Genomic DNA, 57072 nt, shown 5'->3' with positions numbered 1-57072 from the left:
GTGCTGCGGCTGCGACTTGGGCACGCGCAGGCGCACAGAGGTGCCCGATCCGACGTTCGTCTCGACGACCAGTCCCCCGGCCGGACCGTACAGTTGCCGCAGCCGCGCGTCGACGTTCCGCAGACCGACGTGCGACGACGATGCGTCGAGATCGAGCAGCGTCGCGAGTTCGTCGGGGTCCATCCCCACTCCGTCGTCGTCGACGATCACCTCGGTGTGCGTGCCGTCGTCGACCGAGGTGACCGTCAAGACCCCGCCGTTCTCGCGTCGCTCGAGACCGTGGCGCACCGCGTTCTCGACGAGCGGCTGCACCGACAGGAACGGGATGACGGTGGCGAGCGTCTCGGGGGCGATGCGCAGGCGCACGGTCAGGCGGTCTCCGAAGCGGGCCCGCTCCAGTTCGAGGTAGGAGTGGATGCTGCGCAGCTCCTCCGACAGGGTCGTGAACTCCCCCTGCCGCCGGAAGGAGTAGCGCGTGAAGTCGGCGAACTCGAGCACGAGGTCGCGCGCGCGGGGCGGGTCGGTGGAGATGAACGACGCGATCGCCGTGAGCGCGTTGTAGATGAAGTGCGGGCTGATCTGCGCCCGCAACGCCCTCAGCTCCGCCTCCGCGAGGGCCGCCCGTGAGGCGTCGAGACCCGCGAGCTCGATCTGTGCGGCGCACCAATCGGCGACGTCGCCCGTCGCCCGCACGAGCGGCGCTCGGACGTCGGCGGCGAAGGCGACCACAGCGCCCCACACCCGCCCGTCGACGACGATCGGCGCACCCACGGCGGCCTCGCCGGACTCGGTGAACACCTGCCGACGCCCCGATTCGTACACCCGGGCCGCGACGCGCCGCGCGGGCGCGGCGAGCGCCTCGGGACCGTCGACCGCGACCCGGTCGGCCGCCGACTCCACGATCGCGACCGCGTCGGCGGCGAGGAGGACGCGCAGGTGCTTCGCCGCGCGCGCGGCATCCGGTTCATCCCGTCCGCCGCGAAGGGCCGCCGCCGCCGCGGCCGCCACGTGCAGGGTGCGGTGGGTCGCCCGTTCGGCGTCGCTCCCGAGGTCGCGCGGAGCGAGCGCGAATCGCCGGGCGAAGACCAGCACGAGGGTGATCGCGACGCCCACGACGACGCCCGCAGCACCGGCGAGCAGCGGGGCATCGAGCATTGTCGAAGCCTACTCAGCAGCAGCGGGCGCCCGGATTGCGATCCTGCTCGGCGGTGCGCTGCCGCCAGAACTGCCGCTCGGTCAGCGGCGTCGCATCCGGATGCTGGGCGCGAAGGTGCGAGACGTACACGTCGTACGCGCGGTCGCCCATGAGGGTCGTGACGTACCAGCGGATGCCACGACCCGCCCGCACCACCCGCGCGCCGAAGCGCTGCAGGGGGCCGGGGGTCGTGGCATCCATGTCGGTCATGGTGGGCACGCTCAGTGGGAGGAGACGGACGGACGGTCGGGGTGGTCGGCCGGCAGGGCGTCCCACTGCTTCTCGATCTCGCGCTCCTCCTTGGTGGCGACGAAGCCTGCCGCCGCGAACCGCCGCGAGGGGACGGCCGCGTCCTCGAGGTTCTCGCCACCGCCGTTTCGCAGGGCCTTCACCGTCACGATCACGGCCATCACGATGACGATGATCGCGAGGGTGACGAAGATCACCGACAGCACGCCCTGCACGAACGTGTTGCGCACGACCGCTTCCATCGCCGCGACGCTCTTGGCCGTACCGAACTCGGTCTTGCCCTCGGCGAGCGCCCCGCGGAACGCGAAGTGGTTGGCCCAGTATCCGACCGCCGGTACCGGCGAGAAGATCTTGTACATGGATGCCGTGATGGTCACGACCGCGGCGAAGGCCAGCGGCACGGCGACGATCCACAGCCAGCGGAAGTACGGCCGACCGCGCTTGGCGACGATCGCCAGGACCACGGCCAGGGCGATCGCGGCGAGCAGCTGGTTGGCGATGCCGAAGAGCGGGAAGAAGGTGTTGATGCCGCCGAGCGGGTCGGTCACACCGAGGATGAGGATGGACCCCCAGCCGGCGACCATGACCGCCGTGCAGATCCAGACGCCGGGGCGCCACGACAGGTCCTTGAACTTCGGGATGACGGTGCCGATCGAGTCCTGCAGCATGAAGCGGGCCACGCGGGTTCCGGCATCCACCGCCGTCAGGATGAACAGGGCCTCGAACATGATCGCGAAGTGGTACCAGAACGCCATCATCGCCTGACCGCCGAGGGCCTGCTGCATGATGTGAGCGAGACCCAGGGCGAGCGTCGGGGCGCCGCCGGTGCGCGACACGATCGAGCTCTCACCGACCGCCGCGGCCGTGGAGGTGAGCATGTCGGTCGTGAGGTTCACACCCGCGAGACCCAGGCCGTTCACGAACGCGACCGCGCCCTCGACCGTGCCCATCGTCGCCGCGGGCGACGAGTTCATCGCGAAGTAGATCCCGCGGTCGATGGACAGGGCCGCGACGAGCGCCATGATCGCGACGAACGACTCCATGAGCATTCCGCCGTAGCCGATGAAGCGCGTCTGTCGCTCCTTCTCGACGAGCTTCGGCGTCGTGCCCGAGGCGATCAGAGCGTGGAACCCGCTCAATGCGCCGCACGCGATCGTGACGAAGAGGAACGGGAAGATCGGACCGCTGAACACCGGGCCCGTCTGACCGCCGGCGAACTCGCTGAACGCGGGCACAGAGATCTCGGGACGCACGAGCACGATGGCGCCGGCGAGCATGACGATCACACCGACCTTCATGAAGGTCGAGAGGTAGTCGCGCGGAGCGAGGAGCAGCCAGACCGGCAGCACTGCGGCCACGAAGCCGTAGACGATGATGCCCCACGCGATGACGGTGCGGTCGAGGTGGAAGGCCGCGTAGCCCCACTCGGTCGAGGCGACCCAGCCGCCCGCGACGATCGCCGCGATCAAGAGCACGAATCCGATGATCGAGATCTCGGTGATGCGGCCCGGGCGGATGAAACGCAGGTACAGACCCATGAAGAGGGCGATCGGGATCGTCATCGACACGCTAAACACGCCCCACGGGCTCTCGCCCAGGGCGTTGACGACGACGAGGGCGAGGATCGCCACGATGATCAGCATGATCAGCAGGCTCGCGAGGATCGCCGCGGTCCCCCCGATCCTGCCGAGCTCGTCGCGGGCCATCTGTCCGATCGTGCGGCCACCGCGGCGCATCGAGAAGAAGAGCACGAGGTAGTCCTGCACGGCTCCCGCGAGGATGACGCCGACGATGATCCAGATCGTGCCGGGCAGGTAGCCCATCTGCGCGGCGAGGACGGGGCCCACCAGGGGGCCGGCGCCGGCGATGGCGGCGAAGTGGTGACCGTAGAGCACGCGGCGGTCGGTGGGGACGTAGTCCTTGCCGTCCTGCTTGCGCTCGGCCGGCGTCGCCCGGCGGTCGTCGGGTCGCGCGATGAAGCGCTCGATGACCTTCGAGTAGAAGCGATACCCGATCAGATAGGTGCAGACGGCTGCAAACACGAACCAGATCGCGTTCACCGTCTCACCGCGCACGATCGCGAGCATCGTCCAACCGAGACCGCCCAGCAGGGCGATGCCGATCCAGAGGGCGATCTTGGCGGGGGTCCATCGGCTGCGGAGCTTCTCGGGCTCCACGGCGACGGGGGGAAGGTTCGGATCGGTGACGATGTCGTCGTCGACGGAAGCGCTCATCGGTTCTCCTGCTCGCGGCACTGCGGACTCGGGCAGGCTAAGCGGATGCCACGGCGGCGGGCCAGCGGCATCCGTCGGTCGTGCGATGAGCGGCGCGAACGGTGCGACGAACGGTCTGCGCGGGGTTGATCCGGCCGGGCGGGCGGGCGGGACCCGGGCTCCGTCGGCGGTGGAGGGAGGTGATTCCTGGAGGGGAGGACGGCGCATCGGCGAACACTCCTCCCTTCGCGGAATCCCCTCCGCGGCGGACGCCGGTACGCCCGGAAGCGACCCGCGCATGAGGACGAGGAACGCGGCGGTGTCGAGGGGGTGCGGAACACCGCGCGCCCGACGTACGTTGCTGTGGACACCGACGACAGGAGACGCCGATGGCCGATGAACTGACCGTGACCCGCAACGAGGACGAACGCCGCTACGAGATCCACGTGGGTGACGAACTCGGCGGGTTCCTCGCGTTCCGCCCCGCGGGCGAGGACCGCCTGAACCTCCCCCACACCGAGATCGATCCAGCGTTCAAGGGCCGCGGTCTCGGGACGACGTTGGCGAGCGAGGCGCTGAGCGATCTCGCCCGTCGCGGCGGCACCGTCATCCCCTCCTGTCCCTTCGTGGCGCACTACCTGCGCGAGCACGACGTGCCCGGTCTGGTCGTCGAGTGGCCGAACGACGCCGACGCGGCCGATTCTGCGGGGCCCGGCGAACCGTCGTGACCCGACTCGACGTCGCGCCCCCGGCATCCGAGGGTCCGATCGACTGCGACGGACCGCGGGCGCTCGTGGTCGAGGCGCGCGAGGTGCCGCTGGGCGGCGTGCGCGGCATGGAGGTGCACCGCACCCTCCCCCACCGCTCACTCCCCATGGTGGGCGCGTGGTGCTTCCTCGATCGCTTCGGCCCGCAGGCCACGCTCATGCGCGTCGAACCGCACCCTCACATCGGCCTGCAGACGGTGACCTGGCCGATCATCGGCGAGGTGCGGCATCGGGATGCCGTGGGCAGCGACGTCGTGGTGCGCCCCGGCGCCCTCAACCTCATGACGAGCGGTGCGGGGATCGCGCACTCGGAGTACTCGGTGGGCGAGCAGCCGATCCCGCTCGACGCCCTGCAGCTGTGGGTGGCGCTGCCGGAGTCCCGCCGCCACGGCGGGCCCGCCTTCGAGCGGCACGAAGACCTCCCCGTGCTGGACCTCGGCGGAGGGGCGGACGCCGTCGTCGTCATGGGCTCGCTGGGCGTGGTCGAATCGCCCGCGACGGTGCACACCCCGATCGTGGGTGCCGAACTGCGCCTGCCGGCCGGGGTCGGCGTCCGCGTCCCGCTCCGCGAGGACTGGGAGTACGCCGTCTACGGCATGACCGGCACGGCCGTGGCCGTCACGGGAATGGATGCCACCGACGCCGACGCCGCGCGGCGGTCGTCTCCTGCGGTCGTACCGGGCACGACGGCATCCGTCGATCACACCCGCCTGATCTACCTCGGCAAGGGCCGAGACCACCTCGAACTCCGCAGCGACGAGGGCGCGCGCGTGTTCCTGCTGGGTGGCGAGCCGTTCGAGGCCGACATCGTGATGTGGTGGAACTTCGTGGGGCGTTCGCACGACGAGATCGTCGAGGCCCGCGAGGCGTGGGAGGCGCGGGCCGAGCGCTTCGGCGCGGTGGTCGACCACGGCCCCGAGCGCATTCCGGCGCCTCCGCTGCCGGCCGTGCGGCTGACGCCGCGACGCCGCCGCTAGCCCGGAAGAGGGTCAGACCTCGCTGCCAACGTGGGCATCCAATAACCCGTAGTCAACGGCCTTGCTGAGTACAGCTGATTCTGGACCGTCGTCTCGATTGACGAAGAACCTAACCTCCCGCTCGGCACGGCTCACAGCCAGATAGAGGAGTGAGAGCAGTCGCACTGACTCGTGGGTTGCGGCCGCTCCGTCCTTGACGTCCGGGATTCCGACCACCAACACGGAGTCAAATTGAAGGCCCGCCAAGAACTCGGCCGGCGCCACTACAAGGCCATGTCGGCGATAGCCCACTCCATCGATATCAGAACGGCCCGTCACCGAGGTGACACTGAATTTCGATGCCTTGCCGACTTCGCTGGCAATTGCGCTATACCGAGCCCACTGGCGGGGGTCGACAACGGCCATCGCCATGCGACCTTTTGCGTAGAGGTCATGGACAGCGCGCACAATGTCACCCGCCTCACCCTCACGGGACCCCGACCGAGTGAGTCGAGGCAAGGGCCCTGACTCTTTTGTAGATTCTACCGACGAAAGGTCCACACTCCAATCTTTGCCAAGGCCAAACGTTGGGAACTCGTGATGGATGTGCTTCACAAGTTCAAGAATTTGCGGAGTGAACCTGTGCACGGACGTGAGGCGGAAATCTTCGATGTCCCCAAGATCTACGTCGAGCTGCGTCGGGCCATCTGTCCGCGTGGCGTCGGCCGTCGGTCCGATTATCATTTCCGACGCGGATTGACGGGGATCCATCGCCATAAGAATGCGTGGATAGACTGAGGGGTCACTTGTAAGGAAGTGCAGAACACGACTCTCCAAGGGACTGAACAAGTGCAACTCATCTACAAATACGAAATCATAGGCTTCTGTCCTGCGTAGTTTATTCCACTGATGACTGATGAGGTATCCTAAGAAGTCACCCAAGACCTGATCAGAGGTCATCAAACCTCTCTCGTCGAGTGACGACATGTATCTCTCGTACAGTCTGAAAACGACTTCGAAATCGCGTTCCGTGCCAAGATCGAGCATCCACGGCGACCGAGGAGTGCCTCTATAGCGCGCTAGCGACCCAGCGCCGGGAAAAATGCCGGCGGCACCGATAACCGAGCCGAACTCGATGAGCAAATCCCAAGCCAAGCCAGCACGCATGTCGTCAGTTTCGGACTGCAGTCGCAGCAGCAAAGAGGCTGAAAGCCCCCGGGCGTACGTGATTAGTTCCGACTCGCGAAACTCATCCATCACCTCAAGTATTTGGGTCAGTTGAGCCTGCTTCCCGCTGAGGGAGTCATCACCCAGAACAGTCAACGAAAGTTTCGAGGCGTTTTGCGAAGGCAGAATCTTTTGAGCGACTTCAAGGAGTGGCAGAATTTCGATCTCATCGACCGCCCCCAACCCGAGCGCTTCTACGTTGTCCGATATCTGAGCGGCAAGCGACCAGCTATGCGTGACGAAGAGAATTCGAGGCGAGTCATTTCTCTCCCGCCCAGCTAGCACTTCTCGGACGGCCTTCAAAGTTAGGGCGAGCGTCTTTCCTGATCCTGCCGGACCCATCAAGCGAACTGACCTATCGACCGTCGACTCTATGAATAACCGCTGCTCATCGCTAGCAGCACCTAACCAGCCCGCGAATGACTGGTCATCGTGCCCAACAGTCTTCAGTCTGGGCAGAAATAGATCAACATCACCCGGCTTGAGGCTTCGGGATTCAGCGAAGTCGATCTCGGCTTGGTTTATCGCGGCGAGCCAGTCATCGTCTGACGAATCTCGCTTCGCGGCGACTGAATCGACAAACTCCGCCAGTTCTTCTTTGTTTTGGGAATTTGTCCAGCGCCAGATGAGCACATCATTTGTGTCACCCTGAACCAACTCGGCAATCCACCTGGACGCACGGTGGTCCCCGCCTGCCACAGCGAAAAAGGCGACGAAATTGTCCCTTCGGTATTGCCCCCACGGGCGGGGCAAGCTGAACGGCATGATCTGCGCGCGCTCCGCAAAGGCTGCAAGCCTACTCAGAACCTCCCGGCGCCTGTTACGGAGACCTATTGGAACTAGGTCCTCGAAGCTCGGACCCACATCGTCCCGAAATGTGATGCGTTGCGTTTCTATGCCGTCGCCCCGCGCAACGAGGACGTCGAAGTCAGATCCTGCGTACAAAGAGAGGGTGGTCGACTCGGCAACGGCGTCTATTGCCGTACCTCCCGCGAGTTCGCGCAGGGCTCGAACAGTCGTCACAAGCGATTTCACTTGATCCCCTCCCGGAGTACTTCTGCATAGACGTCTCGAGATCCCTCGTATTCAGCGGGCAAACCGATAGACATGAATACTCCCGCAAATTTATGCACAAGCGCCAAGCTGTAACGCTCTTTTAGGCGCCCGATCCGGCGATACTTGTAGGCCACACGCTCGACTCCAAGCGCAATGTCGGTCGCCCACACGGTCTCATGGTGGCGCAGGTACGCGAAGAACCCACCGTCCAGGCTCGGAGCAATGGCGCTGAGAAACAGCGCATCCCCCGGCGTAGATTTGAAAGCATTCTTTATATAGCCGGACAGTTCCCTGGCCGCGGCCGAACGATCTTTCGAGCCCGTGAGGACTGCGCCCCGCAGGAGGGCGTCTGTAGCGCGCGCGAGCGAGCTCTCCGTATCCGAAACGTCGCGAACAGTCGATCCCGTTACGTACACGCGTTCCGCCAGCTCGCCTGTCACGCCCATGTCCTCGACGACTTCAGACGGCTCCTCACTGGCCATCCACTCGCGGAGTCGGGCGGCGGGAACGTTAGCGACCGAAGTATTTGCCAGATGGGGCTGAAGCTCCCCAATCAACGCGTCCGCTGCGAGCTCTCGCCGCTTCGCTAGGTGGACGCGTGCGATGTAATCCTCGACCGTTAGCGCCGGCACGCAGGTCAGTCGACCGTTGTGTTTGTTGTGCGCAAGATCGCAATCTGCCGTGATGACAATCAGGTAGCGTTGCCAAATCGGAGCTTCGCCATCGGTCGCCTCTATCACATCGCCCTGTTGGAGCGAGGTGCCGACTCGAACACTTTCGGCCTCAGAAAAATTATGCACAGTTCCCCCGTGCCAACATACACAGGATGGGATCGATGAAGGAATCGCATTTGCGCCGAGCGCCTTTTCGATGATCCTCGCGCCTCAAGGCCGAGTTCCTTGATCGACGCCTACTGCCTATCGGGGCGTCGCATGTCGTGCCCGTTCATCGCGGCGCGGTGCACGTGACCACCCGCACGACGCAGCGGCGCCCGAGCCGAAGCCCGGGCGCCGCTGTGATCCGACGGTGACTACCGCAGCACGATGAACGCGCTGCTGGCACTCGAGGGCTGCACGGTGGTGCTGCCGCCGTAGGTGACCTTGACCACCTTGGCGCCGCGCGTCTGCGGGTCGAGGGTGACCGTCGCGCGACCGTCCTGCAGCGTGGCGGGGTAGTCCTTGCCCGCCACCGTGACGACCACGTCGCCCGTCGCCGCGGGGCCGCCGGCGGGCCGCACCTTCACGTTGATCTTGTACGTGTCGGTGGTGCGCCCGACCCACGGGCTCACCGTCACCTCGACGCCCGACGTGACGACGGATGCCACACCCGCGCTGTCGGCCGTGCCCGAGAGCCCGGTCGTCGGCGACGTCGCGGTCACCCGCACGCTCAGCACGCGACCGAGGTCGGCGCGCTGGACGCGGTACGACTGCGAAGTCGCGCCCTGGATGGGTTCTCCGTCACGCAGCCACTGGTACGTCGTGGTCACATCGGCGGGGTTCCACGTGCCGGGGGTCGCCCGCAGGGTGCGGTTGATCGCGACCGTGCCCGACACGGTGGGGGCCTCGACGACGACCGGCGCCGCCTCGCCCGAGTCCACCGCGAGGACGGTCTGCACAGCCGACTCGCCGTAGGTCACCACGCCGAGGTAGCGGGTCTGGGGAGCCAGGCCCTGCCACGACAGGTCGTAGGTCGTCTCGACGCCCTGCTGCACGGTGAGCGGGTTCGGCGTCGCCGTGAGCTGGCCCTCGCCGCCGGGGGCGACGTTGGCGTAGGTCATATCCCACGTGAACGGCGCGGTGAACGAGTACACGTTCGCCTCGACGAGGTAGGTACCCGGGGTCGGGTTCGACAGCGACACCTGCTCGTCGGCCGAGGCCGTCGCGGAGGTGAACCGTTCGTAGTACCGCAGGTCGTCGGGGCTGACGACACGCGAGACGAACAGGTCGAGGTCGCTGCCGGCGTCATCGGACGAGTCGAGGTCGAAGCGCGAGAGCGTCGTGCCCTCGGGCACCTCGACGACCCACCGGACGTAGCCGTCTGCGTCACCGGAGTCCTGGTCGCCCGAGTGCCCCTCGACGGGGTTGTCGGGGTCGGTCAGCAGGGTGAGAGCGCTCAGACCCGACAGGTTCAGGGGCAGTTCGCCACTGATCCCGGGCAGGATGCCCACCTCCACCGAACCCGACAGACCCGTGCCCGACACCTCGGCGGGTGCCTCGGCGGTCGTCGGCCGGATCGCGATCGGCGAGCGCACCTGGGTGTCGCCGCTCGTCCAGGTGAGGAAACCGGTCGCCCACTGCTCGGCTTCGGCCGTCGTGCGCGAGAAGGTCACCGTGAAGGTCTTCTCCTCGCCCGCCGCGGCGAAGTCCAGCGTCGCGGGCTCGACCACGGCATCCACTCCGGGCACCTCGATGGATGCCGAGAACGAACCGGCCTGCGTCGAGGTAACCGTGCGGGTCACCGTCTGCGGCTTGGCCAGCGAGCCGATCGAGATCGACGCGAGGTTCAGGTCGCTGCCGTCGATCGGCGCGACGCCGAAGTCGTACAGGCCCTTGCCCTGGAGGAACGCCGCCCAGTCGGCGGAACCGTTGAGGTACAGCAGACCCGGGTCGAAGTACTTCGTCGGGTCGACGTGCCCGGCACCTTCGGCGAACGGGTCTTCGACGGGAGCGCCCTCGGCGTCCACGGTGTCGTAGGCGGTGGTCATCATCGCCGACTTGACCTCGGCGGGGGTCGCCTGCGGGCGTTCGCCGAAGTAGAGGGCCGCGAGTCCCGCCACGTGGGGCGACGACATCGACGTGCCCGAGAGGAACTCGTACGCCGGTTCGGCGCCGGGGGCGTTGGCTGCTGCCGCGAGGATCGCGACGCCGGGCGCCGAGACGTCGGGCTTGAGGATGTCGCTCCCGTCGGCCAGCATCGGGCCGCGGCTCGAGAAGCCCGCGACCTGCGGGGTCGGGGTCACCTCGTCGGTGATGTTCTCTCCGACGAGGGTGGCCGTGGCATCCGGGGTCTCCCGCACGTAGGCCAGCAGCGCGTCACGGTACCGCGCGTCGAGGTGCACGGTCGGCACCGCGTGGAAGTCGTTGTCGACCGAGGCGGGGGTGACGTTGACGAGGATCATGCCGACGCCCCCGGCGTCCTTCACGGCCTGCGACTTCTCGACGCGGGCGTTCTGCCCGCGGTCGCACACGACGATCTTGCCCGCCGCCTGCGCGGGGTCGAGCGATCCGAGCAGGCACAGGGCCGCATTCGCCGGATCGGTACCGGATGCCGCGATGTCGCCGGCGTAGACCACGGGAGCCGTGACCTCCTGCCCCGCGGGGACCGAGATCGAGGCGCCGGCGGCTTCGAAGCCGTTCGGCAGCGTGACCGTGCCCTCGTAGGTCGGGATCGTGGAGGCCGCGACCGTGGTGTACCAGGGCGACGCGTGGTCGGCCGTCGACGCGTCGGGGCCGGAGTTGCCCGCCGAGACGGCGACGAAGACGCCGGCCGCTGCGGCGTTGAAGAACGCCTGGTCCTCGAGGGCGAACGTGGAGCTCGCAGCTCCGCCACCGATCGAGTAGTTGATGACGTCGACGTTGTCTTCGACGGCGGCGTTGATGGCGCCGAGCAGGTCGCTCAGGGCGCAGACGTCGTCCGTCGTCACGAGCGGGTCGGGGCCGGCCCAGCACGCCTTGTACGCGGCGACCTTGGCCGCGGGGGCGACGCCGGAGATGGCGCCGAAGTCCACGCCCTCCACGTTGGCGTCCACGCCGGTGTTGCCGGCCGCGGTGCTGGCCGTGTGCGAGCCGTGGGTGTCACCGTCGCGGGGCGAGACGTAGTCTGCCTCGAACGTGAATCCGGTGGCGGCCGCACCCTGGTCGAAGTACCGGGCACCGACCAGCTTGGTGGAGTAGTCCGACAGCGACCAGCCGTTGCCCTCGGCGACGCGGGGCGAGCGGAAGTCGGAGCCGTCGGCTTTGCGGAACACGACGTCGTTGCCGTCGAGGTACGGCTCGTCGCCCGCGGTGGTGCCGAGCGGTTCGCCCGCGAAGGAGGGGTTCTCGGGCGCGATGCCGGTGTCGATCACACCGACCACCACACCCGCACCCGCGGCATCGGTTCCGCCGACGCGCTGCCAGACGCCGTCGTCACCCTCGAGGCCGAGGAACTCGGTCGAGGGGACGGCGTCGGGGTGGCGGATCTCGTCGGGGACGACCTTCTGCACGCCCTCGGTCGCGGCGAGCTTCGCCGCCTGGTTCGGGTCCATCGAGGCGCTGAAGCCGTTGACCGCGACGGTGTACGTCGTGTCGGGGCGGACTCCGGCCTCATCGGCGACATCCTGCTGGCGCTGCTCGAGGAATGCCGAGTACTCGCGGGCCGCCGGGGAGTCCGGGTCGAGCTTCGCGTCCTCGGACTTGGTGGCTTCCAAGCCGGCTTCTCCGCCGCCGTAGGTGGCGACGGGGGCCTCGTCGAGCACGACGATGTAGCGGCCCGTCGACGATTCGATGGGGGTGGGGGGCGTCACCCCCGCGCCCACGTCAGCGGCCTGTACGGCGGTGGCTCCGGTAGCGGTGAACAGTCCGGCCAGGGTGATGGCCGCGACCGAACGCAGGGTTCGACCCATAGTGCGCTCCAAACGGGGGGATGAATGAGCGAAATGCGCGGCATCATTGGCGCGCGTTGCACAAACATAACCCAGAGGAGATTGATCACCAATGCTCAGTTTGGACGCCGTCTGAAAAACGGGGGAATCGAGCGCCCTTCGCGACATGGAGGCGGGGCCGCGTCACGCCGTCGTCGCGAACCCGCGGCCCTAGACTGCGACGAAACCCGAGGAGGAGCCGCCATGCCCCGGCGCCGTCGCACCGTCGCACAGCACGCACGCCTGCGCTCCCCGCATCCGCTCGGCCAGCTCGCCACCCTCATCGCCGTGGCGGCGGTCGTCGCGGTCGTGTCGGCGCTCGGCGTCGCCTCGTACACCGCCTACGACCTCACGTCGGAATTCGTCGACGAGGCCGTCGCCGTCGAGAACCAACCGCCGGTGCCACCCGACCTCGGCCGGCTCGAGGGCGGCGTCAACATGATGGTCGTCGGCATCGACGCGTGCGAGGAGAACCTCATCGCCCTCTTCGGCGAGCGCTGTGAGGGTCCGGACTCCGAGGGCCGACTCAACGACGTGAACATCCTCGTGCACATCTCGGACGCGCCTCGAAAGGTCACCGTCGTCTCGTTCCCGCGCGACCTGGTGTTCGAGGCTCCCCCCTGCGACACCTCCGAGGGCGGCCGCTTCGACGGCGGCTACCTGCAGATCAACGAGCTCTACACCTACGGCGGACTGTCGTGCGTGATCACGGCGATCTCCGACATGAGCGGCCAGCAGATCCAGTTCGGCGCGATGGTCACCTTCGGCGGGGTGATCGAGATCACCAACGCGATCGGCGGCGTCGAGATCTGCCTGGCCAGCGACATGCGCGACGAGAACACGGGCATCGACTGGGCGGCCGGGCCCCGCACCATCCAGGGGGTCGAGGCCCTGCAGTTCCTCCGCACCCGCTACGGCGTGGGCGGCAGCGACCTCGCCCGCGTGAGCAACCAGCAGCAGTACATGTCGCGATTGGCCCGCAAGCTCGTCAGCGAGGAGGTGCTGTCGAATCCCGCGACGCTGTTCCGTCTGGCATCCACGGGTCTCCGCAACGTCACCCCGACGCAGAGCCTCACCAATCCCCTGACGCTGGTGCAGGTCGCCCAGGCGGTCAAGGACGTGCCGTTCGAAGACATCGTCTTCGTGCAGTATCCGACGGTCGACTCGCCGTCCGACCCCAACCGCGTCGCCCCCAACTGGTCCGCCGCGCAGGTGCTCTGGGACGCCCTCGCCGCCAACCAGGCGATCGAGGTGACCGGGGACGTCGCCGTCAACGGCGGGACCGTGGTGGCCGACCCCACCCCGACCCCCGACGAGTCGCAGACGGAGGATGCCCCAGCCACCGAGGAGGTCGAGCCGGGGACCGTCGACCCGTCGACCGGGGCGGTCGCGCTGCCGCCCTCGATCAGCGGATCCAGCGCGGCGCAGCAGACCTGCAGCGCGGGCGTCGTCAACTGACGCGCCCCGGGCATCCGCCGCGGACCACTGTCGGGACCGGAGGCTTCGACAGGCTCAGCCTCCTCCGCCTCGCGCCGGGCCCCTGAGCCCCGATGAGCCCGACCCACCGCAGCGCGGGAGAGGTCGACGGGCGCAGGCCGCCCCGCCCGAGGGACTCCCGGCATCCGGGATCAGTACGTCGGCGCCGCCGGCAGGCCGAAGAACTCCTCCAGCGTGGTGTACCCGCCCTCGTGGTAGGCACGGGCGAGCTCACGACCGATGTAGCGCTGATGCCACGCCTCGGGCAGGTATCCGCTGACGCTCTCACGCCCCTCGGCGTAGCGCGTGATGAAGCCGTACTCCCACGCGTGATCCCGCACCCACGCCCCCTGCGGTGACGAGGCGATGTCGTCGAGGGTCCCGCAGGAGCCGTCGCACGGCACGATGTCGACGGCCAGCCCCGTCTGGTGCTCGCTGTAGCCCGCTCGCGCGCTCTCGCGGTCGGCCTCCTCGACGCCGCCGACGTCGACGCGGCCGGCGTAGGTCGACTGCTGCGTCGAGTACGAGCGGAACGCGCTGAGGTACCCGATCTCGCCCGCCCCGGCATCGGATGCCGCCCGCACCAGTTCGGTCAGCGCGCTCGCGGGAGCGGAACGCAGCGCCGACTCCTCGAGCGCGCGAACGTTCTGCGGCATGACGAGATCCCCGGCGCGGTAGTCGAGCGGGTCGAGGGGGCGCTGTTTGTTGACGACGACCCATTCGCGGTTCGGATCCGACAGCGAGACGCACGGAGCGATTCCGGATGCCACCGCTGCGCGGAAGGCGCTCCCCCCGCCGACGGCGGAGATGGCGGCGGCGTCGTCTCCCGAGGCGAGGGCCGCGGTGAAGGCCGGGTCGTCGCACGGGGTGGGGGTCGCGGGGACGGCCGCGAACTGCGGGACGGGGAGGCCCTCCGCCGGGACGGCGGGCGGTCCCTGGAACGCGGCGACCGTGTCGACGGCTGCGGGCTGCGCCACCTCTCCGCTTCCTCCCGCCGAGGCGGCGGCGCCGATCGCGACGGCTCCCGCGACCACGACCAGCACGGCGGCCGCGAGCACGCCCGCGCGACGACGGCGTACAACGAGCGTGCCGCCCGGGGCGGCGAGAAGTGCTCGGATGCCGACGCCCGGACGGGCGGTGGGGACGTCGCTCTCCGCGCGGAGCCGTCGGCGCGTCACCGGCTCGACCGGGGGTGTGACCTCGAGCGCCGCCGTCGCGAGTCGCTCGGCCTCCGCGCGCGCGGCGCGGCGGGGCGAGAGCGAGGGATCGGGGGGCGTCACTCGACCCATTCTCTCGCCGGATCCTGAAAGCGGCATGACCCCGCCCGATGGTCCGCGAGATGTTCGCCTCTTAGGCGATCGCGCTTGCGTGTAATTAGTACATGTGTTCGAATGAGGAGATGAGGTGGCAAGGGCAGCAGTTGGGCGTCGACGACGCGGCCGCACTCCCGGGCATGGAGCGCATGGACGGTCTGGTGCGGTCGGTGACCACGCCCGAGTTCGCCGGAATGACCTTCCACGAGGTGATGGCCAAGAGCGCCCTCAACCGTGTCCCCGGCGCCTCGGCGATGCCGTTCGACTGGACGGTGAACCCGTATCGGGGTTGCGGGCATCAATGCACATACTGCTTTGCGCGGAAGACGCACGAGTACCTCGACCTCGACTACGGCGCGGACTTCGATTCGCAGATCGTCGTGAAGATCAACGTCGCCGACGTGCTGCGCACCGAACTCCGGCGCGGGTCGTGGGCTCGCGAGCCCGTCATGCTCGGCACGAACACCGATCCTTACCAGCGCGCCGAGGGACGTTACCGCCTCATGCCCGACATCGTCGGGGCGCTCACCGAGAACGGCACGCCGTTCTCGATCCTCACGAAGGGCACCCTGCTGCGGCGTGACCTGCCGTTGCTGACCGACGCCTCGCGCGAGGTGAAGGTCACCCTCGCGATGTCGATCGCCGTCTTCGACGACGTCCTGCAGAAATCGATCGAGCCCGGCACTCCGAGCGCTGCGGCACGCCTCGACACCGTGCGTGCGGCGACGGCCGCGGGCTTCCGCGTGACGGTCTTCCTCATGCCGATCCTGCCGCACCTCACCGACTCCATCGCCGTGCTCGACGACGCCCTCGCGCAGATCCGCGCCGCGGGAGCGGCCCGCGTCGTCTACGGTGCCCTGCACCTGCGCCCGGGAGCGAAGCAGTGGTTCCTGCAGTGGCTGGAGCGCGAGCACCCTCACCTCGTCTCTTCGTACCGCGGGCTGTACCCCGGCGTGTCCACGAGCGCTCCGAAGGCCTACCGCACGTGGCTCGGCAAGCGCATGCGCCCGCTGCTGCGGATGCACCGGCTCGACGGCTGGGACGAAGACGAACACCCGCGCGGTCGTCCGCAACCGGGACTCGCCGCCCGTGCACCCGAGAGCAGCAGCCTGGGACCGATCCGCAGCACGGGGGCCACGGCATCCGCCCGGCCGAGGGTCGCGCCGGCCAGCGAGCCCACGCTGTTCTGACACACAGAGCCGCCCGTTCCCGAAACGAGGGTCGCGTCCGCCGGCGAGTCCACGTTGGTCTGGCACCGAGTCGCCCGGTCCTGAAACGCGGGTCGTGCCCGCCGGCGAGCCCACGTTGGTCTGGCACACGGAGCCGCCCGGTCCCGAAACGAGGGTCGCGCCCGCCGGCGAGCCCACGTCGGTCTGGCACACGGAGCCGCCCGGTCCCGAACGCGCGAAACCCCCGCCGCACGCGCGACGGGGGTTTCGATGCACACGCTTACGCGGTGACGTTCGCCAACTGGCGACCCGAGATCTCCTCGATCAGGTCGTCGCCGAGCTGCGCCGGCTCGAACGGTGCCTGGATCTCCGCCCGGTCGAGCAGTTCGGTCATGCGACGCTGACGCTGACGCGTGATCAGGGTCACCACGGTGCCGCTGCGACCGGCGCGGCCTGTGCGGCCCGAACGGTGCAGGTACGTCTTGTACTCATCGGGCGCGTCGGCCTGGATGACCAGGTCGATGTCGTCGACGTGGATGCCGCGCGCGGCGACGTCGGTGGCGACGAGCACGTTGACGCGTCCCGAAGTGAGCTTCTCGAGGTTGCGGGTGCGCTTCTGCTGGTTCAGGTCGCCGTGCAGGGCGACCGCGGCGACGCCGGCATCGTCGAACTGCTCCGCGAGCATCTCGGCGTACGCGCGGGTGCGGGCGAAGACGAGGGTCTTGCCCGCCCGGTCGACGAGCGAGCCGAGGATCTCGGCCTTGTCGCGGTGGTCGATGACGAGCACGCGGTGCTCGATCGTCCCGGAGTCCTGGTCCTCGCCGGCGACCTCGTAGACGGCGGGCTCCACGAGGAACTCCTCGACCAGAGCGGCGACCTCGCGGTCGAGCGTGGCCGAGAACAGCAGCTTCTGGCTGCCGGCCGCAGTGGCGCGCAGGATGCGCTGCACGGGCTCGAGGAATCCGAGCTCGCACATGTGATCGCCCTCGTCGAGCACGGTCACCTGCACCTGCGAGAGGTCGAGCTTCCCCTGGTTGAGGAGGTCTTCGATGCGGCCGGGGGTGCCGATGACGATGTCGACACCCTTCTTCAGCGCACCCACCTGGCGCGCCTGGGGCACACCACCGTAGATCTGCGTGGTGAAGAGGCCGACGCTGCGCGCGAGCACCTGGACGGTGCCGTCGATCTGCAGGGCCAGCTCACGGGTCGGCGCGAGGATGAGCGCCTTGGGCGAGCGTCCGAACTCGCGACGCTGACCGGCCTGGGCGCGCAGGATCCGCTCGACGAGCGGGGCGCCGAAGGCGATCGTCTTGCCCGAGCCGGTGCGGCCACGGGCGAGGACGTCACGACCGTCGAGGATCGGCTTCACCGTGGCGGCCTGGATGGGGAAGGGGTTCGCCGCTCCGAGCCCGGCGAGGGCGCGCACCAGGTTGTCGCCGAGGCCGAGCTCGGCGAAGCCGGCGCCAGTCTCGGTGGCGGCGTCCACCGCCTGCGCCTGCAGGCGCTCGTGCACGACGTCGACACGCTGCTCGTGCTCGACCGAGCGCTTCGGGGTGTTGTTCCAGTCGCTGCGGCTCGGGCCGTCGTTACGACGCGGGCGGTCGTCGAACGAACGAGCCGGACGGTCGCTGCGGTCGAACGACCGGGCGGGACGGTCCTCGAACGAACGCGCGGGGCGGTCGCTACGGTCGAACGAACGCGCGGGACGCTCACCGGCGTCACGACGGGGACGCTCGTCACGATCGAACGACCGGGCGGGACGGTCCTCGAACGAACGCGCGGGACGGTCGCTACGGTCGAACGAACGAGCGGGACGCTCACCGGCGTCACGACGGGGACGCTCGTCACGATCGAACGACCGCGCGGGACGGTCGGTCCGGTCGAACGAACGGGCGGGACGCTCACCGGCGTCACGACGAGGACGCTCGTCACGATCGAACGAACGAGCCGGGCGATCGGTGCGGTCGAACGAACGCGCCGGGCGATCGGTGCGGTCGAACGAACGAGCCGGGCGGTCGTCGAACGAACGCGCGGGGCGATCGTTACGGTCGAACGAACGCGCGGGACGCTCACCGGCGTCACGACGAGGACGCTCGTCACGATCGAACGAACGAGCCGGGCGATCGGTGCGATCGAACGAACGAGCCGGACGGTCGGTGCGATCGAACGAACGAGCCGGACGGTCGTTGCGATCGAACGAACGAGCCGGACGGTCGGTGCGGTCGAACGAACGGGCGGGACGCTCGCCGGCGTCACGACGCGGACGCTCGTCACGATCGAACGACCGGGCGGGGCGATCGGTGCGATCGAATGAACGAGCCGGACGGTCGTCGAACGAACGGGCAGGACGGTCGTCGCGCGCCGAGGTGCGGATGCTACGGGCCTCGCTGCGGCCGGCGCGATCGGAGGCGTTCCAGCGACCCTTGTCACCGGCCGACTCCGCCTCGGGGCGGTAGCCGCGGTGGCTGGGGCTCTTGCTGCCGGGCTTGGCCGGGCCCTCCGCGCCGGGGCGACGCTTGCGGTCCTGGAAAGAGGTCTGAGCGGCGTAGCGCGGCTCGAAATTCTTGGCGGGACGACCGCCGGCGGGCTTCTTGTTCTTGGGCATGAGGAAACTTCCTGGGTTCTGTTCGCGCGAAACAGCGACGCCGCTCATGGCGGTGCGAAACCCGGACTCTCGTCGGCCGGGGGCCAATTCACTAGTGATGGTCGAGGCCGCGATCGCGTCCTGTCCATCGGCCCCTTGGACTACAAACCCATTCCGCGCATCACGCACGGTGTCCAGAGCCGACCGCACCACGTTACAGCCCGCGCCTGGGAATGGCATCCATGCCGCTCCCTGTCGACCCTCGTCCCACTTATGGCGACTTCCCACCACCCTCACCAGCCACGAATGGGACACACTCCCCCACAAGTGGGACGAGGTCCCCACCGACCACTCGCCGACACCCGCGTCCCACTTACGGCGAGTCCCCACCACCCACACCGGCCACGAATGGGACACACTCCCCCACAAGTGGGACGGGGCACCGGGACGCCGCACGTCGCGCGACGCACGCGCGCGCGGGTGCCCGAAGATGGACGCATGGCAGACACCGACGCCCACCCCATCACGGTGGCGATCGAGCGGCGCATCGATCCGACGCGCACCGCCGAAGCGACCTCCTGGATGCAGGCCGGCACCGACCTCGCGACCGCCTTCCCGGGCTTCCTCGGCTCGGGGTGGGTGCGCGCCGGGGAAGACAGCGACCTCTGGTACATGCTGTACCGGTTCCGCGACATCACCACGCTCGAGGGGTGGGAGGCCTCGTCGCAACGGCAGTGGTGGCTCGACTCCGGTCGCCCCTTCGCGCGCGAGGAACGCGTCGAGCGGCGCACCGGCATCGAGGGCTGGTTCGACGCCTCATTCGGTTCGGTGCTCGCCCCCGTGGATGCCACGACCTCGCCCGTGCAGCAGCCGGTGCCGGCCGCGCCCCCTCGGTGGAAGCAGGCCGTCACCATCTGGGTCGGGTTCTTCCCCACCAACCTCCTGGCGTCCTGGCTGCTGGGCTTCATCCCCGGTTTCGCCGAGGTCCCGCTCGTGCTGCGCGTGCTGGCCACGACGCTCATGCTGACCCCCGTCATGACCTACGCGGTGCTCCCGTGGGTCACCCGCCTGCTGCGGCCGTGGCTGCAGCGTCCACCCCGCTCCAGAAAGGCCTCGTCATGACCGCCGATCCCACCGGCCAGCGTTTCCACCTGCGCGGACCCCGTTCGTCCGCCGAGATCAGCCAGGTGGGTGCGGCGCTGCGTGCCCTGGTGGTCGACGGCGTCGATCTCGTGCCGCGCTATCCCGACGATCTGCCCACGCCCGCGGCATCCGGGGTCGTCCTCGTGCCGTGGCCGAACCGCATCCGCGACGGCCGGTACACCTTCGAGGGTGAGGCTCAGCAGCTCGCGATCAGCGAGCCGAAGTTCGGCAACGCCAGCCACGGCCTGCTGCGATTCGGGACGTATCAGCCCCTCGAGCACACCGACGAACGGCTGGTGCTCGGCGCCGACGTCGTGCCGCAGACGGGGTACCCGTTCCATCTGCGCACGCGGGTCACCTACACGCTCGAGTCCGACGGGCTGCGCGTCGCGCACGACATCGAGAACGTCGGGGCGCGAACGGCCCCCGTCGCGCTGGGCGTGCACCCCTACTTCCAGATCGGCGGCGTCGCGACCGAGGATCTCGTGGTGCGGTCCACCGGCTCGACGACGCTCGTGGTCGACGAACGGAACATCCCCGTCGACGAGGTGCCCGTCGACGACGCGACCGACCTGCGCGGCGGTCGTCGGCTGGGCGACGCCGCGCTCGACAACGGCTATCGCGGCCTCGAACGGGATGCCGAGGGTCGCGCCCGGCACACGCTCACCGCCCCCGACGGGCGCCGCCTGGAGCTCTGGCAGGACGAGGGCTTCCGGTGGGTCCAGGTCTTCACGACCGATCGCTACCCGGGACACCCGCTCGCCGTGGCGATCGAACCCATGACGGCGCCGGCGAACGCCTTCGCCACCGGGACCGACCTCGACACCCTGCAGCCGGGGTCCGTCCTGGCGCGGGAATGGGGCGTCCGCTTCTCCTGAACACCCTTACGTGTCCCCCATTTGGGGGACACGCATTTCTTTTCGTTGACCTGGGGGAAAAGAAAGAACAAGCGGATTCAATTCACGCGGACAAAAGCTACCATTTGCGGTGACGGTAATCGTCGAGGCCGGGGCGGCCGAGAACCACGGCTCTCTCGGCAAAAGTCCGTTTGAAGCCGACGGGGGCCGAGGATCCCACGTGCTGGGGGTCCCGTTCCGTCCCGAGGAAAGACTCCCCCACATGAGCACCGCGCTCCCGTCAGTCGACCCCGAAAACCTCCTCCTACCGCGCCTCGGCGGCCTCTCCCGCCGCCTCGCGGCCCTGCCGTCGCTGCACGTCGGCGCGGCAGTGCTCTCCGTCCTGCTCGGCGGATTGCTGCTTTCCATGGCCACCACCAGCGACCCGCTCTGGTGGCAACTGCATTTCAGCCAACTCGGAATCTTCGGTGATTTCTCGAGTGCATTGTTCAATACGACACTGAAGGTCAGCGGACTCATGGTCGTCGTGTTCGCCTTCTTCGTCCGACGGGATGTCCGCCGCCTCGGCCGAGGAACCGTCCGGCGCGGCTCCGCGACCCTCGCGTGCGTCTGCCTGAACGTGGTCGGCATCAGCCTCGCCCTGGTGGGATGCGTGCCCCTGAACACCGACAAGGACCTCCACGACCGGGTGGCGGCCATGATGGTGCTCGGTTTCCTCGTCCTTCTCGTGAGCGCTCCGGTCATGCTGCGCCGACTCGGTGCGCGCATGGTGGTGAGCACCGGCATCGCCCTGGTGTGGCTCGCCCTCTCGATCGCGCTCTTCGTCACCGCCACGATCAACCTCGCCCTGTTCGAGACGATCTCGTGCGGGGCCATGTTCGCGTGGTCGGGCATGCTCACCCACACGCTCGGCGCGGTCGCGCGCCGAGGCGAACAGCGAACGGATGCCGAGGATCGCGGAGTCGCGTGCGGCCCGCGCCGCCGCTCCCACCTCCCGCTCGCCGGTCGTCGCGTCCGGCTCGTCGTCGGCGCCCTCCGGCGGCCGGTCCCCCGCCTCGCCATCTCCCCCGCGCCCTCCCGCGCGGCGGTCGAGGGCGGGTCCCGAGGCGACGATCGCCTCACGGGCACGACTCGGGTCCGGCCCACCCCGCTCGGTCCGGCCGCCCGCCGCCTTCCGCCGTTCGACGACGATCGCACCGCCCGGCACTTCGTCGCGGACGGGACGGGCACTCGTGCCGACGCGCCCCGTCGCCCGGCGGATCCGCGCGGCGCCATCCCGTCACCGCGTCACCGGTCGCCGCTCGGCGAGGTCCCCGAGCGGGTGTCCGGGCCGAGGCGCCGCCGTGGTCTCCGGCGGGGCCTCGTCAGTGCTGCGCGCGGAGCTCGCGACGGGTCACCGGATGGTCGTCGTCGCCCGATGGCCGCCCCTCGTCTCCGTCGCGCGCGGCCCGACGCTCCCGACGCCGCTCGCTCGCCCCTTCGATGAGGTTGTAGAGCGTCGGCAGTACCAGCAGCGTCAGGAACGTCGACGAGACCAGCCCGCCGATGACCACGACCGCGAGCGGCTGCGAGATGAAGCCTCCGTGTCCGGTGATCCCGAGCGCCATGGGCACCAGCGCGAAGATCGCCGCGAGCGCGGTCATCAGGATGGGCCGCAGACGCCGGGCCCCTCCCACGATCGTCGCGTCGTGCACGCTCAGCCCGCGCGCGCGGTACTGGTTCACGAGGTCGATGAGCACGATGGCGTTGGTCACGACGATGCCGACGAGCATCAGCGCACCGATCATTCCGGCGACACCCAGCGGCACACCCGTGATGAGCAGCATCACGATGGCGCCGGTCGCGGCGAACGGCACCGACACGAGCAGCTCGAGCGGCTGACGCAGCGACTTGAAGGTGGCCACCATCACCACGTAGACGATGAGGATGGCCGCCAGCAGCGCCAACCCGAGCTGCGAGAACGCGTCCTGCTGGTCGGTGACGACACCTCCGACCTTCGCCGTCGCCCCGTCGGGCAGCGAGAGTCCCGCCAGCGTGTCGGTGACGGTGCCCGAGGAGCTGCCGAGGTCGTCGGAAGTGGGTGTGACGGTGATGGATGCCGTGCGCAGACCCCGAGCGGTCGTGATCGAGGGCGGCGTCTGGCTCTCGCCGACCGTGGCGATCTCGTCGAGGCGCACGGCGCCGCGCGCGCTGGGGATCTCCAGCGCGCGGAGGTCGTCGATCGTCTGGGGAGGGTTCGCCGTGGCGAGGTACACGGTCACGCCGCGACCGTCGAGCTCGACCGTGCCCGCCTGTCGGGGCTGCTGAGCCCCCGACACCAGCGCCCCCACGGCGCGTTCCGACAGGCCGCGCTCGGCGGCGGCGTCACGATCGACGCGCACCGAGACGAAGGGCAGGGATGCCGACAGGCTGCTGGTGACCTGACCGATGCCGTCCTGACCCTGCAGACCCGCCACGACCGCGTCGCTCGCCTGCTGCAGAGACGACGAATCGGGTGCGGTGACGTCGACGGTGATGTCGGTCGAGCCGAATCCTCCGCCGGCTGCCCGAACCTCGATCTCACCGGCGTCGGTGAGGCCTTCGAGCTCGGTGCGCACGCGCTCGCGCAGCTCGACCTGGTCGGCGCCGGACTCCGAGGTGATCGAGTACGTGATGCCCGTGCCGCCGCCCGAGAACGCGTCGCGCAGCGCGGAGCCGCTCGAGCCGATGGAGGTCTGCACCGTCTGCACGCCCGGGGTGTCCAGCAGCACGGCCTCGACCTGCTGGGCCGCGGCGTCCTCGGCATCGAGGCTGGGGGCCGCACCGATCTTCTGCGTGACGGTGAAGGTGTTCTGGCCGGAATCCCCGAGGAAGTCGGTCTTCAGCAGCGGAACCGATGCGAGTGTTCCGCCGAGCACGAGCACCGCCAGGGTCAGGGTGACCCAGGAGTGCTTGAGCGTCCAGCTCAGCACCGGCACATAGGCCTTCTGCAGTCGCGTGGGCGGAGCGTCGGCGGCCTCGGGGTCGACCGGGTTGCCCTCGGCATCCCGGATCACCTTTCCGGGCTTGAGGAACCACGATGCGAGCACGGGCACGATGGTCAGCGACACCAGCAGCGACGCCGCCATCGCGATCGTCACCGTCAGCGAGAACGGGCGGAACAGCTCGCCGGTGACGTCGCCGACGAAGGCGATCGGCAGGAACACCGCGACCGAGGTGATCGTGGATGCCGTGATGGCGGCCGCCACTTCGCGCACCGCGCGGATGATGGTGGGGATCTTCTCGGCGTCACCGACGTAGTGCCGCTTGATGTTCTCGATGACGACGATGGAGTCGTCGACGACGCGGCCGATCGCGATGGTGAGGGCGCCGAGGGTGAGGATGTTCAGCGAGTAGCCGAAGGCCTGGAGTCCGACGAAGGTGATGAGCACGCTGGTCGGGATCGAGATGGCCGTGACCAGCGTCGAGCGCACCGACATCAGGAAGATCAGGATGACGACGACCGCGAAGACGAGACCGAGCAGCCCCTCTTGCGCGAGCGCGTCGATCGACTGCTGAACGAACGGCGCCTGGTCGAAGACGACGGTGAAGGTGGCGCCCTGGCCGAGAGCGGACTCGAGAGTGGGCAGCACCGCGAGCACTCCGCGCGAGACGTCGACGGTGTTGGCGGCGGGGAGCTTGGTGACGGCGATGGTCAGCGCCGGCTGCCCGTCGACCCGCGAGAGGGTCGTGACGGGGTCGGACTGCAGGGCGACGGCGGCGACGTCGCCGATCGTGGTCTGCCCCGCCTGGAACTGCGCCTGGTCGGTGGGAACGAGCGGGAGCGCGGCGATCTCGTCGACGCTCGTGAGCTTCGCGCCGGTCTGCACGGTGAGCGTCTGGTCGCCCTCGGTCAGCGAGCCTCCCGGGAAGAGGATGCCGTTGGCATCAAGGGCGTCGGTGATCGCCTGCTGGCTGAAGCCCCGCTCGCCCAGCCGGGTGGAGTCGGGGGTGATGGTCACGCGCTGACCGGTGCCGCCGACGATCTGGGCGCCGTTGACGCCCGCGACGTCTTCGAGGTCGGGGATGACGCTCGTCTGCAGCACCGATTGCGTGGCCTGGGCGTCGGAGAAGCCGGTGACGGCGAGCTGGATGACGGGGAAGTCGTCGATGCTGGCGGACGCGACGGTGGTGTCGGCCGACTCGGGGAGCTGATCGTCGATGCGGGCGATGGCGGCGAGGATCTTCTGCTGGGCGGCCGCGAGATCGGTGCCGTAGGTGAACGACGCCGACACGATCGAGGAGTTGGTCGTGCTGGTCGCGGTCGTGGACTCGAGCCCCTCGACGCCCCGGATGGCGTTCTCGATGGGCGTCGACACGTCGGCTTCGACCACCTCGGGCGAGGCGCCGGGGTAGGTGGTGACGACGGCGAGCTGGGGGAACTCGATCGAGGGGATGAGCTCCTGCTTGAGACTCGTCAGGGCCAGTCCACCGAAGATCGCCGCCACGATCGTGACCAGGGCGATGAGGGCGCGGTTCTTCAGGCTCAGCACGGCCAGATACGACACGAAGCACCCTTCGGGGGTCGGATTTTCGATACAGAGATGTATCGGGACAAGTATCCCATGCGCGACGGTGAGCCGGCCGGGAAGCACCGCCCCTGTGGATCAGTTGTGCGCTGGCGCGAACCGCAGCGCGAGAGCGGCCCGTCGCACCTTGCCGGCGTCGTTGCGCAGCGGCTCGGCCGTCACGTGGAGTGCCACCGGTGCGCGGCGACCCAGGCGGGAGCGCGCGTGCGCCAGGACCTCCGGCGGCGATGCGCCGTCGACGAGCCGCACGGCGGCGTGGACCACCTGTCCGAGCTCGTCGTCGGCCACGCCGAAGGCGACGGCCTCCTCGACGTGCGGGTGCGATTCCAACGCCGCCTCCACGAGGGCGGGAGCGATCTTGTCACCGCCGCGGTTGATGAGATCGTCGGCGCGGTCATGCAGGTACAGATAGCCGTCGGCATCCACGTGACCGATGTCGCCGAGCGTGTCCCACCCTTCCTCGTCGCGCCGCGAGACCGCGCCGACGTACGCGTAGGCGGACGCGTCGCCGCGTCGCATCCACACCAGACCGTTCTCGCCTGCCGGAAGGTCGCGGCCGCGGGGATCGCGGATGCGGAGGCGGGTTCCGCCGATCGGCCGCCCGACGCTGCCGGGCCGGGAGAGCCACTCCGTCCCGGTGAGGTGGGTGAGGCCGTTCGACTCGCTGCCGGCGTACACCTCGTCGACGCGCTGCGGCCCGAGCCATTCGAGGAACGCCCGTTTGAGCGCGGGCGCGCAGGGCGCTCCCATGTGCAGCACCCGCTCGATGCTCGCGACCCGCTCGACCGCCCGCTCCGCCGGCGGGAGGCGGAGGAGCCGCGCCATCATGGTCGGCACGAGCAGCCCCCAGGTGGCACCGTGCTGCTCGACGGCGGCGACCCACCGGGCGGGGTCGAAGCGGTCGAGGATGACGAGCCGGTGGCCGGTCAGCAGGCCGCGGAACGCGTAGGTGAACACCGCGGAATGCCACAGCGGACCGGCGACGACCTGCGTCGCCCGCTGCGGAAGGAAGGCGGCGACGGGATGCGAGGTATCGAGCGTCGCGGATGCCGCGGCCCGCACGATCTTGGGTCGCCCCGTGGATCCCGAGGTGGCCGGGGCCTTCCAGCAGGCGGCCGCCACGTCGGGCAGGCTCCCCTCCCGGGGCGGGAGGTCCACGTCGGGGAGCCACGCGACGCCGGCCGAGGCGGGGGGCGATCCGATCGCCGCCGCCGGCGGGGCGATCCGTTCGAGGTCCGCCCGCACCGCGGTGGTGAGGTCGGGTGAGAGCGGCTGCGGAGTGGCGCCCGCGCGCCAGATTCCGAAGCACGCGATGACGAAGTCCCACCCGTTCGGCATCGACACCGCCACCGTGTCATCGCGGCCGACCCCTCGGGCGATGAGCTCGTGCGCGAGTGCCGAAGCGGCGGCATCCAGCTCCGCCGCCGTCATGACCCCCGCTGCGTCGACGACGAGGGGCTCGCCGGGATCGGCCGTGGCACGGTCGGCGAGGATCGCCGAGAACGTGCGCCCGGTCATCGCGTGGTCCGCTCCGGTACGCGGGTGTAGAACTCCTCGTGGGCCCGGGCCGCTCGATCCCAGGTGTGGGCGCGCGCGAGAGCCACTCCGCCGGCCGTATCGGTCTCGGTCGCGCCGCGCAGCACCGCGTCGAGGCGACCGGCGATCTCGCCGGGGGTCGAGGCATACAGCACGGTGTCGCCGAACACCTCGCGGATCACCGGCAGATCCCGCGCGACGACGGGCGTCGACGCCGCCAGCGCCTCCATCGCAGCGAGCCCGAATCCTTCCTTGGTCGACACGAACGCCAGGGCACGTGCGGCGGCCACGAGCGCGGGCAGCGCGTCGTCGTCGACCGGACCCAGCACGGTGGGATGGATGCCGAGTTCGAGGGCCCGGGCCTCGAACCGCTCGCGGTACTCGCGGTAGTCGAACAGCGTCTCGCCGCCGCCGAACACCAATCGGACGTGCGGATGGGCGTCGCGCACCCGGGCGAACGCGTCGAGGAGGTCGATCGAGCCCTTGCGCGGCTCGATGCCGCCCAGCGCGAGCACGTAGTCACCCAACCGCGCCCGCCAGCTCTCGCGCGCACCCGCCGCCGTGGGTCCGGATGCCACGCCGAAGCGCTCGGCATCCACGCCGTTGGCGATGACCTCGGGGTGCACGCCGTAGGCCTGCTCGACCTCGCGCGAGACCGCCTGCGAGACGCACAGTCTGGCGACCGGCTCGATGACCGCGCGGTCGTGGCACGCCACCAGCTGCGGCGTCGTGAAGGTGTCGAGGTGGTGGATCGTGCGGACGACGGGGATGCCGCGGCGCAGCGCCGCGTTCGCCGAGATGCAGTCCTGCGCGTGGACGATGTCGGCCCGCGCCTCCAGCGCAGTGGCCATCAGGTCGATCGAGCGCTCGATCCGCTCACCCACCCCTTCGCCCTCCTGCGCCGGGAACGGCACGACACGCAGGTTCACGCGCGGGTCGACGGGCCGGAAGAAGGCGGTGTCGTCGCCGCGCCCGAGGGTCCACACCTCGACCTCGTGGCCGCGCGCGGCGAGCGCTTCTGCGAGCGCGAGGGTGTGCACGACTCCGCCGCGGGGCTTCGTCGAGTAAGTCAGCTGCGCGATGCGCATGGTCGTCCTTCCTGCGCAGCCCTCGCCGCGCGGCTACGCCGGGGCGCTCAGCCGGTACGCGTGCTCGGCCCGCTGGGCGAGGTGGTTGAGAGAGCGCCGCGCCCGGATGATGTCGGCCGAGACGTCGGCTTCGGCGACGGCGAGGCCGCCCTTCGCCCAGGTCTTCGCGATGATCTCGCCGGCGGGGTCGACGACCTTCGCCTGACCGAGGAAGCGCAGTCCGCCGAGCACACCCGTCTGATTCGACGACACCAGGTACACCTGGTTCTCGGCGGCGCGCGCGCAGTCGTACAGGTCGAACAGGTGGGCCTGACGGTCGTTGCGGATGCGATCCGACCGGTCGGTCACACTGGCCGGCCACGCGCTCAGGCACGCGATGATCTGCGCGCCGTCGAGCGCGACCGAGCGCGCGGCCTCGGGGAAGGTCTTGTCGAAGTCGATGAGCATGCCGATCCGCCCGACGGGAGTGTCGAACGCGCGGAAATCGTCGCCGGGCGCGTAGACCTCCGACTCCCCCAGCGGCAGGTGCACCTTGCGGTGCACGCCCAGCACGCCGTCGCCGCTGACGCAGACCGCTGCGTTGTAGAGCCGCTCCTCGCCGTCTTCGACCGCGCGCTCGGCGATCCCGACGCACACGGTCATGTCGCCCGCGAGCTCGACGATCGCCGCCACCTCCGGTCCGTCGATCTCGACCGCATGAGGGATGCCGTCGCCCTCGCCGACCGGGTGGTGCAGGTCGAGCAGGTAGCCGCCGATCGTGGCGTCCGGGAGCACGAGCAGGTCGGTCCCGCGCCCGCGCGCGTCCTCGACGATGCCGGGGAGCTTCGCGAGCGTGCGCTCGACGTCCCGGCCGAAGTGTGCCGCCACCGCAGCCATCGTGACGGATGCCATTTCTCGAGCGTACGCGGTGGCCGCTCAGCGCACCGCGAGGACTCCCTGCGACGCCGCGACGACCTGCCCCGCGACGTGCTCGGCGTCTCGGGCGATCGCGTGGAACCGCCCCGACCCCCACGTGTGCAACCACGGGAGGCCGACGAACGAGAAGCCCGGCACCGCCGTCGCTCCGCGTTCATGGACCGGGTGGCCGCTCGCGTCGAGCACGTCGAGCTCGCCCAGCCACGACCAGTCGGCGCGGAATCCGATGGCCCACACGACGGCATCCACCTCGGCGAGGTCGAGCCGGGTGGGGCCGGGCGGGGGCGTCCACGCCGCGCCGCGACGCGGTTCGAACGGGGCGTCGATCCCTTCGCGGGCGATGAAGGCGTCGATGTCGTTCTTGATCGACTCGGCGACCGAGTCGGCGTGGTCGAGGTTGGCGGTCAGGCTGTCGTCGAAGGCGAGCACTCCGTCGGCGATCCCCGTCGCACGCCCGTGCAGCCGCATCCCCTGCGTCGCGAACACGCGCAGGTCGATGTCGCGGCCGCCGTCGCGCCCTGTGACGTAATGGTTGGTCGCGGCGCGCTTGGCGGCGGCCTGCACTCCCGCGGGCACGTCGTACACGCCCATGTCGGCGAGCCACGTCATGCAATCGCGTCCCCGGTAGAACCGGGCGACGCGCGGCGCGCGCCCCACGGCCAGGTGCACCTGACGCCCCTCGAGGTGAAGGTCTTCGGCGATCTGCGTGCCGGATTGCCCCGTGCCCACGACGAGCACCGAGCCGGGCAGCTGTCCGGCGTTGCGGTAGTGGTGCGAGTGCATCTGCACGATGCGGTCGGGGATGTCGGCGGCCCAGGAGGGCGTGATCGGGCGGTGGTACCCGCCGGTGGCGGATGTCACCGTGTCGGCCGTGATGGTCCCCGCGCTCGTCTGTACGACGAACACCCCGTCGTCGCGGCGATCGACGCGGTGCACCTCCACCCCCTCGGCCAGAGGGGCGTCGAACGTGTCGGCGAAGGCGCGCACCCACGCGTAGACCTCGTCGCGGGTCATGAACCCGTCGGGGTCGGGCCCGTCATAGGCGTAGCCGGGCAGCCGGCAGTGCCAGTTGGGTGTCACCAGGGTGAAATTGTCCCATCGCCCGTCGCGCCACTCGTGCGCCGCGGTCTCGCGCTCGATGACGACGTGATGCACTCCCGCTTGCGCGAGGTGCCGGCTCACCGAGAGCCCCGCCTGTCCGCCGCCCACGATGACGGCCGGGTAGTGGGCGCCCGGTTGCAGCGCCACGGGAATCACGATGCCTCCCTGGGGAGGGGCGGCTCCATGCGCAATACGGTGACCTCCCCCTCCGGGTAGGCGGCGGCCGTCCGCACGATCTCGTCACGGGACGCCATCGCCGAGGTGCAGGCGAAGCCGTACGCGGCCCGCACGCGCTCGCCCGCGGCATCCAGAGCATCCCCGGCGCGCGCGACGAAGTCGGCGACGCCGTAGCGGGAGCCGGAGGCGAGGTAGTCGTAAATCACGAGACTGGGCGAGTAGTGCGAGGACTCGGCACCGTCGGGCCAGCGGACGGCGAAGCGCATCTCAGGCATGTGCGAGCTCCCGCCATCCGTCGACGTGGGCGCCGTCGAGGGCCGCGACCGGGCCGTACACGTCGGCACGACGATCGCGCAGGTGGAACATCCCCCCGCGCATCGCGCGGAAGGTCTCGGCGACGTCGATCTCGGCGATCGCGAGGCCCGTTCCGAGTAGCGTCGTGGCGAGGATGTTGCCGCCGGGGTCGACGACCTTCGCGTTGCCGACGTAGCGCAGTGACCCGAAGGTGCCCGACTGGTTGGATGCCATCCAGAACACCTGGTTGTCGAGGGCCCGTGCGATGTCGAACTGGTTGAACCGGTACGTCCACCGGTCGTCCTGCAGGTTCTCGGCTGTGGCGGTGCGGGCGGCGGGCCACGCCGACATGCTCACGACGATCTCGGCGCCGTCGAGGGCGAGCATGCGCGCCGCCTCGGGGAACGCCTTGTCGTAGCAGATCTGCATGCCGACCCGTCCGACCGGGGTGTCGAACGCCCGGTAGGTGTCGCCGGCCGAGTACGACATGTTCTCGCCCAACGGCTGATGCACCTTGCGGTACGACCCGTAGATGTTCCGCCCGTCCAGGCAGACCGCGGCGTTGTACCGCGTCTCCCCGTCGTCGGCGAGCTCGCAGAACCCGATGGTGAGCACCATGTCGCCCGCGAGTTCCTGCACCCGGGCGAGCTCGGGGCCGTCGAGGCGGATCGCCGGCGGCATCGAGCGCGTCGTCGTCTTGATGGTGTCGCCGTGGTTGCCGAGCGACGAGAGGTAGCCGCCGAGGGCGGCCTCGGGGAACGCCATGAACGACACCCCCTCGGCCCGCGCCTGACCGATGAGGTCGGCGACGAGGGCGTAGTTCTGCTCCAGATCCCGGGTGAAGTTCGCCGAGACGGAGGCGACGGTGATCGACATGACGGGCCTTACAGGTTGTAGGTCGAGTTGATGATCGCGCCCTTGCGCGCGTAGTAGATCAACGCGTCCTGCACGTCGAGCGGGTGCGCGGGGATGACGCCCTCGATGAGGTCTTCTTCCCGGATGCCGTGCAGCGCCAGACCGAAACGGCAGCAGTAGACCGTGCCGCCCTCTTTGATGAACGTCTCGAGCGAGTTGTTCATGTTGAGCTCGCCCGGGAAGCCCGCGTCTCCCGTGGTCGGGAAGCCGCGGTTGGCGGCAGCGGCGAGCGTGCCCGGTCCGTAGAGGTAGATGGCTGATTCGAAGCCCTTGCGCAGGGCCCGCGTGGCCTGGAGGATCGCGACGAAGCTGACCGACGACTCGTGCGGGATGCCGTGGATGAGCGTGAAGTAGGTCTCGCCGTCCTCGGCCTGGAAGTCGGGGAAGAGCTTGGTCGAGCCGTAGATGTTGCTGCCCTTGGGGAGCGAGGGGTGCGGGATCTCGCCGAGGGACGTGGCGATGTTCTCCGCGATCTGGGCGTCGAGGTCGGTGGTCATGTTCGTGTCCTTCGCGTCGGGTGGAGCCGGGGATGGAGCGAATGTCTGATTACCAGGCTCGCGTGCAGGCGTTTCGGATTGGTTTCGACCGGAATGAGGTTGCGTTACGCCTTGCCGAGCCCGGTGGCGCCGGCGTCGACGGCGGGGGTCTCGACGCCGTCGGGCCAGCGCAGGACGACCCCCGAGCCCGTCGTGAGCTCGCCGATGGTCGCCGAGCTCGCGAGCGGCGAGGTCAGGGGCGTGGCTCCGGCGGTCACCATGCCGAAGCCGGGGAAGCAGGTCAGCCAGTCGCCGAACGCGACGCCCTCCGGGGAGGGGATCGCGGCGACATCGATACGGGCGCCCGCGCCCGACGACTCGGCGAGCATCGCGGCGGTGCCGACGATGCCGGCCATGCTCACGTCCTTCGCCGCTGCGGGGCGCTGCTCGGGCACCAGTCCGGCGAGGTGGCGCAGCTCGGCGCCGCCGCGTGTCGACGTCGAATCCCACTGTCGGCCCTCGAACCCGCGCCGCCATCCCCCGTGCAGGTCGACGGCGAGCCCGAGCGTCTGCCCCGATCGACCACCGCCGCCGGCCACCGGGTGGTCGGTGCGCCCGAGGGCGGTCACCGCGAGGGAGGACGCACCACCCCACTGCGTGTGGCCTCCGAGGACGGGAACGCCCCACGCCACGGCCGCGCTGCGCAACCCCGAGACGATCCGACGCACGGTCGACGCCGTCGGCGCCGACACGGCATCCATGATCCCGACGGCGCGCGCGCCCATCGCGGACAGGTCGTTGACGTTCACGAGCACGCCGCACCATCCGGCCCACTCCGGGTCTTTGTCGATGAGGGCGGGCAGGATCGCGTCGGTCGCGACGACGACGTCGGTCCCCGGGACGAGCGCGCCATCGTCGCCGACCCAGCCGGGGCCGCCGAGTCCCTCGGGGTGGTCGTCACGGATGCCCGACAGCACGTCGCCCAGCGGTTCCTTCGTCGCTGCGACGAGGGCGGCGAACCGGTCGACGGGCCACCGCATCCGCACGTGCGGTGCGCCGGCCACGGTCGCCCGACCCCACCGCTCCCATCCCAGGTGACGGAACAGCGGTTCGTTGCGCTCCTGGACGGTGGCCTCGAACCGCACCACACCTCGCTGGACGGCCTCGCGGCACGCGGCGCGCACGAGGGCGGAGCCGATTCCGCCGGCGTTGCGGGCGTCGCGGCGCACCGCGAGTCGACTGCCCGTCCACCATCCGATGTCGCGAGGTGTCGCCGGCGCCAGCCGGACGCCACCCAGAACGTCACCGGCGGCCGTCGCCGCGACCAGCACGACGGTGCGCGGGTCATCGTCGATGTCGTCGTGGTCGCGGCCCGCGAACAAGCCCTGCTCGCGCACGAACACGTCGCGGCGGATCCCCCGGTACGCCTCGATCCGCGCCGGGTCGGCGACGTGGATCTCCCACGCGAGCGGCTCCGTCCGCGGGCGCACACCGGTCAGCACCGGGAGATCGAACATCACGCGCCCGCCGTCTTGAGGATGCTGCACGCGCCGCACGCGGCGCATCCCGCGCGTTGGTCCTCGCCGCGCATGCCCGCCGCGTGCAGCAGGCCGGCGACGCGCGAGGTGATGTCGTCGACGACCGCGCGGTGCGGCGCCGTCACCTTGTCGACGTCGGTGGCAAGCGTGCCCTTCAGCGGCCGGAACGGCACGACGAAGGGGTAGACCCCCATCTCGATGAGCTCTCGCGCCCCCTCGACCGCCTCGTCGGGGTCTTCCCCCATCCCGACGATGAGGTAGGTCGACACCTGGTTCCAGCCGAAGACCCGCACCGCTTCACGCCAGGCGGCGCGGTACTCGTCCATGCTCACGCGGGACTTCCCCGGCATCCATCTGCGCCGCACCTCGTCGTCCATCGACTCGACATGGATGCCGATGGAGCGGGCGCCCGCGTCGTACAGATCGGTGATGGCCTGCAGATCGGCGGGGGGCTCGCACTGCACCTGGATCTCGAGTTGCGGCACCGCCGCCTTCACCGCGCGGACGCACCGGGCGAGGTGCTTGGCTCCGCGGTCCCACCCGTTCGAGGTGCCGGTCGTCATGACCATGTGCGTCACACCGTCCAGCCGCACCGCGGCATCCGCCACCTCGGCGAGCATGGCGGGCGTCTTCACCGCGATGGTCATGCCGGCATCGAGCGACGCCTCGATCGCGCAGAACCGGCAGCGCTCGCTCTCGTCGTAGCGCACGCAGGTCTGCACGACCGTCGTGGCCAGCACGTTCTTGCCGTGCAGCTTGGCGATCTGGTCGTAGGCCACTCCCTCGTCGGTCTGAAGGTCGTAGAAGCGGGGGCGCACGACGGGGGCGACGTCGAAGCCGAGGTCGGCCCCGTCGCGCGTGAGGCGACCCGCGGCGGTGACGACGTAGGGACTGTTCGGGTTGAGGGGGATCGCCGCCCCCTCCCCGTCGACGACGAAATGACCGTCGTCGCTGGGACCCGCCCCACCCGTGCGCCGCACGGGAGCGTCGCTGCGGACGCCGAGGAGGGCTAGGCTGACACGGGTCGACACCCGGTCACGGTCCACCGGTGCAAGCGCTGAGACGTTGTCCATGCAGACCAGTAGAACCACGGGGTGTTTCCACACGACGACGACCGGATAGCAGTCGTGTTTCGCCTCCCTCACCGTGTTGGCGCGTCACTGTTCTCGAGGTCCCTGAGCCCGTCGGAGGGACCGGACCCGCGCCGCCCCCGGCGAATTCAGCCACCTCCCCCCGAGGTCCCCGAGCCTGTCGAAGGGACCGGACCCGGTCAGAACAGCGACCCGAGCGCCAACCCCGCCGCCGCGGCGACGACCGACCCCGCGAACGACACCGCCGCGTAGCTCGTCGCCGCGGCCGTCCGCCCCTCCTCGGCGAGCAGTGCCGTGGTCACCGCGACCGCGCTGAAGGTCGTGTACCCGCCGAGCAGGCCGGTGCCGACGATCCATCGCCAGGCCTCGTCGGCGGGGAGCATGCTCAGGATGCCGAGCACGAAGGCGCCCGAGATGTTGACGGCGAGGATCCCCCACGGGAACCGTTCGCCGGTCGCGCGCCGCACCGCGGTGTCGAGCAGGAACCGCAGCGCCGCACCGACTCCCCCGGCGACGGCCACGCCGACGAAGACGAGGGGAGTCATCGCTGCCGCCGCCCGCCGCGTCCGAGCAGCAGTCCGCCCCACGCCGCCCCCGTGCCGAGCACGACCGAGGCGATGCCCCACCAGAGCAGCCCCGGATCCGCCGCCTCGACGGCGAGGGCGCTGTAGGTCGTGAACCCGCCGAGCACGCCGGTCCCCAGAAACAGCTGCACTCGCTGCACGCGCGAGGATGCCGGCATCCGGGATCGCCACCCGAACAGCACGCCGATGGCGAACGCCCCCACGATGTTGATGAGCGGCACGAGCGACGGCCCCAGGTCGTCGCCGAGCGCAAGCGTGAGGGCCGCGCGCAGGGCGGTGCCGATCGCGCCACCGGCCGCGACGAGCATCGCGTCGCGCCACATGTTCACCGCGCCACCCTACGCCGCGCTCGGCCTGCCGTGCGCTGAGCTCGCGGGGCCGGTCGCGACGTCAGCGGTGCGTTCCCCCTCGTCCCGAACCCCGGGGCGCCGGCCGACCCCGTGACTATCGCGGAGGTCATGCACCCCTACGAACCACAGCCCCCGCCCGCCAACAGCGGATGGCCCGACCGCGCCGCTGACGCGCTCACTCCCCCAGGATCAAGCGCCGGATCGCGGCGTCCTTCGATCCGCCGAGCTCCATCGTGCGGCCCTTCCGGTAGAGCGCGAACACGCGCGGGTCGATGTAGCTCGCGCGGGCGACGGCGGGGGTGTTGCCGAGCGCCTCGGCGGTGGCGCGGACGGCGGCGACCTCGGCCTTCTTCCGCTCGTTCTTGCCTCCGGTCGCGCCGACCTGGGCGAGTGATTCGGCGGCGAGGATCGTCCCTCGGAGCGTCCGGAAGTCCTTCGCGCTGAACGGCCCGCCCGTGAGCGACCGCACGTAGGCGTTGACGTCGCCCGGCGTCAGGGGCACGCGGCGGCGACCCCGCTTGTAGCTCAGCAGCGCGGCACGCGAGCGCCCGAGGGCGAGCTCCTCGACGATGGATGCCAACTCCGCGTCGCGCAGGGACAGTTCGGCGCGTTTGCCGCTCTTGGCCGGGAACGACAGGCGCACGAGGTCACCCTCGACGATCGCATCACGCCGCTGCAGTGTCGTGAGCCCGCGGCTGCCGTTGGTGACGAAGTAGCGCGCGTTGCCCACGCGAGGGGCCACGAGGTCGAGGAATCGGAACGACACCGCCAGCACGCGCTCGCGGTCGGCCTCAGCGCGGCGCAACGACTGCGTGACCCGTGCGCGGGCCCGCGGCAGCGCCTCGGCCAGCTGCAGCGCGCGGGCGAACTTGCCCTTGTCCTGCCGCTTCGACCAGTCGGCGTGGTAGGTGTACTGCCGCCGGCCCGCCTCGTCGGTGCCGACCGCCTGGATGTGCGCGTTCGCCGTCGTGGCGATCCACACCTCGCGCCATGCCGGTGGGATGACGAGCCCGCGCGCCCGCTCGGCGTCGCGCTCGGGCACGGCCGCGCCCGTGTGATCGACGTAACGGAAGCCCGAGCCCGACCGCACCCGGCGGAAGCCCGGGTCCTCGTACGGCCGCACGCGGATGAGGCGAGCCATCGCGTCAGTGGTTTCGGAGCATCTCGATCAGCTCCGCCTTCTTCTTGCCCGAGTATCCGGTGATGCCGAGTTCTTTCGCGCGCTTCTTGAGTTCTTCGACGGTGCGGTCGTCGTAGTCCTCGGCGTGTCCGCCCTTCTCACCGATCTTGCCGCGGCCCTGCGCGGCGGCGGCGTTCGAGATCCGGGCGGCCTTCTCCTTCGAATCGCCCTGCTTGCGCAGCTCCTCGTAGAGTTCCGGGTCCTTCAGACTGCCCGATCCACGTCCCTGGGGCATGACCGTCTCCTTCCGTCGGGATCACGACGCTACGGGCCGCGACGGCCGGGCGCGCGCGGGGTTGACAGGGCGCCGGGTCGATGGAGAGAGGCCATGGCCCGGGATCTCCGCACACTCGACCGGGACACAGCCACCTCACACCTTCGACGGGTTGACGCACTCGCGATATATCGCGACACTTGTCACAACGCGATATATCGCGAGTGAGGAGCCCCAGCCATGGAAAAGTGGATCATCCACCCCGGAGAGACGCGCGTCATCGACCTCGATGCCGTCCGCGAGCTCAAGATCGGCCTCGTCGGCGGACAGGTCGACGTCATCGCCCACGACGATCCCGACACGCGCATCGAGGTGCACGGCGTCACGGTCAAAGACCTGCGTATCGAGGTCGTCGACGGCCGCCTCGAGATCGACCACCCGCAGCTGCGCTGGGACAACTTCCTCGAGGTGTTCCGCAACTTCGGCGCCGGCGGCCCCAAGGCCGAGGTCAGCGTCGCCGTCCCCCGCACTGTCGCCCTGACCCTCGGCGTCGTCAGCGCGAGCGCGCTCGTCGCCGGCCTCCGCACCGACGTGCGCCTGAACACCGTCTCGGGCGACATCATGGTCGACGGCCTCGTCGGCGACGTGGACCTCAATGCCGTCTCGGGCGACGTGCAGGTGCGCGAGCTCGACGGCGCCCTGAGCGCCAACAGCGTCTCGGGCGACGTCGCGGCGACCGGCCGCATCACCAAGGCGTCGATCGACACGGTGTCGGGCGCGATGCTCGTCGACTCCAGCGGCACCACGCAGTCGATCAGCCTCAACTCCGTCAGCGGCACGGCCACCGTCCGCCTCGACCGCTCGCTCCCGGCCAACTACGTCTCGCGCTCGGTCAGCGGCCGCGTGCAGATCGACGGTCAGGTGCGCTCGGGCAAGGGCCCCACCAACTACACCGGCTCGACCGGAGCCCTGGCGGGATCCTTCGTCGACGTGCGCGCCAACACCGTCTCGGGAGAGATCACGGTGCTGCGCCGCGGCATCTCGGGCCTCCGCCCGGAGGAACTCGCCGGAGAGGAGGAGTGGTGATGAGCCCCGTCTTCTCGCACGGCGACCTGCGCCTGTACATCCTCAGCCTGCTCGACGAGGCACCGCGGCACGGTTACGACCTGATGCAGGCGCTCACCGAACGCACCGGCGGCACGTACTCGCCCTCGGCCGGCACCATCTACCCCCGTCTCTCCAAGCTCGAAGAGGAGGGGCTGGTCACCAAGACCGTCGACGGCCGCAAGACCGTGTACGAGATCACGGATGCCGGACGTGCCGAGGTCTCCGATCGCACCGGCGATCTGGAGGGCATCCAAGCGGGGCTCGCCGACAGTGTCCGCCTGATCGCCGACGAGGTACGGGGCAGCGTCCGAGATGCCATGCGGAGCCTGCGCGCCGACCTGGCCGCCGCCTCCCGCGAGGAGCGAGAGCAGGCGCACGCGACTCCGGCCGACGATGCGCGATCCCGCAGCCGCGAGCAGCTCTCCCGCGCCGACGCGGCCATCAACGAGTTCCGTGGGCGCGTGCGCAGCGAACTCCGTGCTCACGTCACCCGGGGCGGCGAGCTCGCGGCATCCGGAGTCGACGAGATCGAGGCGGCGCTGCGTCAGGCGTCCGAGACGGTCACCCGCGCGATGCGCGGCTGACGCGTCACTCCCACGGGAGCTGATCGTCGGCGCCGACCGGGTCGTCCTGCGGGACGACGAGCACCGGTCGGCGCTGGCGGTGGCTCAGCCGGGCGGCGACGGATCCGGTGAGGAACTCGCGCAGCGACTCGCCCAGCCCGCGCTTGCGCGTGCCAACGACCAGCACCGACGCATGGATCTCGTCGGCGAGCCGGATCAGCGCGAGCGCCGGATCGCCGATCTCCTGCCGGACGCTCCACGCGACGGCGTCGTCCCCGAGCGCCTCGGCAGTGGCTCGCCGCACGTCGTCGAGAGCAGCCTTGGATGCCGCTCCGGCGACGTCGCCGCCCGCGGAGTGCACGTAGCCGTCGGGGTCTTCGAAGGCGACGAATCGGGTGGTGTCGACGTGCACGACGACGAGATCGACGTGCGCGAGCGCCGCCTGCCGAGCGGCTTCCCGCACGACCCGCGACGACTGCCCGGGAACGACGCCGGCGATCACCGGTCCCGCGGGGGCGTGATGGGGCTGGTCGGTCATGGGTGCTCCTCTCGCCGGCCGGGCCGGGCGGACGCCGCCCGACGGCTCAGCCGGAATGCGCCGTGATATCCTGGGTGTTACTCTTACCGGCTCGGTCCGGAACCGCAATACGCAGGGCACAGCGCGGCCCTGCACGTCGATCGTGAGGGGGTCTCGCATGGGGCGTGGCCGTCAGAAAGCGAAGCACACCAAGATCGCCCGTGAGCTGAAGTACGACACCTATTCGGTGAACTACTCGGCTCTCGAGCGCGAACTGGGTGCCCCCGCTCCGGGTGAAGACGCGTACGTCGACAAGTGGGCCGACCAGTACAACGACGAATACGAAGACAAGAAGGCCTGACGCCTTCCGCTCTTCTTCGGTATCGGAGAACGCCCACTTCGTCGAACGACCGTCGATTCTGAACGCGACGCGAGGTCGTATCGTCGCCGTTCCGTCGATCGATGGACCGTCCGATGGTGGGCGGTCTTCGTCGCGCCATGACGCACGGCGCCCGGTTCACGCGGCGCACGGCGCACGGTTCACGCCGGTGACCACCGTGCGGGCGGCGCGAGATCAGATCGCGCGATGCGTTCCGTCTCGAGCAGTGAGCGCGCACGAGCGTGCGATCCCGGCCGTCACCAAGACGTGCCGGTGCGCCTCTCCCAGGCCTCCTCGACCGTCTCCCGCCGGGCCATGACGATCGCCGCGGGGACGACGAGCAGCAACGCCCCGCCGAGCACGACGAGCCCGGCCGTCCAGCCACCGGTCACCTCGTGCGTCACCCCGATCGCGAGGGGCATGAGAGCCGCGAATCCGTATCCCGTGCTCTGCACGAACGCGCTGACCGCGACGGCGGTCTCGTGCGAACGCGTGCGCAGACCGAACAGCACGAGGGCCAGCGGGAACATCAGGGGCGGGATGCCGACGAGGACCACCCACAGCGCGGTCGCCGTCGCGGGTGCCACGACGAGACCGACGATCCCCGTCAGCCCTCCGAGGATGGCCACGGCGTAGAACGGCGTCGTCCGGCCCAGCCGCGCCACGAGCACCGGCACGAGCAGCGACACCGGGAGCCCCATGAAGGCGAAGAGGGCGAGCAGACCGCCCGCCTCGGCGGCATCCACTCCGGCGTCGTCGATCAGGATCAGCGGAAGCCACGCGAACATCCCGTACGCGACGGCGGAGTTCACGCCGAAGGTGATCACGAGCGCCCAGGTCTGCGGCACCCGCACGATGCGCGAGAGCACCGACGACCCGGGCTCGGCGACCATGTCGGAACGCGAGGCACGGGCGCGCAGGCTCATCGCGACCCACGGCACCACCGCGGCCACCGCCACGGCCGCCCACGTCACGAACGATCCCCGCCAGCCGACCGCCTCGGCGAGGGGGACGGCCACCAGCGGGGGCGTGAACGTCGCCACGGCCATCGTGGTCGAGTACACGGTGGTCATGAGCCCGATGCGCTCGGGGAAGTACTTCTTCACCACGGTGGGCAGCAGCACGTTGGCCACCCCGACCGCGGCGAAGACGCCGGCCGTCGCCGCCAGCAGCGTCCACGCGTCGACGACGGCCGCGCGCAGCCCCAGCATCACGGCGCCGACGATCGCGGCGACGAGCACCGTGCGCTCCAACCCGAGACGTCGCTCGATCGCCGGCGTCACCATGCCCGACAGCGCGAACGCGACAGGGGGTGCCATGCCGATGAGCCCGACGACCGCCGCGGGCACCTCGAAGTCGCGGCCGATCACCGTCAGCAGGGGTGAGAGCGACGCCACCGCGATGCGCAGCGTCAGCGCGAGCAGCACGACGGCGGCCGCGGCGAGCGCGACATGCCCCGCCGCGCGGCGGGTCAAGACTCCTGGCTGCCCTCGACCCAGGCGAGGTACTCCTCCGACACGGTCCCCGTGACGTACCGGCCGTCGAAGCAGCTCATGTCGAGGTCGACCAGGTCGGTGCCCTCCATGATCGCCGCCTTGAGGTCGTCGACCTCCTGGTAGACCAGGTAGTCGCACCCGAGCTCCGCCGCGATCTCGGGGATCGTGCGATCGTGCGCGACGAGCTCGTGACGCGAGGGCATGTTGATGCCGTACACGTGCGGGTACCGCACCGGCGGCGCGGCCGACGCGAACGTCACGCTGAGCGCCCCGGCATCCCGTGCCATCTGGATGATCTCGCGGCTCGTGGTGCCACGGACGATGGAGTCGTCGACCAGCAGCACGTTCTTGCCCTGGAACTCGGTCGACATCGCGTTGAGCTTCTGGCGCACGCTCTTCTTGCGCACCGCCTGCCCGGGCATGATGAAGGTGCGGCCGACGTAGCGGTTCTTGTAGAAGCCCTCGCGGTACTCAATGCCGAGTTTGCGGGCCACCTGCATCGCAGCCGGGCGCGCGGAGTCGGGGATCGGCATGACCACGTCGATGGACCCCGCGGGGGTGTACTTCGCGACCGTGTCGGCGAGACGCTCGCCCATGCGCAGACGCGTCTCGTACACCGAGACACCGTTCATCACGGAGTCGGGGCGGGCCAGGTAGACGTACTCGAACGAGCAGGGCGCCAGGGTCGCGTTCGGCGCGCACTGCTGGGCGTGCAGCGTGCCGTCGAGGGCGACGAACACCGCCTCGCCGGGCTCGATGTCGCGGACGACCTCGAATCCGGCGTTCTCGAGCACGAGCGACTCGGATGCCACGATGAACTCCTCGCGCGGCTCGCCGCCCGGCACCTCGGCGGCGGGACGCTTACCGAGGATGAGGGGACGGATGCCGAACGGGTCGCGGAAGGCGAGCAGTCCGTACCCGGCGATGAGGGCGATGGAGGCGTAGGAGCCCTCGACGCGCTCGTGCACGCGGGCGACCGCGCGGAACACCTGCGCCGGGTCGAGATCGGGTCCGGTGATCTCGGACTGGAGCTCGGAACCCAGGATGTTCACGAGCAGCTCGGTGTCGCTGCTGGTGTTCAGGTGACGGCGGTCTTTGCTGAACAGTTCGCGGGTGAGCTCCCGCGTGTTCGTCAGGTTGCCGTTGTGCACCAGCACGATGCCGTACGGGGCATTGACGTAGAAGGGCTGCGCCTCTTCTTCGTTCGACGCGGTGCCCTTGGTGGCGTAGCGCACATGGCCGAGGCCGATGTCGCCGAGGAGGGCCCGCATGTCGCGCGTGCGGAACGCCTCGCGCACCTGGCCGCGGGCCTTGTGGATGTGGAAGACCCCGCTGGCCTCAGCGGTGGCCATGCCCGTGGAGTCCTGCCCGCGATGCTGGAGCAGGAGGAGCGCGTCGTAGATCTCCTGGTTGACCGGGCCCTGCCCGGCCATGCCGACGATGCCGCACATGAAGGGTTACTTCGCTCCGTTCGCCGGGTGCCCGGCATCCGCGTACGAGCCGACCAGGCGCACCGCGCCTCCGTCGACGCCCTTGGCGCCCTGTTCGAACTCGCCCTCGGGGCGGGCATCGTCGCGGACGATGCCGACCTGCCACGTGGCGATACCCTCCGCCGTGAGCGCCGCGGTCGCGGCATCCGCGATCTCGGGTGCGACGACGGCGAGGAAGCCGATGCCGAGGTTCCAGGTGCCCTCGGTCGCGGTCAGCTCGAGCCCGCCGATGTCGGCGAGCACGCGGAACACCGGTGACGGGCTCCACGTCGAGCGGTCGACGTCGACCCACGTGTCCTGCGGCAGAACGCGCGCGAGGTTGGCCGCGATGCCGCCCCCGGTGACGTGGCTGAGCGAATGGATGCCGGAACCCACCGCGCCGTCGTCGAGCAGGCGCAGCAGCGGCGAGGTGTACAGGCGCGTGGGTTCGAGGAGCGCTTCGCCCCATGTGCCCCCGAGATCGGCCGACGCCGCGCCGTACGCGATACCCGCACCGGTGATGATGTGGCGCACGAGCGAGTAGCCGTTGGAGTGCAGGCCGCTGGAGGCGAGGGCGAGCACGACGTCGCCGCCGCGCACGCGGTCGGCGCCGAGGATGCGGTCGGCCTCGACGACACCCGTCGCCGCCCCCGCGACGTCGTAGTCGTCGACGCCCAGGAGGCCGGGGTGCTCGGCGGTCTCGCCGCCGACCAGGGCGGTGCCGGTCATCGAGCAGCCGCGCGCGATCCCCGCGACGATGTCGGCGATGCGTTGCGGCACGACCTTGCCGCACGCGATGTAGTCGGTCATGAAGAGCGGGCGGGCGCCGACCACGACGATGTCGTCGACGACCATGCCGACGAGGTCTTCGCCGATGGTGTCGTGCTTGTCGATGGCCTGAGCGATGGCGACCTTCGTGCCCACACCGTCGGTGCTCGTCGCGAGCAACGGCTTGGCGTAGTCGCGCAACGCCGAGGCGTCGAAGAGGCCGGCGAAGCCACCGACGCCGCCGAGCACTTCGGGGCCGTGGGTGCGACGGACGGCCGACTTCATCAATTCGACGGCGAGGTCTCCGGCGGCAGTGTCGACGCCGGCGGCGGAATAGGGGTTTTCGTGGGGAGCGGGAGCCACCGCAACAGACTACCCGCGCTCGCCACGCCCGCGCGTCGCGCACGGCGCCGGGGGCCGGGGTCGGGCCCGGCGACCGGCGGCCGTGCGGCGCGGGAGGAGATCCGGCGACGGGAGGACGAATCGGGGCCCCGGCATCCTCCCCTCACGGAATCTCCTCCCTCCAGGGTCGGGCCCGGCGACCGGCGGCCGTACGTCGCGGGAGGAGAATCGGCGACGGGAGGACGAATCGGGGCCCCAGCATCCTCCCCTCACGGAATCTCCTCCGCCCCCCGGGGTCGCAGACGGGGGCGGCGCCGCGCGCGATTCTCAGGGGCGCTGCTGCGTACACGTCCCGAGTGCGGGCGCCCGCCGCGCGCGGGCTCCGGGCACAGGCGAAGGAGGAGATTCGGCGACGGGAGGACATGTCGAGCCCACGGCATCCTCCCCTCCCGGAATCTCCTCCCCCGAGGGAAGGGGATTCGCTGGATCAGCGGGCCCGATGCAGGCCCTGCGCGATGGCCTGCACGATGAGGAGCTGAACGGACGACCAGTCCTCGACCATCTGGCGATATCCGACGCGGATGACGTGATAGCCGTTCAGGGTCAGGAGCGCGTCATGACGGATGTCGGCCCCGCGCTGCGCGCCCACGTGATGCCCGCCGTCGACTTGGAGGACGAGTTTCTCGCCGATCAGCAGGTCGACCCGGTGACCGAGGATCCACGCCTGCGGTGTGAGTCGTTCGCGTAGCCATCGCAGCCGGACGATCAGGAGGGTCTCGAGACCGGAATCCGGCAGGGGCGTGGCCCTCTCGGCGAGCGCGCGCGCTCGCGCCGTGAGGGGGTAGCGTCGCATCTCGTCGAGGGTGACGAGCTTCTTGTTCAGTGCCGAATCCCACACCGCCAGCGCCTGCTCCGCCGGAAGGCACGCGCTCACCAGACCCAGGACATTGACCACCCCGTCGACGAGGCTTTCCGGATGCCGTGGAAGCAACGGTCGCGCGCGGTGGACGCGCGTCCCGGACGCGACCACGATCCGCCCCGCGTGCGTCGGTGCCGCAACGTGGAAGACCTGCTGATCGAGGACCCACAGCCCGTGACGCGTGGCCGCGGTACAGCAGGCGAGCGTCACTCCCGCTCGCGCGGCGGCGACGAGGAGGGGGTCGGCATCCGGGAGAGCGATCCACCGTCGACGCACCCGGAGGAGAGCACCGGTCCGCACGGCCGCGGCGACGGTGTGGGGGGACGTTCCCTCGCGCTGGATCCGCGCCGACGGGGCGACCCCCTCGAGCGCGCGGACACGGTTGACGAGGGCGTCGATGCGTTGCGAGAGGGGTGAGCTCATCGAACGAGAGTGCCCGGCTGTTTCGAAGCGGCGCAGGAGCGGACGGCGCCGGCTGTGGACATCCGGGTGGGGAGGAACCTCGCGGAGCGGAGCGAGAACCGCCACTCGCCAGCGAGCGGAGGAGATTCGGCGACGGGAGGACAGGTCGGGGCCGCGGCATCCTCCCCTCCCGGAATCTCCTCCCCCGCACCCCGCAGCCCGACCGCGCACGTCTCGCCCGCATCCCACAGCCCGGCCGCGCACGTCTCGCCCGCATCCCACAGCCCAGCCGCGCACGGCGCGACCCCGCGGACCGACGGCGCACGGCGCAGCCCCGCGCAAGGCCCATCGCCTGGGGCCGGGTGCGTCTCTAAAATGTCGGCATGACGAGCGGCCAACCGGAGTGGGTGATCCGCGAGGACGCGGCTCAACCGGTGCTCATCGCGCTGTATCTGCGCCAGGTGCTCGGCATCCGCTCCCCCGAGGAACTGCCGGCTCTGCGGCGCGTACCGCCCCCGATGATCACGAGCGACACGGATGCCGCGCACGCGCAGCTCGAACGCGAGTGGCGGGGCTTCTGGGCGATGACCGTCGAACCGCAGGCGCACCCCTCACCCGTGCCGCTGGAGCTGGTGGACGGGTTCGACGGCCTGGTCGCGCTTCCCGTCGACGGCGCCGACACCTTGCGCCAGGCCATCACCGCCCACGCCGACGACGCGCTCGACTTCGCCCGGCTGGCCCACGATCGCTACGCGCGGGAGTCGGCGGCGCGTCCGGGGGTGTCGTACCGCGCCTACGCCGGCGCGATCGCCGCGCACGAGCGGACCGTGGGCAGGCGCGCGCATTCCTTCGAGCTGAACGTGCAGGTGCTACCGCTGACTCAGCGGGGCGTGTGGTGGATCGGCTCGCTCACCGTGGCGGTGACCGACGGTCTGCGCAGCGACGTCGTGGCGTTCGACACCGCGATCCACCCGATCATCGCGGAGCTGGCCTGAGGATCAGACCTCGTACTGCTCGTGATCGACCGTGACGCGGCGCGTACGACCGCTCAGGACCCGCTCGAAGATGAGGGCGACGATCGCGGCGAGCGCGACGCCCGCGACGACGCAGATGAGCGCGGTGAAGCCGAACACCTGGAGCTCGGAGTAGACCACCTGCGTGTAGGGGCTGATGTCGGATCCGTCGATCGCGATCGTCAGGATCAGGGCGACCAGGATGCCGAGGAACGCCCCGGCCGCCAGGAAGACGCCGTACTTCGGCGCGCGGCGCACGGTCGCGGTCTCGATGTCGTCGCGGATGTACACCGGTCGTTCGGGGGCGGGCTGCTCGGCCATGCGCCCATTCTCCCACCGTCGGGGTCGCAGCGGGTCGTGACCTTTTCGCGTCGAGCGACCCGCCGACCGCGGGTCGGATCGCCGGGTCTGCGACATCGCGAGACCGCGCGGAATGCGGGGGCGGGGCGAGACCGCACCGATGTGCGAGCCGGGGTGAAGATCGCTCGGGACCCACCCACGCGGCGACGCCGTCAGCGTCGGGGTGTGCGCGGCGGCGCGGTGGAGCTGCGCACGATGAGCTGCGAGGGCAGCACTGTCTCGTCCGTCGGAGTTCCGCCGACCATCGCCTGCAGCAGCAGCTCGACGGCCAGGGCGCCGGAGCGGGCGATCGGCATGCGGACGGTCGTGAGGCTCGGGGTCACGGCGCCGGCGAGGTCGATGTCGTCGATGCCGACGATGCTGACGTCGTCGGGGCAGACACGGCCGAGCTCGGCCATGCCCGCCTCGAGTCCCAGAGCGACGAGGTCGTTGTAGGCGATGACCGCGGTGGCGCCGCTCGCGACGGCGGCCGCCGCCCCGGCACGGCCACCCTGGATGGATGCCGCGTGGTGGCTCAACCGCGTCAAGCGGATGCTGAAGCGCTCGCACGCGCGGGCCACGGCGCCCACGCGCTGTTCGTCGGCCCAGGAGCCGTGCGGTCCGGACGCGTAGGCGACGTGGTCGTGACCGAGCGCCGAGAGGTGCTCCACAGCCTGCGTCGGTCCCCGCTCGGCATCCATGACCACGCATGTCGCACCCGGGAGGACGCGGTTGATGACGACGTGCGGGGTGTCGCGCACGAGGGCGAGCACCTCGTCTTCGGGGAGGCGCGGCGAGCACAGCACGAGACCGTCGGTGCGGCATCCGAGTTCGATGGCCTCGCGCTCGCGGCGGAGGTCTTCGTCGGCGTCGAACAGCACGATGCGGTGACGGCCGTGCCACGCCTGGCCCTGGATGGCCTTGAGCAGGGTCGCGTAGACGGGGTTGGCGGCATCCGGGACGACGACCGCGATCGTGCGCGTGCCCGTGGCCACCTGGGGGGTCGCGTAGCCCAGCTCGACCGCGGATCGGCGCACGCGCTCGAGCGTCGCGGGCGCCAGTCGGTCGGGTTCGCCGAAGGCGCGTGATGCGGTGGCGATCGACACTCCCGCGTGCCGTGCCACCTCTGTGAGGTTCGCCGCCATCTCCACCTCCCGTCGCCGTGTGTCCATCATCGTCCATCGTCCGATGTAAACGCTTGACAAGTTTGTACAAAGAGCTGCACACTGTTGCCATGCCGATCATCGATGATCCCCTCGAGGCGACCCGTACCGCACCCGACGGAGCCGCAGCGTCCGCCCGTCTGACCCGCGCCTCGTCCGCCGCCGTGGCCGTCCCCGTGCCGCCCGCCGCCGGCATCCTGCACCTGGGCCTCGGCAGCTTCCACCGCGCGCACCAGGCGGTCTACACCGCGGCCGCACTGCGCGCCGACGGCGGGGACTGGGGAATCGTCGGCGTCGCCTCGCGCTCACGCCGCATCGTCGACTCGCTGCACGCGCAGGATCACCTCTACGCCGTCGCGACCATCTCGCCGGAGGGCACCTCGCTCGAGATCCCGGGCGTCCACACCGATTCCTACGTCGCCGCCGACGACCCGGCACGCGTGGTCGCCGACCTCGCGGACCCGCGGATCCGCATCGCCACACTCACCGTGACGGAGAACGGCTACAACTACTCGCCCTCGAGCCAGCGGCTCGACGTCGCCGACCCGCTCGTCGCCGCCGACATCCGCGGCGGCGCCCCCCGCTCCACGATCGGGCAGCTCGCCCGCGGCCTCCAGCGTCGCGCCCAGGCGGGCGGCGAACCGATGTCGATCCTCAGCTGCGACAACCTGCTGTCCAACGGCTCGCACACCGAGAAGCTCGTGCGGGCGTTCCTGCAGGAGCTTCCGGATGCCGAGGGCGCCGACGTCCTCGCCTACCTCGACCGGGCCGTGACGTTCCCCTCGAGCATGGTCGACCGCATCGTCCCCTCGACCACACCGGAGTTCGCCGATCGCGTCGCCGCCCTCCTCGGGGTGCGTGACGACGCGCCGGTACCCGCCGAGCCGTTCACGATGTGGGCGATCGAAGACCGCTTCGCCGCGGGACGCCCGATGTGGGAGGCCGGCGGCGCCGTGTTCACCGACGAGGTCGCCGCGTACGAGCTGCTCAAGGTGCGTCTGCTCAACGGCACGCACTCGCTCATCGCCTACCTCGGCGCCCTGAAGGGTGCGGTGACGATCCCGGATGCCATCGCCCTCCCCGAGATCGAGGCCTCCGCCGCGGCCGTGCTGCGCCACGAGTACGAGCCCTCGATCACCGCGCCCGCGGGCGTCGACGTCGAGCAGTACGAACGCGAGTTGTTCGCCCGCTGGGGCAACACCGCACTGGGACACCGCACCGACCAGGTCGGCTCCGACGGATCCGTCAAGCTCGGCCAGCGCATCCCGGGTCCTGCCCTGCAGGCGCTGGACCGCGGGGAGTTCCCGCACCTCATCGCCCTCACCGTCGCCGCCTACCTCGCCTGCGTCGCGCCGCCCGCGGGTTTCGACCCGGGTCCGCACGCCGCGGCGATGAGCGACAACGCGCGCGAACGCCTCGCCGCGGGTGCCGCGCGAGGCGGCCGCGACCTCGCGGCCCGCGCCATCGTCGACCTGCACCTGTTCGGCGAGGATCTCGCGCATCGCACCGCGTTCGTCGACCGGGTCGGCGACCTGCTCGACATCATCGTGCACCGCGGCGTCGACAGCGCCGTCGCCGACGCCCTCTCGGCATCCCGCGCCCTGGCGACCACCACCCCCTGACCACCCGGCGCTCCCCGGAGCGCACACGACACGAAGGAGACGCGATGAAGCTTCTCGCGATCCACGGCGCGGAGGACATCCGCTGGGAAGACCGCCCCACCCCGGAGCCCGGCGACGGCGAGGTGCGCCTGCGCGTGCGCTACGTCGGAATCTGCGGGTCCGACCTGCACTACTACTTCCACGGCAAGAACGGCGAGTACGCCGTGCGCGAGCCCCTCACCCCCGGACACGAGCTGTCGGCCGAGGTCGACCTCGACCCCTCCGGCCGTCTCGCCCCCGGTACGCCCGTGACGGTGCACCCCGCGCGCTTCGGCCCCTCGGTCGCGGGGTTGGAGGACCGCCCGCACCTCCGCGCCGGCGGCGACTACCTCGGCAGCGCCGCAGGGTTCCCCCACCGCCAGGGCGGCGCCGCAGAACTGCTCGTCGTGGAGGAACACATGGTGCGCGTCCTGCCCGAGGGGCTGCCTCTCGAGCGCGCGGCCCTCGCGGAGCCGTTGGCCGTCGCCATCCACGCGGTGACCCTGGCCGGCGACCTCACGGGCAAGCGCGCCCTCGTCATCGGCGCGGGTCCGATCGGCCTGCTCGTCGCCGCCGCGGCCGTCCACGCGGGCGCCGCGGTCGTGGGCGCGAGCGACGTGCGACCCGAGCCCCTCGAGCGGGCGCGCACCCTCGGCGCGACCGAGACCTTCCTCGTCGGCACCGACACGATCGAGAACGAATCGTTCGACGTCGTGTTCGAGTGCTCGGGCGTGGGCGTGGCGCTCACGCAGGCCGTGCGCGCGGCGCGGCGCGCGGGCACCGTCGTGCAGGTGGGCATGCTCCCCGACGCCGAGCTCGGCGTGAACCTCGCCCCGATGCTCGCGAAGGAGCTCACCCTGCGCGGTGCGTTCCGCTTCTCCACCGAGATCGACGACGCGATCGCGATGCTGGCGTCGACCGACACCCTCGACGCGGTCGTCTCGCACGTCGTCCCCGCGACCGACGCGGTCGGCGCGTTCGCCACCGCGCGCGACTCCTCGGCATCCGCCAAGGTCCTCCTCTCCCTCTGACCCACCGACACCCGCTGTCCCAGACCCGTCATCACTACAAAGGAGTAATCCGATGAGCAGCTCTTCCGCCCCCGGCGTCGACGCGTCGACGTCACCACCCATCGCCAAGCGCTCGACCGGCGACCTCGCCCGCGCCGCCGTCTCGGGCTGGCTCGGCACCGCGCTGGAGTTCATGGACTTCCAGCTCTACTCGCTGGCCGCCGCCCTCGTCTTCAGCCAGATCTTCTTCGCCGGAGGGGATGCCGCCATGGCGGTCGTCCTCGCGATGGCCACCTACGGCGTGGGCTACGTGGCCCGCCCGGTCGGCGCGTTCTTCTTCGCCCGCATCGGCGACAAGGTCGGCCGCAAGAACGTGCTGTTCTACACGATCCTGCTCATGGGCGCGGCGACCACGCTGATCGGCGTCCTTCCGACGTACGAGCAGGTCGGCATCCTGGCTCCGATCCTGCTGGTGATCCTGCGCCTCGCGCAGGGCTTCGGCGCGGGGGCCGAGATCTCGGGCGCGGGTGTCATGCTCGCCGAGTACGCCCCCGACAACCGTCGCGGCGTCGTCGCCTCGTTGGTCGCCCTCGGCACCAACTGCGGAACCCTCTTCGCCTCGGGCATCTGGGCGATCCTGCTCGCCGTGATGATGGAGAGCGACGTCATCGCGTGGGGCTGGCGCATCCCCTTCATCGGCAGCGCCGTGATCATGGTGTTCGCCCTGTGGGTGCGCTTCAACCTCAAGGAGAGCCCCGTCTTCGAAGAGCGCACCGACGTCGTCGACGGCAAGGCGCTCTCGCGCGCCGAGCTGGAGCGCGTGGCGACCGAGACCAACGACGTCCGCACGCTCGAGTCGCTGCAGAAGAAGCCCCTCAAGGCCGTCCTCGTGTCGTTCTTCCTGCGCTTCGGCCAGGCCGGCAACTCCGGCATCGTGCAGACCTACCTCATCTCGTTCATCACGATCACCCTCGCGATCTCGAAGGAGGTCGGCCCCGAGATCGTCATCGTGTCGTCGCTGATCGGCTTCATCACGATCCCCCTCGTCGGCTTCCTCGGCGACAAGGTCGGTCGCCGCCGCATGTACATCGTGATGTCGTCGCTGTCGCTCGTGCTGATCGTGCCGACCCTGCTGCTGATCAACTCCCGCGAGGTGGGCTGGATCTTCGTCGGCTACGCGCTGATCCACAACATCTCGGTGCTGGGGCTGGCATCCATGGAGAACATCTCGATCCCCGAGATCTTCGGCGCCCGCAACCGCTACACCCTCACCGCCGTCGTCCGCGAGGTCGCCGCCATCGTCGCCACCGGCATCGGCCCGGTCGTCGCCGCCGCCTGGGTGGCCGCCGCCACGGGCAGCATCGTGCCGATCATGGTGCTCATGGGCGTCTTCACGGCGTCCGCCCTGGTCGCCGCGATCGTCGCCCCCGAGTGGACCGGTCGCGACCTGCGGGATCCCCGCCCCGCGATGTGATCCGGCGGGGCTCGCGCAGGTCGAGCCCCGTCACCCGACGGGCCCCTGTGGCCCTCGTCCGGGTGGGCCCGTGACGGCGGGCCCACCCGGCATCCCTCCCCCGCGGCGGACGACCCCTCCCCGGATGCCGCTCCGGGCAACGCCCCCGCTCGCCGCCCCCTTCGCCTCTCGACCAGGAAGTCCCTCATGAGCATCGCCTCCGTCGACGTCATCGTCACCAGCCCCGGACGCAACTTCGTCACCCTCAAGGTCACCACGAGCGACGGCGTCGTCGGATGGGGGGATGCCACCCTCAACGGCCGCGAGCTGTCGGTGGCGTCGTACCTCTCCGACCACCTCGCCTCGATGCTGATCGGCCGCGACGAGGACCGCATCGAAGACACCTGGCAGTACCTCTACCGCGGGGCGTACTGGCGCCGCGGACCGGTGACCATGGCCGCGATCGCCGCGGTCGACATGGCGCTGTGGGACATCAAGGCCAAGAAGGCCGGGATGCCGCTGTACCAGCTGCTGGGAGGCGCGAGCCGCGACGGCGTGCGCGTCTACGCCCACGCCTCGGGCACCGACTTCGAGGCCCTGGCCAACGCCATCACGGGCTACCGCGAGCTCGGTTTCACCGCCGTGCGCGTGCAGACCGGTGTGCCCGGCCTCGGTCAGATCTACGGCGTCTCGGCCGCGGGCCCGGGCGTGCGCTACGACTACGAGCCCGCGAAGCGCTCCGGCGATCGTCCGGCCGAGGAGACCTGGGACACCCGCCAGTACCTCAACCACATGCCCGGGGTCTTCTCGAAGATCCGCGAGGAGTTCGGCACCGACCTGCGCATCCTCCACGACGGTCACCACCGCATGTCGCCGATCGAGGCGGCGCGTTTCGCGAAGGACGTCGAGCCCTACGACCTGTTCTGGCTCGAGGACGCCACCCCCGGCGAGGACCAGACGGCGCTGCGCCTCATCCGCCAGCACTCCACGACGCCGCTCGCCATCGGCGAGGTGTTCAACACGGTGTACGACTACCAGACGCTCATCACCGAGCGCCTCATCGACTACGTCCGCTCCGCCGTCACCCACACCGGCGGCATCACCGCGATGAAGAAGCTGCTCGACTTCGCCGCGATCTACGGCATCCGCTCCGGCATCCACGGCCCGACCGACATCTCGCCCGTCGGCATGGCGGCGGCCCTGCACCTCGACCTCGCGATCCACAACTTCGGCATCCAGGAGTACATGCCGCACAACGAGCAGACGCTCGAGGTGTTCCAGACCTCGTTCACCTTCGACCGGGGTTTCCTGCACCCCGGCGACCAGCCCGGTCTCGGCGTGGAGCTCGACGAGGAGGCCGCCGGCGCGTTCGAGTACACCAAGGCCTACCTGCCGGTGAACCGCCTGCTCGATGGGACCGTCCATGACTGGTGAGCTGCCGTCCCGCACCGTCTCGTCGAAGCTCGTCGTCGTCGCCCGCGCGTCCGCGGCGTCGGACTACGCACCGGTGCTCGCCGCCCTCGCCGAGGCGGGCGTGCAGAGCGTCGAGCTGACCCTCACCACGCCGGGCACCTTCGACGCCTTCGCCGAGCTGCGCGCGGCGTTCGACGGCGACCTCGGCATCGGCACGGTCACGAACGTCGACCAGCTCGAGCGCGCGATCGCCGTGGGCGCCGACTACGTCGTGACCCCGATCACCTCGACCGCCCTCGTCGAGCGCGCCGTCGCCGCCGGCATGCCGATCGTCCCGGGCGGGCTCACCCCCACCGAACTGTTCGCCTCGTGGTCGGCGGGCGCCTCGGCGGTCAAGGTCTTCCCGGCCGGCCAGGTCGGTCCGGGCTACCTGAAGGACCTCCGCGGACCCTTCCCCGACATCGCCGTCGTGCCCTCCGGAGGGGTGGATGCCGACAGCGCGGCGGCGTGGCTCGCCGCCGGCGCCGTGGCGGTCAGCGTCGGCGGGCCGTTGCTCGGCGACGCGTTCCGCGGCGGCGACCTGGGTGCGCTGCGCGCACGGGCCGAGCGGTTCGTCGCGGTGTGCGCGGGGATCTCGGCGTGAGCGGCGCGTCCCCGGCGTATCGGGCCCGCACCGCGGTCTCGATGATCGACCTGTCGGTCGCGCGCGCGGCTGCGGGGGCGGCCCGCGACACGGGGGACGGCTCGTGAGCCGCGTCGTCACCCTCGGCGAGACCATGGCGCTCGCCCGCACGACGGAGATCGGCTCGCTGCGTCACGCCGCCGGCCTCGCGCTCGGCATCGGCGGGGCCGAGAGCAACGTCGCCGTGGGCCTCCGGCGCCTGGGCGTCGACACCGGCTGGCTCGGCCGCGTGGGCGACGATCCCCTCGGCGAACGCATCGCGCGAGAGCTGCGCGGAGAGGGCCTCGACGTACACGCGCTCGTCGACGCCGGGGCGGCCACCGGTCTCATGATCAAGGAGCGTCCGTCCGCGGCATCCACCGCCGTCCACTACTACCGACGCGGTTCGGCAGGGTCCCGCCTCGCACCCGGCGACCTGCCGGCGCGCTGGATCGAAGATGCCGACCTGCTCCACGTCACGGGCATCACCCCGCTGCTGTCGGGCACGGCGCACGACACGGTTCTCGCCGCCGTCGATCGCGCCCGCGCCGCGGGTGTACCGGTGAGCTTCGACGTGAACTACCGCTCGGCGCTGGCCGCCCCCGACGTCGCCGGGCCGCTCCTTCGCGAGATCGCCGAGCGCGCGACGCTGGTCTTCGGCGGGGTCGAGGAGTTCGCCCTGCTGACCCCGGATGCCGCCGACTCCCTGCTCGCGGCGGGCGTCGAGCAGGTGGTGGTCAAGCGCGGCCCCGCGGGAGCGGCGGTGTTCACCTCGACGGGCGTCACCGAGGCCCTCGGCTTCGTCATCGACCCCCTCGACACCGTCGGCGCCGGAGACGCGTTCGTCGCCGGCTACCTCAGCGCCCACCTCGAGGGACTCGACGTCGCCGACGCCCTCGTGCGCGCCAACGCCTGCGGGGCGATGGCGTGCCTCGTGCCCGGCGACTGGGAGGCAGCCCCCACCCGCCGCGACCTCGAACGGTTCCTCGCCGGCGGCGGCGACCCGGTTCGACGCTGACGTCGGGCGGTGCGCGGGCGCGGGCGCGGCGGGCGCGGTGCGCGGCGGGCGCGGTGCGCGGCGAGCGCAGTGCGCTTCAGGCGCGCCGCGCGGCGGGGGCCGTGCTTCGAGCGCCTGCGCTGTGCGCGGCGGGCGCGGTGCGCCGCGGGCGCGGTGCGCGTCGTGCGGCGAGCGCCGAGCGCCGAGCGTCGAGATCGCCTGCCATTGACGAAACCGCACGCGTTTCGCCGCAATCGACGGCGGTCTCGGCGAAAGAATGCGTTCTCGGCCGCCTCAGCGCCGCCGCGCCGCCGTGGGCTACGGCCGCAGCGGGAGCAGCGCGCTGATGTCGGCGCGCACGCCGGAGGCCACGATTCGGCCCGCGGTCGTGGCATCCGTCCAGTGCTCCTGACCCGTCGCGACGGCGATCCAGGTGGCGGCGTCGGTCTCGACGACGTTCGGCGGAGTACCGCGCGTATGGCGGGGACCCTCGATCACCTGCACGGCGCCGAACGGCGGCACCCTCATCTCGACCGAGTTGCCGGGCGCCTTCTCGGCCAGCAATTGCAGCAGGTAACGCACGGCCGTGGCGGTCGCCGTGCGCGGGGCGTCGCCGGCGGCGACGGCGGCGAGGGCTGCGCGGCCGTCTCCGGTCTCGATGCGGCGGGGAGGCATGGCATCCACGCTACCCGCGGGCGTCCGCTCGACGGCCAGCCGAACACAGCGCACAATTTCAGCGGCCCGACCCCGCGGCGGCGCTCCGTCCGGCCCGCTCCGCACAGTTCTCCTGCGCCGTGTCCCGGCCGGCGCAGGTCACTCGCCCGACCGCAGCGATCGGGGCCCTCCCTGTCGGCAGGGTTCCGTGGAACAGGAGCGGTCGCGTCGCGGACACGACGCGGGACATCCGCTGCGCCGTGCATGCTTCGGAGCAGCCGGTGCCCGCGCGTCCCTCGTGTGATCCTGCGTCGTGTCCAGCGCCGCCGGGGCCTCGATCCCGCGCTCGGTAGGCTGAGCGAGTGAGAATCCTGGTCCTCGGTTCGGGCGCGCGCGAGCACGCCATCATCCTCGCCCTGCGCAGCGAAGCAGAGACGCACGCGATCTTCGCCGCGCCGGGCAACGCGGGCATCGCCCGTGAGGCGCACCTGGTCGACCTCGATCCGCTCGACCCCACCGCTGTGCTCGAGTTCGCCAAGACCGAGGCGGTGGATCTCGTCGTCGTCGGACCCGAGGCACCCCTCGTCGCCGGCGTGGCCGATCCCCTGCGCGCGCACGGCATCCCCGTGTTCGGTCCGGGCAAGGCCGCGGCCCAGCTCGAGGGCTCCAAGACCTACGCGAAGCGCATCATGGATGCCGCCGGCGTCCCCACCGGACGTTCGGCGCGCGCCGGTGACCTGGCGGCCGTCGAAGCGGCGCTCGATGCCTACGGCGCCCCCTACGTGGTGAAGGCCGACGGCCTGGCCGCGGGCAAGGGCGTCATCGTCACCTCCGACCGCGCTGCCGCGATCACCCACGCCGAGACCTACCTGCCCACGGGCGCGGTGCTCATCGAGGAGTTCCTCTCGGGCCCCGAGGTCTCCCTCTTCTTCCTCAGCGACGGAGACCACGTCGCCCCGCTCAGCCCCGCGCAGGACTTCAAGCGCCTGCGCGACGGCGACGAGGGCCCGAACACCGGCGGCATGGGCGCCTACTCCCCGCTGCCGTGGCTCACCGACCGCTTCGGCGGCGAAGACGAATTCGTCGACCATGTCACCCGCGCGATCGCCGAACCCGTGATCCGGCAGATGGATGCCGAAGGCACACCCTTCATCGGACTGCTCTACGCGGGACTCATCCTCACCGAGCAGGGCGTGAGGGTCATCGAGTTCAACGCCCGCTTCGGCGACCCCGAGACGCAGGTCGTGCTCCCCCGCCTGGTCGACCCGCTGTCGCGTCTGCTGCTGGCCGCGGCATCCGGCACCCTGGAGGACGAGCCTCGCCCGGCCTTCGCCGACGCCACGGCCGTGACCGTCGTCCTCGCGAGCGAGGGCTACCCCGAGGCGCCCCTCACCGGCCGGGTGCTCACCGGCATCGACCGGGCCGAAGAGGTCGACGGCGTGCACGTAGCCCACGCCGCCACCGCGCTTCAGGGCGGCGAACTCGTCGCCACGGGCGGGCGCGTGCTCAGCGTCGTCGCCACCGGCACGACGTTCGCCGAGGCGCGCGCTGCCGCGTACGAAGGCCTCGAGCGCATCAGGCTGGACGGCGGGCAGTTCCGCACCGACATCGCCGCGCGCGTCGCGCAGGACTGAGCGCTCCGCCGCTTCGTACCGTCGGAGCGGGGGCCATCCCACGCCGGGAGCGGAGGACATTCCGGCAACGGAGGACCTAGGCCCGGCATCCCTCCTCCCGTCCCGGAATCACCTCCCCTCCTCGCCGGAGGCCCGACCGCGGCCGCGAGCGGAGGACATCCCGGCAGCGGAGGACCCACGCCCCGGCATCCCTCCTCCCGCCCCGGAATCACCTCCCCTCCTCGCCGGAAGCCCGACCGCGGCCGCGAGCGGAGGACATCCCGGCAGCGGAGGACCCACGCCCCGGCATCCCTCCTCCCGC

Annotated in this window: 47 protein-coding genes and 1 pseudogene (1 of these 48 only partly in view); 18 read left to right on the top strand and 30 right to left on the bottom strand. The window is 70.5% G+C overall.

Features of this window, described 5'->3' with window-relative positions:
* The 3 genes in view from QRO03_RS16215 to QRO03_RS16205 are tightly spaced (at most 13 nt apart) and all read right to left on the bottom strand, a layout consistent with a single transcriptional unit that may run on beyond the window.
* Positions 1-1155, bottom strand: the 5' portion of a protein-coding gene (locus tag QRO03_RS16215; RefSeq protein WP_285138526.1) for a sensor histidine kinase. Its footprint begins 18 nt before the window's first position; the window shows 1155 of its 1173 coding nt (coding positions 1-1155); its start codon is at positions 1153-1155; the stop codon falls past the left edge of the window.
* A 13-nt stretch (positions 1156-1168) separates the two neighbouring features.
* The gene (locus QRO03_RS16210; RefSeq protein ID WP_350224138.1) at positions 1169-1405 is read right to left on the bottom strand and encodes a YbdD/YjiX family protein; all 237 of its coding nucleotides are present in this window, start codon (positions 1403-1405) and stop codon (positions 1169-1171) included.
* An 11-nt stretch (positions 1406-1416) separates the two neighbouring features.
* Positions 1417-3678, bottom strand: coding sequence for a carbon starvation CstA family protein (locus QRO03_RS16205; protein WP_285138525.1), 2262 nt, complete (start codon positions 3676-3678; stop codon positions 1417-1419).
* 368 nt (positions 3679-4046) lie between these two features.
* On the opposite strand from QRO03_RS16205, the gene QRO03_RS16200 reads away from it, so the two are divergent.
* Positions 4047-4385: a GNAT family N-acetyltransferase gene (locus QRO03_RS16200; RefSeq protein ID WP_285138524.1), complete on the top strand. Its 339-nt coding sequence runs from the start codon at positions 4047-4049 to the stop codon at positions 4383-4385.
* Complete coding sequence (locus tag QRO03_RS16195) at positions 4382-5401, top strand: pirin family protein (protein ID WP_285138523.1); 1020 nt, start codon at positions 4382-4384, stop codon at positions 5399-5401. Before QRO03_RS16200 ends, QRO03_RS16195 begins: the two co-directional genes overlap by 4 nt.
* Before the next feature lie 12 nt (positions 5402-5413).
* Here the strand turns inward: QRO03_RS16195 and QRO03_RS16190 are convergent, their stop codons facing one another.
* The 3 genes from QRO03_RS16190 to QRO03_RS16180 form a co-directional block, all read right to left on the bottom strand.
* Entirely contained in the window at positions 5414-7642 is a 2229-nt protein-coding gene (locus tag QRO03_RS16190; RefSeq protein ID WP_285138522.1) for a UvrD-helicase domain-containing protein, read from the bottom strand.
* The gene (locus QRO03_RS16185; protein ID WP_285138521.1) at positions 7639-8463 is read right to left on the bottom strand and encodes a hypothetical protein; all 825 of its coding nucleotides are present in this window, start codon (positions 8461-8463) and stop codon (positions 7639-7641) included. The genes QRO03_RS16190 and QRO03_RS16185 overlap by 4 nt, the downstream gene beginning before the upstream one ends.
* Positions 8464-8693: 230 nt before the next feature.
* Complete coding sequence (locus tag QRO03_RS16180; RefSeq protein WP_285138520.1) at positions 8694-12266, bottom strand: S8 family serine peptidase; 3573 nt, start codon at positions 12264-12266, stop codon at positions 8694-8696.
* A 222-nt stretch (positions 12267-12488) separates the two neighbouring features.
* Between QRO03_RS16180 and QRO03_RS16175 the strand changes: the two genes are divergently transcribed.
* The gene (locus QRO03_RS16175) at positions 12489-13742 is read left to right on the top strand and encodes an LCP family protein (protein ID WP_285138519.1); all 1254 of its coding nucleotides are present in this window, start codon (positions 12489-12491) and stop codon (positions 13740-13742) included.
* 170 nt (positions 13743-13912) lie between these two features.
* Here QRO03_RS16175 and QRO03_RS16170 read toward each other — a convergent pair whose 3' ends face one another.
* Complete coding sequence (locus QRO03_RS16170) at positions 13913-15040, bottom strand: M15 family metallopeptidase (protein WP_285138518.1); 1128 nt, start codon at positions 15038-15040, stop codon at positions 13913-13915.
* A 119-nt stretch (positions 15041-15159) separates the two neighbouring features.
* On the opposite strand from QRO03_RS16170, the gene QRO03_RS16165 reads away from it, so the two are divergent.
* Positions 15160-16263 (top strand): Rv2578c family radical SAM protein, encoded by a 1104-nt coding sequence (locus QRO03_RS16165; protein WP_285138517.1) that lies wholly within the window; start codon positions 15160-15162, stop codon positions 16261-16263.
* 259 nt (positions 16264-16522) lie between these two features.
* On the opposite strand, the gene QRO03_RS16160 is transcribed toward QRO03_RS16165, so the two are convergent.
* Complete coding sequence (locus QRO03_RS16160) at positions 16523-18847, bottom strand: DEAD/DEAH box helicase (RefSeq protein ID WP_285138516.1); 2325 nt, start codon at positions 18845-18847, stop codon at positions 16523-16525.
* Between the two features lie 477 nt (positions 18848-19324).
* Here QRO03_RS16160 and QRO03_RS16155 point away from each other — a divergent pair, with 477 nt between their 5' ends.
* From QRO03_RS16155 to QRO03_RS16145, 3 genes and pseudogenes are all read left to right on the top strand, one after another.
* Positions 19325-19948: an antibiotic biosynthesis monooxygenase gene (locus QRO03_RS16155; protein ID WP_285138515.1), complete on the top strand. Its 624-nt coding sequence runs from the start codon at positions 19325-19327 to the stop codon at positions 19946-19948.
* Positions 19945-20847: an aldose 1-epimerase family protein gene (locus tag QRO03_RS16150; RefSeq protein ID WP_285138514.1), complete on the top strand. Its 903-nt coding sequence runs from the start codon at positions 19945-19947 to the stop codon at positions 20845-20847. The genes QRO03_RS16155 and QRO03_RS16150 overlap by 4 nt, the downstream gene beginning before the upstream one ends.
* Before the next feature lie 241 nt (positions 20848-21088).
* Positions 21089-21715: pseudogene (locus tag QRO03_RS16145) on the top strand (DUF998 domain-containing protein); the annotation flags it as partial.
* Between the two features lie 475 nt (positions 21716-22190).
* On the opposite strand, the gene QRO03_RS16140 reads toward QRO03_RS16145, so the two are convergent.
* From QRO03_RS16140 to QRO03_RS16075, 14 genes are all read right to left on the bottom strand, one after another.
* Positions 22191-25352 carry an efflux RND transporter permease subunit gene (locus QRO03_RS16140; RefSeq protein ID WP_285138513.1) on the bottom strand — a complete coding sequence of 1054 codons (3162 nt, stop codon included), beginning with the start codon at positions 25350-25352 and terminating at the stop codon, positions 22191-22193.
* Positions 25353-25451: 99 nt separating this feature from the next.
* Positions 25452-26891, bottom strand: a complete 1440-nt coding sequence (locus tag QRO03_RS16135; RefSeq protein WP_285138512.1) for an AMP-binding protein — start codon at positions 26889-26891, stop codon at positions 25452-25454.
* Entirely contained in the window at positions 26888-27997 is a 1110-nt protein-coding gene (locus QRO03_RS16130; RefSeq protein WP_285138511.1) for an MSMEG_0565 family glycosyltransferase, read from the bottom strand. Before QRO03_RS16130 ends, QRO03_RS16135 begins: the two co-directional genes overlap by 4 nt.
* 33 nt (positions 27998-28030) lie before the next feature.
* The gene (locus QRO03_RS16125) at positions 28031-28888 is read right to left on the bottom strand and encodes a carbon-nitrogen hydrolase family protein (RefSeq protein ID WP_285138510.1); all 858 of its coding nucleotides are present in this window, start codon (positions 28886-28888) and stop codon (positions 28031-28033) included.
* Positions 28889-28912: 24 nt separating this feature from the next.
* Complete coding sequence (locus tag QRO03_RS16120) at positions 28913-30160, bottom strand: MSMEG_0569 family flavin-dependent oxidoreductase (protein ID WP_285138509.1); 1248 nt, start codon at positions 30158-30160, stop codon at positions 28913-28915.
* Positions 30161-30165: 5 nt separating this feature from the next.
* The gene (locus QRO03_RS16115; RefSeq protein WP_285138508.1) at positions 30166-30465 is read right to left on the bottom strand and encodes an MSMEG_0570 family nitrogen starvation response protein; all 300 of its coding nucleotides are present in this window, start codon (positions 30463-30465) and stop codon (positions 30166-30168) included.
* A complete protein-coding gene (locus QRO03_RS16110; RefSeq protein WP_285138507.1) occupies positions 30458-31360 on the bottom strand; it encodes a carbon-nitrogen hydrolase family protein in 903 nt (300 codons plus the stop codon). Before QRO03_RS16110 ends, QRO03_RS16115 begins: the two co-directional genes overlap by 8 nt.
* Positions 31361-31368: 8 nt before the next feature.
* Positions 31369-31896, bottom strand: coding sequence for an MSMEG_0572/Sll0783 family nitrogen starvation response protein (locus QRO03_RS16105; RefSeq protein ID WP_285138506.1), 528 nt, complete (start codon positions 31894-31896; stop codon positions 31369-31371).
* A gap of 104 nt (positions 31897-32000) precedes the next feature.
* Positions 32001-33392, bottom strand: coding sequence for an MSMEG_0567/sll0787 family protein (locus QRO03_RS16100; protein WP_285138555.1), 1392 nt, complete (start codon positions 33390-33392; stop codon positions 32001-32003).
* Positions 33392-34486 carry an MSMEG_0568 family radical SAM protein gene (locus tag QRO03_RS16095; RefSeq protein ID WP_285138505.1) on the bottom strand — a complete coding sequence of 365 codons (1095 nt, stop codon included), beginning with the start codon at positions 34484-34486 and terminating at the stop codon, positions 33392-33394. Before QRO03_RS16095 ends, QRO03_RS16100 begins: the two co-directional genes overlap by 1 nt.
* A gap of 197 nt (positions 34487-34683) precedes the next feature.
* The gene (locus tag QRO03_RS16090; RefSeq protein ID WP_285138504.1) at positions 34684-35049 is read right to left on the bottom strand and encodes a fluoride efflux transporter FluC; all 366 of its coding nucleotides are present in this window, start codon (positions 35047-35049) and stop codon (positions 34684-34686) included.
* A complete protein-coding gene (locus tag QRO03_RS16085; protein WP_285138554.1) occupies positions 35046-35411 on the bottom strand; it encodes a fluoride efflux transporter FluC in 366 nt (121 codons plus the stop codon). Before QRO03_RS16085 ends, QRO03_RS16090 begins: the two co-directional genes overlap by 4 nt.
* Positions 35412-35613: 202 nt before the next feature.
* Positions 35614-36579 (bottom strand): DNA topoisomerase IB, encoded by a 966-nt coding sequence (locus QRO03_RS16080; protein ID WP_285138503.1) that lies wholly within the window; start codon positions 36577-36579, stop codon positions 35614-35616.
* A 4-nt stretch (positions 36580-36583) separates the two neighbouring features.
* Positions 36584-36853: a DUF7218 family protein gene (locus QRO03_RS16075; RefSeq protein WP_285138502.1), complete on the bottom strand. Its 270-nt coding sequence runs from the start codon at positions 36851-36853 to the stop codon at positions 36584-36586.
* Positions 36854-37072: 219 nt separating this feature from the next.
* Here QRO03_RS16075 and QRO03_RS16070 point away from each other — a divergent pair, with 219 nt between their 5' ends.
* Together QRO03_RS16070 and QRO03_RS16065 are read left to right on the top strand one after the other, a co-directional pair.
* Positions 37073-37918, top strand: a complete 846-nt coding sequence (locus QRO03_RS16070) for a DUF4097 family beta strand repeat-containing protein (protein WP_285138501.1) — start codon at positions 37073-37075, stop codon at positions 37916-37918.
* The gene (locus QRO03_RS16065; RefSeq protein WP_285138500.1) at positions 37918-38523 is read left to right on the top strand and encodes a PadR family transcriptional regulator; all 606 of its coding nucleotides are present in this window, start codon (positions 37918-37920) and stop codon (positions 38521-38523) included. Before QRO03_RS16070 ends, QRO03_RS16065 begins: the two co-directional genes overlap by 1 nt.
* Before the next feature lie 4 nt (positions 38524-38527).
* On the opposite strand, the gene QRO03_RS16060 is transcribed toward QRO03_RS16065, so the two are convergent.
* The gene (locus QRO03_RS16060) at positions 38528-39040 is read right to left on the bottom strand and encodes a universal stress protein (protein WP_285138499.1); all 513 of its coding nucleotides are present in this window, start codon (positions 39038-39040) and stop codon (positions 38528-38530) included.
* A 157-nt stretch (positions 39041-39197) separates the two neighbouring features.
* Between QRO03_RS16060 and QRO03_RS16055 the strand changes: the two genes are divergently transcribed.
* Positions 39198-39380 (top strand): DUF3073 domain-containing protein, encoded by a 183-nt coding sequence (locus QRO03_RS16055; protein WP_055959610.1) that lies wholly within the window; start codon positions 39198-39200, stop codon positions 39378-39380.
* Positions 39381-39655: 275 nt separating this feature from the next.
* On the opposite strand, the gene QRO03_RS16050 is transcribed toward QRO03_RS16055, so the two are convergent.
* The 4 genes from QRO03_RS16050 to QRO03_RS16035 all read right to left on the bottom strand — a co-directional run bounded on the left by QRO03_RS16050 (position 39656) and on the right by QRO03_RS16035 (position 44815).
* On the bottom strand, positions 39656-40873 hold the full coding sequence (locus QRO03_RS16050) for an MFS transporter (protein WP_285138498.1): 1218 nt from the start codon (positions 40871-40873) through the stop codon (positions 39656-39658).
* On the bottom strand, positions 40870-42345 hold the full coding sequence (gene purF / locus QRO03_RS16045) for an amidophosphoribosyltransferase (protein ID WP_285138496.1): 1476 nt from the start codon (positions 42343-42345) through the stop codon (positions 40870-40872). Before purF ends, QRO03_RS16050 begins: the two co-directional genes overlap by 4 nt.
* A 6-nt stretch (positions 42346-42351) precedes the next feature.
* On the bottom strand, positions 42352-43494 hold the full coding sequence (gene purM / locus QRO03_RS16040) for a phosphoribosylformylglycinamidine cyclo-ligase (protein WP_285138495.1): 1143 nt from the start codon (positions 43492-43494) through the stop codon (positions 42352-42354).
* Positions 43495-43960: 466 nt separating this feature from the next.
* Complete coding sequence (locus QRO03_RS16035; RefSeq protein ID WP_285138494.1) at positions 43961-44815, bottom strand: DUF559 domain-containing protein; 855 nt, start codon at positions 44813-44815, stop codon at positions 43961-43963.
* A gap of 362 nt (positions 44816-45177) precedes the next feature.
* Here QRO03_RS16035 and QRO03_RS16030 point away from each other — a divergent pair, with 362 nt between their 5' ends.
* On the top strand, positions 45178-45789 hold the full coding sequence (locus QRO03_RS16030) for a zinc-binding alcohol dehydrogenase (RefSeq protein ID WP_285138493.1): 612 nt from the start codon (positions 45178-45180) through the stop codon (positions 45787-45789).
* Positions 45790-45792: 3 nt separating this feature from the next.
* Here the strand turns inward: QRO03_RS16030 and QRO03_RS16025 are convergent, their stop codons facing one another.
* The gene (locus QRO03_RS16025) at positions 45793-46128 is read right to left on the bottom strand and encodes a potassium transporter Trk (RefSeq protein WP_285138492.1); all 336 of its coding nucleotides are present in this window, start codon (positions 46126-46128) and stop codon (positions 45793-45795) included.
* 191 nt (positions 46129-46319) lie between these two features.
* Complete coding sequence (locus tag QRO03_RS16020) at positions 46320-47321, bottom strand: LacI family DNA-binding transcriptional regulator (protein WP_285138491.1); 1002 nt, start codon at positions 47319-47321, stop codon at positions 46320-46322.
* Positions 47322-47380: 59 nt separating this feature from the next.
* Here QRO03_RS16020 and QRO03_RS16015 point away from each other — a divergent pair, with 59 nt between their 5' ends.
* The 6 genes from QRO03_RS16015 (at position 47381) to QRO03_RS15990 (ending at position 54504) form a co-directional block, all read left to right on the top strand.
* Positions 47381-48931, top strand: a complete 1551-nt coding sequence (locus tag QRO03_RS16015; RefSeq protein ID WP_285138490.1) for a mannitol dehydrogenase family protein — start codon at positions 47381-47383, stop codon at positions 48929-48931.
* Between the two features lie 44 nt (positions 48932-48975).
* Entirely contained in the window at positions 48976-49980 is a 1005-nt protein-coding gene (locus QRO03_RS16010) for an L-idonate 5-dehydrogenase (protein WP_285138489.1), read from the top strand.
* A 52-nt stretch (positions 49981-50032) separates the two neighbouring features.
* Positions 50033-51433, top strand: a complete 1401-nt coding sequence (locus QRO03_RS16005) for an MFS transporter (protein WP_285138487.1) — start codon at positions 50033-50035, stop codon at positions 51431-51433.
* Positions 51434-51619: 186 nt separating this feature from the next.
* A complete protein-coding gene (gene manD / locus QRO03_RS16000; protein ID WP_243497128.1) occupies positions 51620-52846 on the top strand; it encodes a D-mannonate dehydratase ManD in 1227 nt (408 codons plus the stop codon).
* A complete protein-coding gene (locus QRO03_RS15995) occupies positions 52836-53468 on the top strand; it encodes a bifunctional 4-hydroxy-2-oxoglutarate aldolase/2-dehydro-3-deoxy-phosphogluconate aldolase (RefSeq protein ID WP_285138486.1) in 633 nt (210 codons plus the stop codon). Before manD ends, QRO03_RS15995 begins: the two co-directional genes overlap by 11 nt.
* A 103-nt stretch (positions 53469-53571) precedes the next feature.
* Positions 53572-54504, top strand: a complete 933-nt coding sequence (locus QRO03_RS15990) for a sugar kinase (RefSeq protein ID WP_285138485.1) — start codon at positions 53572-53574, stop codon at positions 54502-54504.
* Positions 54505-54801: 297 nt separating this feature from the next.
* On the opposite strand, the gene QRO03_RS15985 is transcribed toward QRO03_RS15990, so the two are convergent.
* Complete coding sequence (locus tag QRO03_RS15985) at positions 54802-55158, bottom strand: sterol carrier family protein (RefSeq protein ID WP_285138484.1); 357 nt, start codon at positions 55156-55158, stop codon at positions 54802-54804.
* A 341-nt stretch (positions 55159-55499) separates the two neighbouring features.
* Between QRO03_RS15985 and purD the strand changes: the two genes are divergently transcribed.
* Positions 55500-56771, top strand: a complete 1272-nt coding sequence (gene purD / locus QRO03_RS15980) for a phosphoribosylamine--glycine ligase (RefSeq protein ID WP_285138483.1) — start codon at positions 55500-55502, stop codon at positions 56769-56771.
* The last annotated feature ends 301 nt before the right edge of the window (positions 56772-57072 follow it).

The sequence above is a fragment of the Microbacterium sp. lyk4-40-TSB-66 genome (genome assembly GCF_030209475.1).
GTDB lineage: Bacteria > Actinomycetota > Actinomycetes > Actinomycetales > Microbacteriaceae > Microbacterium.
This window is presented reverse-complemented; position numbering and strand designations above follow the sequence as displayed.

Excerpts from the sequence above, each read along its gene's own strand:
- QRO03_RS15995 (WP_285138486.1), top strand. The coding sequence starts at position 52,836 with ATGACTGGTGAGCTGCCGTCCCGCACCGTCTCGTCGAAGCTCGTCGTC.
- QRO03_RS16035 (WP_285138494.1), bottom strand. The coding sequence starts at position 44,815 with ATGAGCTCACCCCTCTCGCAACGCATCGACGCCCTCGTCAACCGTGTC.
- QRO03_RS16165 (WP_285138517.1), top strand. The coding sequence starts at position 15,160 with ATGAGGTGGCAAGGGCAGCAGTTGGGCGTCGACGACGCGGCCGCACTC.
- QRO03_RS16010 (WP_285138489.1), top strand. The coding sequence starts at position 48,976 with ATGAAGCTTCTCGCGATCCACGGCGCGGAGGACATCCGCTGGGAAGAC.
- purF (WP_285138496.1), bottom strand. The coding sequence starts at position 42,345 with ATGTGCGGCATCGTCGGCATGGCCGGGCAGGGCCCGGTCAACCAGGAG.
- QRO03_RS16030 (WP_285138493.1), top strand. The coding sequence starts at position 45,178 with ATGACGAGCGGCCAACCGGAGTGGGTGATCCGCGAGGACGCGGCTCAA.
- QRO03_RS16110 (WP_285138507.1), bottom strand. The coding sequence starts at position 31,360 with ATGTCGATCACCGTCGCCTCCGTCTCGGCGAACTTCACCCGGGATCTG.
- QRO03_RS16130 (WP_285138511.1), bottom strand. The coding sequence starts at position 27,997 with ATGCGCATCGCGCAGCTGACTTACTCGACGAAGCCCCGCGGCGGAGTC.
- QRO03_RS16055 (WP_055959610.1), top strand. The coding sequence starts at position 39,198 with ATGGGGCGTGGCCGTCAGAAAGCGAAGCACACCAAGATCGCCCGTGAG.
- QRO03_RS16150 (WP_285138514.1), top strand. The coding sequence starts at position 19,945 with ATGACCGCCGATCCCACCGGCCAGCGTTTCCACCTGCGCGGACCCCGT.
- QRO03_RS16115 (WP_285138508.1), bottom strand. The coding sequence starts at position 30,465 with ATGCCTGAGATGCGCTTCGCCGTCCGCTGGCCCGACGGTGCCGAGTCC.
- QRO03_RS16080 (WP_285138503.1), bottom strand. The coding sequence starts at position 36,579 with ATGGCTCGCCTCATCCGCGTGCGGCCGTACGAGGACCCGGGCTTCCGC.
- QRO03_RS16025 (WP_285138492.1), bottom strand. The coding sequence starts at position 46,128 with ATGGCCGAGCAGCCCGCCCCCGAACGACCGGTGTACATCCGCGACGAC.
- QRO03_RS16125 (WP_285138510.1), bottom strand. The coding sequence starts at position 28,888 with ATGGCATCCGTCACGATGGCTGCGGTGGCGGCACACTTCGGCCGGGAC.
- QRO03_RS16020 (WP_285138491.1), bottom strand. The coding sequence starts at position 47,321 with ATGATGGACACACGGCGACGGGAGGTGGAGATGGCGGCGAACCTCACA.
- QRO03_RS16135 (WP_285138512.1), bottom strand. The coding sequence starts at position 26,891 with ATGACCGGGCGCACGTTCTCGGCGATCCTCGCCGACCGTGCCACGGCC.
- QRO03_RS16090 (WP_285138504.1), bottom strand. The coding sequence starts at position 35,049 with ATGACTCCCCTCGTCTTCGTCGGCGTGGCCGTCGCCGGGGGAGTCGGT.
- QRO03_RS16160 (WP_285138516.1), bottom strand. The coding sequence starts at position 18,847 with ATGCCCAAGAACAAGAAGCCCGCCGGCGGTCGTCCCGCCAAGAATTTC.
- QRO03_RS16060 (WP_285138499.1), bottom strand. The coding sequence starts at position 39,040 with ATGACCGACCAGCCCCATCACGCCCCCGCGGGACCGGTGATCGCCGGC.
- manD (WP_243497128.1), top strand. The coding sequence starts at position 51,620 with ATGAGCATCGCCTCCGTCGACGTCATCGTCACCAGCCCCGGACGCAAC.
- QRO03_RS16005 (WP_285138487.1), top strand. The coding sequence starts at position 50,033 with ATGAGCAGCTCTTCCGCCCCCGGCGTCGACGCGTCGACGTCACCACCC.
- QRO03_RS16075 (WP_285138502.1), bottom strand. The coding sequence starts at position 36,853 with ATGCCCCAGGGACGTGGATCGGGCAGTCTGAAGGACCCGGAACTCTAC.
- QRO03_RS16210 (WP_350224138.1), bottom strand. The coding sequence starts at position 1,405 with ATGACCGACATGGATGCCACGACCCCCGGCCCCCTGCAGCGCTTCGGC.
- QRO03_RS16205 (WP_285138525.1), bottom strand. The coding sequence starts at position 3,678 with ATGAGCGCTTCCGTCGACGACGACATCGTCACCGATCCGAACCTTCCC.
- QRO03_RS16015 (WP_285138490.1), top strand. The coding sequence starts at position 47,381 with ATGCCGATCATCGATGATCCCCTCGAGGCGACCCGTACCGCACCCGAC.
- QRO03_RS16105 (WP_285138506.1), bottom strand. The coding sequence starts at position 31,896 with ATGACCACCGACCTCGACGCCCAGATCGCGGAGAACATCGCCACGTCC.
- QRO03_RS15985 (WP_285138484.1), bottom strand. The coding sequence starts at position 55,158 with ATGCCTCCCCGCCGCATCGAGACCGGAGACGGCCGCGCAGCCCTCGCC.
- QRO03_RS16085 (WP_285138554.1), bottom strand. The coding sequence starts at position 35,411 with ATGTGGCGCGACGCGATGCTCGTCGCGGCCGGTGGCGCGATCGGCACC.
- QRO03_RS16095 (WP_285138505.1), bottom strand. The coding sequence starts at position 34,486 with ATGGACAACGTCTCAGCGCTTGCACCGGTGGACCGTGACCGGGTGTCG.
- QRO03_RS16200 (WP_285138524.1), top strand. The coding sequence starts at position 4,047 with ATGGCCGATGAACTGACCGTGACCCGCAACGAGGACGAACGCCGCTAC.
- QRO03_RS16155 (WP_285138515.1), top strand. The coding sequence starts at position 19,325 with ATGGCAGACACCGACGCCCACCCCATCACGGTGGCGATCGAGCGGCGC.
- QRO03_RS16100 (WP_285138555.1), bottom strand. The coding sequence starts at position 33,392 with ATGTTCGATCTCCCGGTGCTGACCGGTGTGCGCCCGCGGACGGAGCCG.
- QRO03_RS16180 (WP_285138520.1), bottom strand. The coding sequence starts at position 12,266 with ATGGGTCGAACCCTGCGTTCGGTCGCGGCCATCACCCTGGCCGGACTG.
- QRO03_RS16070 (WP_285138501.1), top strand. The coding sequence starts at position 37,073 with ATGGAAAAGTGGATCATCCACCCCGGAGAGACGCGCGTCATCGACCTC.
- QRO03_RS16065 (WP_285138500.1), top strand. The coding sequence starts at position 37,918 with ATGAGCCCCGTCTTCTCGCACGGCGACCTGCGCCTGTACATCCTCAGC.
- QRO03_RS16175 (WP_285138519.1), top strand. The coding sequence starts at position 12,489 with ATGCCCCGGCGCCGTCGCACCGTCGCACAGCACGCACGCCTGCGCTCC.